The 52,352-nt window shown below is 72.5% G+C and carries 59 protein-coding genes; 23 read left to right on the top strand and 36 right to left on the bottom strand.

The window, feature by feature from the left end; genetic code table 11:
- The coding region (ribA, locus tag DRV84_RS12400; protein ID WP_115981179.1) for a GTP cyclohydrolase II at positions 1–798 on the top strand (798 nt) is incomplete at its 5' end.
- Positions 795–1,289, top strand: coding sequence for a L,D-transpeptidase family protein (locus DRV84_RS12395; RefSeq protein WP_115981165.1), 495 nt, complete (start codon positions 795–797; stop codon positions 1,287–1,289). The genes ribA and DRV84_RS12395, both read left to right, overlap by 4 nt.
- Before the next feature lie 58 nt (positions 1,290–1,347).
- Here the strand turns inward: DRV84_RS12395 and DRV84_RS12390 are convergent, their stop codons facing one another.
- Entirely contained in the window at positions 1,348–1,998 is a 651-nt protein-coding gene (locus DRV84_RS12390) for a YggS family pyridoxal phosphate-dependent enzyme (RefSeq protein ID WP_115981163.1), read from the bottom strand.
- A gap of 117 nt (positions 1,999–2,115) precedes the next feature.
- Positions 2,116–3,147: a porin gene (locus tag DRV84_RS12385; protein WP_115981161.1), complete on the bottom strand. Its 1,032-nt coding sequence runs from the start codon at positions 3,145–3,147 to the stop codon at positions 2,116–2,118.
- Positions 3,148–3,405: 258 nt separating this feature from the next.
- Here DRV84_RS12385 and DRV84_RS12380 point away from each other — a divergent pair, with 258 nt between their 5' ends.
- On the top strand, positions 3,406–3,918 hold the full coding sequence (locus DRV84_RS12380; RefSeq protein WP_115981177.1) for a DUF3576 domain-containing protein: 513 nt from the start codon (positions 3,406–3,408) through the stop codon (positions 3,916–3,918).
- Between the two features lie 6 nt (positions 3,919–3,924).
- Here DRV84_RS12380 and DRV84_RS12375 read toward each other — a convergent pair whose 3' ends face one another.
- Positions 3,925–5,184: a glycosyltransferase gene (locus DRV84_RS12375; RefSeq protein ID WP_115981159.1), complete on the bottom strand. Its 1,260-nt coding sequence runs from the start codon at positions 5,182–5,184 to the stop codon at positions 3,925–3,927.
- Positions 5,185–5,342: 158 nt separating this feature from the next.
- Between DRV84_RS12375 and leuS the strand changes: the two genes are divergently transcribed.
- From leuS to DRV84_RS12355, 4 genes are read left to right on the top strand one after another with little or no spacing between them, the layout of a single operon-like run.
- Positions 5,343–7,934 (top strand): leucine--tRNA ligase, encoded by a 2,592-nt coding sequence (gene leuS, locus DRV84_RS12370; protein WP_115981157.1) that lies wholly within the window; start codon positions 5,343–5,345, stop codon positions 7,932–7,934.
- Complete coding sequence (lptE, locus tag DRV84_RS12365; protein ID WP_115981155.1) at positions 7,921–8,421, top strand: LPS assembly lipoprotein LptE; 501 nt, start codon at positions 7,921–7,923, stop codon at positions 8,419–8,421. Before leuS ends, lptE begins: the two co-directional genes overlap by 14 nt.
- The gene (holA, locus tag DRV84_RS12360) at positions 8,418–9,446 is read left to right on the top strand and encodes a DNA polymerase III subunit delta (RefSeq protein ID WP_115981153.1); all 1,029 of its coding nucleotides are present in this window, start codon (positions 8,418–8,420) and stop codon (positions 9,444–9,446) included. The genes lptE and holA overlap by 4 nt, the downstream gene beginning before the upstream one ends.
- Positions 9,447–9,498: 52 nt before the next feature.
- A complete protein-coding gene (locus tag DRV84_RS12355) occupies positions 9,499–10,095 on the top strand; it encodes a glutathione S-transferase family protein (protein ID WP_115981151.1) in 597 nt (198 codons plus the stop codon).
- 96 nt (positions 10,096–10,191) lie between these two features.
- Here the strand turns inward: DRV84_RS12355 and DRV84_RS12350 are convergent, their stop codons facing one another.
- Positions 10,192–11,364 (bottom strand): thiolase family protein, encoded by a 1,173-nt coding sequence (locus tag DRV84_RS12350; RefSeq protein ID WP_115981149.1) that lies wholly within the window; start codon positions 11,362–11,364, stop codon positions 10,192–10,194.
- A 95-nt stretch (positions 11,365–11,459) separates the two neighbouring features.
- On the opposite strand from DRV84_RS12350, the gene DRV84_RS12345 reads away from it, so the two are divergent.
- The 3 genes from DRV84_RS12345 (at position 11,460) to DRV84_RS12335 (ending at position 14,078) form a co-directional block, all read left to right on the top strand.
- Positions 11,460–11,795, top strand: a complete 336-nt coding sequence (locus DRV84_RS12345; protein ID WP_115981147.1) for an STAS domain-containing protein — start codon at positions 11,460–11,462, stop codon at positions 11,793–11,795.
- A gap of 33 nt (positions 11,796–11,828) precedes the next feature.
- Entirely contained in the window at positions 11,829–12,320 is a 492-nt protein-coding gene (locus DRV84_RS12340; RefSeq protein WP_115981145.1) for an ATP-binding protein, read from the top strand.
- Between the two features lie 183 nt (positions 12,321–12,503).
- Complete coding sequence (locus DRV84_RS12335; protein WP_115981143.1) at positions 12,504–14,078, top strand: gamma-glutamyltransferase family protein; 1,575 nt, start codon at positions 12,504–12,506, stop codon at positions 14,076–14,078.
- Between the two features lie 72 nt (positions 14,079–14,150).
- Here DRV84_RS12335 and hspQ read toward each other — a convergent pair whose 3' ends face one another.
- Complete coding sequence (gene hspQ / locus DRV84_RS12330) at positions 14,151–14,477, bottom strand: heat shock protein HspQ (RefSeq protein WP_115981175.1); 327 nt, start codon at positions 14,475–14,477, stop codon at positions 14,151–14,153.
- A 204-nt stretch (positions 14,478–14,681) separates the two neighbouring features.
- On the opposite strand from hspQ, the gene DRV84_RS12325 reads away from it, so the two are divergent.
- A complete protein-coding gene (locus tag DRV84_RS12325) occupies positions 14,682–15,257 on the top strand; it encodes a transglycosylase SLT domain-containing protein (RefSeq protein ID WP_115981141.1) in 576 nt (191 codons plus the stop codon).
- Between the two features lie 2 nt (positions 15,258–15,259).
- On the opposite strand, the gene DRV84_RS12320 is transcribed toward DRV84_RS12325, so the two are convergent.
- The 4 genes from DRV84_RS12320 to DRV84_RS12305 all read right to left on the bottom strand — a co-directional run bounded on the left by DRV84_RS12320 (position 15,260) and on the right by DRV84_RS12305 (position 21,425).
- Positions 15,260–15,868, bottom strand: coding sequence for a LolA family protein (locus DRV84_RS12320; RefSeq protein ID WP_115981139.1), 609 nt, complete (start codon positions 15,866–15,868; stop codon positions 15,260–15,262).
- A gap of 71 nt (positions 15,869–15,939) precedes the next feature.
- Positions 15,940–18,768 (bottom strand): DNA translocase FtsK, encoded by a 2,829-nt coding sequence (locus DRV84_RS12315; protein ID WP_115981137.1) that lies wholly within the window; start codon positions 18,766–18,768, stop codon positions 15,940–15,942.
- A 20-nt stretch (positions 18,769–18,788) separates the two neighbouring features.
- A complete protein-coding gene (locus tag DRV84_RS12310) occupies positions 18,789–19,967 on the bottom strand; it encodes an aminotransferase class I/II-fold pyridoxal phosphate-dependent enzyme (RefSeq protein ID WP_115981135.1) in 1,179 nt (392 codons plus the stop codon).
- Between the two features lie 129 nt (positions 19,968–20,096).
- Positions 20,097–21,425: an amidase gene (locus DRV84_RS12305; protein ID WP_115981132.1), complete on the bottom strand. Its 1,329-nt coding sequence runs from the start codon at positions 21,423–21,425 to the stop codon at positions 20,097–20,099.
- Between the two features lie 82 nt (positions 21,426–21,507).
- On the opposite strand from DRV84_RS12305, the gene DRV84_RS12300 reads away from it, so the two are divergent.
- Positions 21,508–22,725: an FAD-dependent monooxygenase gene (locus DRV84_RS12300; RefSeq protein WP_115981173.1), complete on the top strand. Its 1,218-nt coding sequence runs from the start codon at positions 21,508–21,510 to the stop codon at positions 22,723–22,725.
- 79 nt (positions 22,726–22,804) lie between these two features.
- On the opposite strand, the gene DRV84_RS12295 is transcribed toward DRV84_RS12300, so the two are convergent.
- The 6 genes from DRV84_RS12295 to DRV84_RS12270 form a co-directional block, all read right to left on the bottom strand.
- The gene (locus DRV84_RS12295; RefSeq protein WP_115981171.1) at positions 22,805–22,960 is read right to left on the bottom strand and encodes a Trm112 family protein; all 156 of its coding nucleotides are present in this window, start codon (positions 22,958–22,960) and stop codon (positions 22,805–22,807) included.
- A 41-nt stretch (positions 22,961–23,001) separates the two neighbouring features.
- A complete protein-coding gene (locus DRV84_RS12290) occupies positions 23,002–23,655 on the bottom strand; it encodes an LON peptidase substrate-binding domain-containing protein (RefSeq protein WP_115981130.1) in 654 nt (217 codons plus the stop codon).
- A gap of 26 nt (positions 23,656–23,681) precedes the next feature.
- Positions 23,682–24,605, bottom strand: a complete 924-nt coding sequence (trxA, locus tag DRV84_RS12285; RefSeq protein ID WP_115981128.1) for a thioredoxin — start codon at positions 24,603–24,605, stop codon at positions 23,682–23,684.
- 218 nt (positions 24,606–24,823) lie between these two features.
- Entirely contained in the window at positions 24,824–25,456 is a 633-nt protein-coding gene (maiA, locus tag DRV84_RS12280; RefSeq protein ID WP_115981126.1) for a maleylacetoacetate isomerase, read from the bottom strand.
- Positions 25,457–25,463: 7 nt separating this feature from the next.
- Positions 25,464–25,670 (bottom strand): DUF2783 domain-containing protein, encoded by a 207-nt coding sequence (locus tag DRV84_RS12275; RefSeq protein ID WP_115981124.1) that lies wholly within the window; start codon positions 25,668–25,670, stop codon positions 25,464–25,466.
- Positions 25,671–25,675: 5 nt separating this feature from the next.
- A complete protein-coding gene (locus tag DRV84_RS12270; protein ID WP_115981122.1) occupies positions 25,676–27,289 on the bottom strand; it encodes an FAD-dependent oxidoreductase in 1,614 nt (537 codons plus the stop codon).
- A gap of 90 nt (positions 27,290–27,379) precedes the next feature.
- Here DRV84_RS12270 and DRV84_RS12265 point away from each other — a divergent pair, with 90 nt between their 5' ends.
- Positions 27,380–27,934 (top strand): HdeD family acid-resistance protein, encoded by a 555-nt coding sequence (locus tag DRV84_RS12265; RefSeq protein ID WP_115981120.1) that lies wholly within the window; start codon positions 27,380–27,382, stop codon positions 27,932–27,934.
- Positions 27,935–27,947: 13 nt separating this feature from the next.
- Here the strand turns inward: DRV84_RS12265 and DRV84_RS12260 are convergent, their stop codons facing one another.
- From DRV84_RS12260 to hmgA, 4 genes are all read right to left on the bottom strand, one after another.
- Complete coding sequence (locus DRV84_RS12260; protein WP_115981118.1) at positions 27,948–28,148, bottom strand: hypothetical protein; 201 nt, start codon at positions 28,146–28,148, stop codon at positions 27,948–27,950.
- Positions 28,149–28,185: 37 nt separating this feature from the next.
- Complete coding sequence (locus tag DRV84_RS12255; protein ID WP_115981116.1) at positions 28,186–29,136, bottom strand: MBL fold metallo-hydrolase; 951 nt, start codon at positions 29,134–29,136, stop codon at positions 28,186–28,188.
- Between the two features lie 66 nt (positions 29,137–29,202).
- Positions 29,203–30,459 (bottom strand): fumarylacetoacetase, encoded by a 1,257-nt coding sequence (gene fahA, locus DRV84_RS12250; protein ID WP_115981114.1) that lies wholly within the window; start codon positions 30,457–30,459, stop codon positions 29,203–29,205.
- Positions 30,460–30,562: 103 nt separating this feature from the next.
- A complete protein-coding gene (gene hmgA, locus DRV84_RS12245) occupies positions 30,563–31,918 on the bottom strand; it encodes a homogentisate 1,2-dioxygenase (protein WP_115981112.1) in 1,356 nt (451 codons plus the stop codon).
- Positions 31,919–31,995: 77 nt separating this feature from the next.
- Between hmgA and DRV84_RS12240 the strand changes: the two genes are divergently transcribed.
- Positions 31,996–32,451 (top strand): MarR family winged helix-turn-helix transcriptional regulator, encoded by a 456-nt coding sequence (locus DRV84_RS12240; RefSeq protein ID WP_115981110.1) that lies wholly within the window; start codon positions 31,996–31,998, stop codon positions 32,449–32,451.
- 43 nt (positions 32,452–32,494) lie between these two features.
- Here DRV84_RS12240 and DRV84_RS12235 read toward each other — a convergent pair whose 3' ends face one another.
- The 12 genes from DRV84_RS12235 to ffh all read right to left on the bottom strand — a co-directional run bounded on the left by DRV84_RS12235 (position 32,495) and on the right by ffh (position 40,831).
- Entirely contained in the window at positions 32,495–33,553 is a 1,059-nt protein-coding gene (locus DRV84_RS12235) for a BLUF domain-containing protein (protein ID WP_158547803.1), read from the bottom strand.
- Between the two features lie 201 nt (positions 33,554–33,754).
- Positions 33,755–34,567: a division plane positioning ATPase MipZ gene (locus DRV84_RS12230; protein ID WP_115981106.1), complete on the bottom strand. Its 813-nt coding sequence runs from the start codon at positions 34,565–34,567 to the stop codon at positions 33,755–33,757.
- Between the two features lie 165 nt (positions 34,568–34,732).
- On the bottom strand, positions 34,733–34,954 hold the full coding sequence (gene rpmE / locus DRV84_RS12225) for a 50S ribosomal protein L31 (RefSeq protein WP_115981104.1): 222 nt from the start codon (positions 34,952–34,954) through the stop codon (positions 34,733–34,735).
- Positions 34,955–34,965: 11 nt separating this feature from the next.
- Positions 34,966–35,355, bottom strand: a complete 390-nt coding sequence (gene rplS, locus DRV84_RS12220) for a 50S ribosomal protein L19 (RefSeq protein ID WP_115981102.1) — start codon at positions 35,353–35,355, stop codon at positions 34,966–34,968.
- 370 nt (positions 35,356–35,725) lie between these two features.
- Positions 35,726–36,526 (bottom strand): tRNA (guanosine(37)-N1)-methyltransferase TrmD, encoded by an 801-nt coding sequence (trmD, locus tag DRV84_RS12215; protein WP_115981100.1) that lies wholly within the window; start codon positions 36,524–36,526, stop codon positions 35,726–35,728.
- Between the two features lie 38 nt (positions 36,527–36,564).
- Positions 36,565–36,726: a DUF1328 family protein gene (locus DRV84_RS12210; RefSeq protein WP_115981098.1), complete on the bottom strand. Its 162-nt coding sequence runs from the start codon at positions 36,724–36,726 to the stop codon at positions 36,565–36,567.
- A 69-nt stretch (positions 36,727–36,795) separates the two neighbouring features.
- Positions 36,796–37,308: a ribosome maturation factor RimM gene (gene rimM, locus DRV84_RS12205; protein ID WP_115981096.1), complete on the bottom strand. Its 513-nt coding sequence runs from the start codon at positions 37,306–37,308 to the stop codon at positions 36,796–36,798.
- Between the two features lie 127 nt (positions 37,309–37,435).
- Complete coding sequence (rpsP, locus tag DRV84_RS12200) at positions 37,436–37,795, bottom strand: 30S ribosomal protein S16 (protein WP_115981094.1); 360 nt, start codon at positions 37,793–37,795, stop codon at positions 37,436–37,438.
- 43 nt (positions 37,796–37,838) lie between these two features.
- Positions 37,839–38,135, bottom strand: a complete 297-nt coding sequence (locus DRV84_RS12195) for a chorismate mutase (RefSeq protein WP_115981092.1) — start codon at positions 38,133–38,135, stop codon at positions 37,839–37,841.
- The gene (locus DRV84_RS12190) at positions 38,132–38,731 is read right to left on the bottom strand and encodes a GNAT family N-acetyltransferase (protein ID WP_115981090.1); all 600 of its coding nucleotides are present in this window, start codon (positions 38,729–38,731) and stop codon (positions 38,132–38,134) included. The genes DRV84_RS12195 and DRV84_RS12190 overlap by 4 nt, the downstream gene beginning before the upstream one ends.
- Positions 38,728–39,282 carry a GNAT family N-acetyltransferase gene (locus tag DRV84_RS12185; RefSeq protein ID WP_115981088.1) on the bottom strand — a complete coding sequence of 185 codons (555 nt, stop codon included), beginning with the start codon at positions 39,280–39,282 and terminating at the stop codon, positions 38,728–38,730. Before DRV84_RS12185 ends, DRV84_RS12190 begins: the two co-directional genes overlap by 4 nt.
- A 67-nt stretch (positions 39,283–39,349) precedes the next feature.
- Entirely contained in the window at positions 39,350–40,831 is a 1,482-nt protein-coding gene (gene ffh, locus DRV84_RS12180; protein WP_115981086.1) for a signal recognition particle protein, read from the bottom strand.
- Between the two features lie 359 nt (positions 40,832–41,190).
- Here ffh and DRV84_RS12175 point away from each other — a divergent pair, with 359 nt between their 5' ends.
- Positions 41,191–42,072, top strand: coding sequence for a LysR family transcriptional regulator (locus DRV84_RS12175; RefSeq protein WP_115981084.1), 882 nt, complete (start codon positions 41,191–41,193; stop codon positions 42,070–42,072).
- A complete protein-coding gene (locus DRV84_RS12170; RefSeq protein ID WP_115981169.1) occupies positions 42,069–42,962 on the top strand; it encodes a DMT family transporter in 894 nt (297 codons plus the stop codon). Before DRV84_RS12175 ends, DRV84_RS12170 begins: the two co-directional genes overlap by 4 nt.
- A 72-nt stretch (positions 42,963–43,034) precedes the next feature.
- Here DRV84_RS12170 and DRV84_RS12165 read toward each other — a convergent pair whose 3' ends face one another.
- Positions 43,035–43,376: an ArsR/SmtB family transcription factor gene (locus tag DRV84_RS12165; RefSeq protein WP_115981167.1), complete on the bottom strand. Its 342-nt coding sequence runs from the start codon at positions 43,374–43,376 to the stop codon at positions 43,035–43,037.
- A 214-nt stretch (positions 43,377–43,590) separates the two neighbouring features.
- Here DRV84_RS12165 and DRV84_RS12160 point away from each other — a divergent pair, with 214 nt between their 5' ends.
- The 5 genes from DRV84_RS12160 (at position 43,591) to DRV84_RS12140 (ending at position 46,306) form a co-directional block, all read left to right on the top strand.
- Entirely contained in the window at positions 43,591–43,926 is a 336-nt protein-coding gene (locus tag DRV84_RS12160) for an AtpZ/AtpI family protein (protein WP_115981082.1), read from the top strand.
- A 48-nt stretch (positions 43,927–43,974) separates the two neighbouring features.
- Positions 43,975–44,784 (top strand): F0F1 ATP synthase subunit A, encoded by an 810-nt coding sequence (gene atpB, locus DRV84_RS12155; RefSeq protein ID WP_192881420.1) that lies wholly within the window; start codon positions 43,975–43,977, stop codon positions 44,782–44,784.
- Between the two features lie 62 nt (positions 44,785–44,846).
- The gene (locus DRV84_RS12150) at positions 44,847–45,083 is read left to right on the top strand and encodes a F0F1 ATP synthase subunit C (protein WP_115981078.1); all 237 of its coding nucleotides are present in this window, start codon (positions 44,847–44,849) and stop codon (positions 45,081–45,083) included.
- A gap of 113 nt (positions 45,084–45,196) precedes the next feature.
- Positions 45,197–45,742, top strand: coding sequence for a F0F1 ATP synthase subunit B' (locus DRV84_RS12145; protein ID WP_115981076.1), 546 nt, complete (start codon positions 45,197–45,199; stop codon positions 45,740–45,742).
- Positions 45,743–45,745: 3 nt separating this feature from the next.
- On the top strand, positions 45,746–46,306 hold the full coding sequence (locus DRV84_RS12140) for a F0F1 ATP synthase subunit B (RefSeq protein ID WP_115981074.1): 561 nt from the start codon (positions 45,746–45,748) through the stop codon (positions 46,304–46,306).
- 60 nt (positions 46,307–46,366) lie between these two features.
- Here DRV84_RS12140 and DRV84_RS12135 read toward each other — a convergent pair whose 3' ends face one another.
- The 3 genes from DRV84_RS12135 to DRV84_RS12125 form a co-directional block, all read right to left on the bottom strand.
- Positions 46,367–47,086 carry an LrgB family protein gene (locus DRV84_RS12135; RefSeq protein WP_115981071.1) on the bottom strand — a complete coding sequence of 240 codons (720 nt, stop codon included), beginning with the start codon at positions 47,084–47,086 and terminating at the stop codon, positions 46,367–46,369.
- Positions 47,083–47,433 carry a CidA/LrgA family protein gene (locus DRV84_RS12130; RefSeq protein ID WP_115981069.1) on the bottom strand — a complete coding sequence of 117 codons (351 nt, stop codon included), beginning with the start codon at positions 47,431–47,433 and terminating at the stop codon, positions 47,083–47,085. The genes DRV84_RS12135 and DRV84_RS12130 overlap by 4 nt, the downstream gene beginning before the upstream one ends.
- A 104-nt stretch (positions 47,434–47,537) precedes the next feature.
- Positions 47,538–48,749 carry a TsoY family (seleno)protein gene (locus DRV84_RS12125; protein WP_115981067.1) on the bottom strand — a complete coding sequence of 404 codons (1,212 nt, stop codon included), beginning with the start codon at positions 48,747–48,749 and terminating at the stop codon, positions 47,538–47,540.
- Between the two features lie 125 nt (positions 48,750–48,874).
- On the opposite strand from DRV84_RS12125, the gene DRV84_RS12120 reads away from it, so the two are divergent.
- A complete protein-coding gene (locus DRV84_RS12120; protein WP_115981065.1) occupies positions 48,875–49,171 on the top strand; it encodes a hypothetical protein in 297 nt (98 codons plus the stop codon).
- A gap of 7 nt (positions 49,172–49,178) precedes the next feature.
- On the opposite strand, the gene DRV84_RS12115 is transcribed toward DRV84_RS12120, so the two are convergent.
- Complete coding sequence (locus tag DRV84_RS12115; RefSeq protein WP_115981063.1) at positions 49,179–49,634, bottom strand: GNAT family N-acetyltransferase; 456 nt, start codon at positions 49,632–49,634, stop codon at positions 49,179–49,181.
- Positions 49,635–49,811: 177 nt separating this feature from the next.
- On the opposite strand from DRV84_RS12115, the gene DRV84_RS12110 reads away from it, so the two are divergent.
- A partial coding sequence (locus tag DRV84_RS12110; RefSeq protein ID WP_115981061.1) for an AAA family ATPase occupies positions 49,812–52,352 on the top strand: 2,541 nt, incomplete at its 3' end.

Here is a 52,352-nt window from a genome sequence, read left to right as displayed (position 1 = left end):
GGCGACCTGACGCATCCGATGAAGGGGCCGCTGCGCAGCCTGCGGGGCGGCGACGCGGCGCTCCACCGCACGGCGCTCGCGCTGGTGAAATCCGCGCATCTCCTGCCCGCGGCGGTGGTCACCGATCTGACCGACGGGCCGGGCTTCGCGCGGGAGCATCGGCTCACCCTCCTGCCCGCCGCGCTCGCCGAGCCGCGGCTGGCCGAGACCGGGCCGCTCGCGCCGGTGGCGCAGGCGCGCGTGCCCGTGGAGGCGGCGGGCGCCGGGCGGCTCCATGTCTTTCGCCCCGGCGACGGCAGCGAGGAGCACTACGCCTTCGAGGTCGGCCAGCCGCGGCGCGACGCGCCGGTGCTCGCGCGGCTGCACTCGGCCTGTTTCACCGGCGACGTGCTCGGCAGCCTGAAGTGCGACTGCGGCCCGCAGCTCAGGGGCGCGCTCGCGCAGATGGGGGCGGAGGGCGCGGGCGTCCTCCTCTACCTCAACCAGGAGGGGCGGGGCATCGGCCTCGCCAACAAGCTGCGCGCCTATTCGCTGCAGGATCAGGGCTTCGACACGGTGGAGGCGAATCACCGCCTCGGCTTCGAGGACGACGAGCGCGACTTCCGCATCGGCTCGGACATCCTCCGCCGCATGGGCTTTTCGGAGGTGCGGCTGATGACGAACAACCCCGCCAAGCTCACCATGATGGAGGAGCAGGGCCTCACCGTGGTCGAGCGGGTGCCGCTCTCCGTCGGGCGCACGGCGGAAAACAGCGGCTACCTCGCCACCAAGGCGGCGAAGTCGGGGCACCTGCTGTGACGCCGCGCGATATGGTGCTGACGCCGCGGGGGCTCCGGTTCATGGGGCGGCGCTGGCCCTGCGCGATCGGGCGGGGCGGCGTGACGGACGCCAAGCGCGAGGGCGACGGCGCGACGCCGCGCGGCGTGCATCGGATCGTGGGGCTCCTCTATCGCCCCGACCGGATGGCGCGGCCGGTGGACTGGGCGGTGCCGATCCGGCCGGGCGATCTCTGGTCCGACGACCCGGCGGACCCCGACTACAACCTGATGGTCCGCGCGCCGCACGCGCATGGCCACGAACGGCTGCGCCGGGCCGATACACTTTACGATCTGGTGATCCTGACGGACTGGAACTGGCCGCGTGCGCAGCCGGGGCGCGGCTCGGCGATCTTCCTGCACGCATGGCGGCGGCCGGGTTATCCGACGGCGGGCTGCGTGGCGCTCGACCCGCGCCACCTCAGGCGCATCGCCGGGCTGATCGGCTACGAGACGCGGCTGATCGTGCCCTGAACGCCCGCCCAAGGCGCGTCCGTCTCGCAAGGAGCGCCCGCACGGGCGCGACGCGCGCTCAGCCCGGCCGCGCGCCGAAGATCGCCGAGCCCACGCGGACATGCGTCGCGCCCAGCGCGATCGCCTCCTCGAAGTCGCCCGACATCCCCATCGACAGCCCGTCGAGCCCGTTGCGCGCCGCGATCTTCGCCAGCAGCGCGAAATGCAGGCTCGGCGCCTCGTCCACCGGCGGGATGCACATGAGCCCCCGGACCGGCAGGCCGAGGCGGCGGCACTCCGCCACGAAGCCGTCGGCATCCCCCGGCAGGACGCCGGCCTTCTGCGGCTCCTCGCCGGTGTTGACCTGCACGAACAGCTCCGGGCAGTGGCCCAGCTCGTCCGCGAGCCGGGCGAGCGTCGTGGCGAGCTTCGGCCGGTCGAGGGAGTGGATCGCCTGCACCATCTCCATCGCCTGCCGCGCCTTGTTGGTCTGGAGCGGGCCGACGAGGTGCAGGGCGATGCCCTCATAGCGCGCGCGGAAGGGGGGCCAGCGGGTCGCGGCCTCCTGCACGCGGTTCTCGCCGAAGACGCGGTGGCCGGCGTCCAGCACGGCGGCGACGCGGTCCTCGGGCTGCTGCTTCGAGACGGCGATCAGCGTCACGGACCCCGGCGCGCGTCCGGCGCGCGCCTCGGCCCGGGCGATGCGGTCGCGGATCGTGTCGAGCGTCATCGGTCCCCCCTCGCGGCACGGGGCACGGGATGCCACCGCGCCCGCCGAAAGGAAAGGGGCGAAAGAAAAGGGGCGAGCCCGAAGGCCCGCCCCCTGTCGCCTCAGATCCGGGTCGGATCAGAAGCTGAACTGAACACCGAGGTCTGCCTTGGTGATCGTCTCGTCGTCGAAGAAGTTGCCCATCGTCGCGACACCGCCGCGGACGGATGCGCCGCCGCCGAGGTCGTGCACGAAGCCGGCGCCGAACTGCGTCACGCCGTCGCCCTGGTCGAGCGCTTCGTCGTTGTTGATGAAGCCGCTGACCGTGGTCGCCGCGGCAACGTCGAAGGTCGCGCCGATGTGGTACACCATCGCGTCGTCGCCGACCGGGTGGAAGCCATCAGCATTACCGTCGCCGTCGAGGTCGGCCGCGACGTTGCTGTAGTCGTTCGACGCGATCTTGCCGATGATCGTGGCCGGGCCGACCGGGCCGGAGGCCGTCAGCACCCAGTTGGTGTAGGCGTTGCCGCTGGTCTCGAAAGCAGCACCACCAGTTGCGGTAGCATCACCAACAACCTCGTCGTTCACGTCCTGGAAGCCGCCCGCGAGGGTCCAGCCGTTGACGTCGTAGGCGAGGAACGCGGCGAGGCGGTCGTCGCCGTCCGTGACCGAGCTGCCGCCGGTCTCGTCCGTCGAGTACGAGAGGTGAGCCGAGAGGGCGCCCATCGAGTACTTGACGTCGATGCCCTGACGGCCCTGGCCGCCGGAGGAGTAGGCGTCAGCCGCGTAGTTGAACACGACGTTCTCGTAGCCGAGGCCGTTCAGGCCGACCGAGTCGGTGTACATGCCCGGCATGAACTCGAACGCGCCCTGCGTGTTGCCGACCGAGACCTCGAGGCCCTCGTAGGCGACGTAGAAGCGCGGCTGGTTGAACGTGTTGAGATCATCCTCGTCGATGTTCAGACGGGTCTGCGCACCGAAGGACAGGCCGGCGTCCGACTCCGTCGTCGCCGTCACGATGAGACGCATACGGCTTTCGATCTGCGTCTCGGTATCGCGGTCCTCGACGTATTCCATACCCCAGCGGGCGTAGCCGCCGAAGGTGACATCCGCTGCGGCCATCCCGGCCGTCGCGACCAGTGCGGTCGTCGCGAAAAGAAGCTTTTGCATGGTTTTTCCCTCGACTTTTGTCGTCTTGCGCCCCCAGGCCGGACCCCGGTCTGGGTATGGCTCGTCTTTGGCGCGTTTCGGGGGCTTCGCGCAAGCGGCAGGACCGGCGTTGCGGCAAAGCGGGCGCGGATGGTGCAGCATTGCCACACATGGCCCGGCGTCCCCGGCGAGCCCCCGCGCGCGGGCGCCTCGGGGAAAGTCCTTGCCCGCGCGTCGCCGCTTGGGTAGGTGTGCGGCGATGTCTGGGACGGGGCGGCCATGACGCGATCGCGCGCACTACGGATGCTTTTCGCCGGGGCGGCGCTCGCCGCGCTGACGGCCTGCGGCCAGCGGGTCGGCCCCGCCGGCGGCGCGACGGACGAGACCGGCTCCGGCCCCGCGGCCAGCAGCAGCCTGCCGGTGGGTCACCCCGAGTACGTCGGCCCCCAGCGCTCCACCGTCTGGGATCTCTTCGGCCCGCAGCGCAACGACACCACGGTCGCCGTCAACCGCTACATCTGGAACGGCGCGCTGGAGGTGCTGAGCTTCCTGCCGGTCGAGTCGGTCGATCCCTTCACCGGCGTCATCACCACCGGCTACGGCACCCCGCCGGGCGGCGGCGCGGCCTATCGCGCGACGGTCTATGTCTCGGACCCGGCGCTCGACGCGCGCTCGCTCAAGGTGGCGTTGCAGCGCCGCTCGGGCCCGGTGGACGCCGCCACGCAGCGCGCGGTGGAGGACGCGATCCTCGCCCGCGCCCGGCAGCTGCGCGAGCGCGACAGCCGCTTCTGATCCCGGTCAGTCGCGCGGCGGGCGCGGCGTGAGGCGGGCCAGCCGATCCACCCAGTCGAGTTGCGCGGGCAGGGCGACGCGGCGCAGGTCGTAGGCCCCGGCGACATGCGCCCGCGCCGCCGCCCCGAGCCGCGTGCGCAGGTCCGGGTCGTCCAGCAGCGCCTCCACCCGATCGAGGAGCCCCGCCCGGTCGAAGAAATCCACCAGCAGCCCCGTCTCGCCGTCGGTGATCGCCTCGCGCACGGGGGCGACATCGCTCGCCACGATGGCGGCGCCGGCGCTCATCGCCTCGAGCAGCGACCAGCTGAGCACGAAGGGGTAGGTGAGATAGACATGCGCGCGGGAGACCCTGATGAGTGAGAGAAAGCGCTCGTAGGGCACCCGGCCGAGGAAATGCACGCGCGCCCAGTCGGCGTCGGCGATCCCGCCGCGCACCTCGTCGATGAAGATCTGCTTCCACGTGCGCCCCTCGGGCGGGCGCGCGCCGTAGCTCGTCCCCTCCCCGCCGAGGAGGACGACCTGCGCCGCGGGCCGGCGGCGCAGAAGCTCCGGCAGGGCGCGCATGAAGACGTGATAGCCCCGGTAGGGCTCGAGGTTGCGGTTGACGAAGGTGATCACCTCGTCGTCGCGGGTGAGCGTCCGCCCGCTCTCCAGCGCCAGCCGCGCCTCCGGGTCTGGGGCGACGGCGTCTGTGTCGATCCCGTCGTGCGCCACGGTGATGCGCTCGCGGAACGGGGCCGGGAAGGTGTCGGCCTGAAAGCGCGTCGGGCTGAGGCCGGCGTCGCCCACCTCGAAGTGCAGGCGGTTGTTGAGGTTCTTCATCCGGAGGCGCAGCGGCTCGCGCGGGCCTTCGGTGCCGGGAAACTCCGGGTCGAAGCCGGTGTGCGGATAGCCCGCCTCGTGGTAGAGTTCGCAGTAGAGGCCGAGCCGCGCCTCCGGCCAGACGTCCTTGAGAAACAGGCTCTCGCCCCAGCCGGGGTGGGCGAGGATCACGTCAGGCATGAGCCCCTGCTCGCGCAGCTTTGTCGCCGCGCCGTGGCAGGCCTCGGCCCGCACGAGCTTCGTCTCGAAATCGACGAGCCACGGGTGCACGTTCTGCCCGTTGCCGCGGTGGAGCGTGTAGGGCAGGACGCGCACCCCCTGCCAGGTCACGGGCTTCGTCACCTTGAGCGTCAGCGCCACCACCCGGTCGCCGCGCGCCGCGAGCGCGGGGGCGAGGTGCTTGTACTGCCCCGGAAAGTTCTGATGGATGATCAGGATGTCCATGCCCGCGCCCGCCGCCCGTGCTTTGGTCCCCGGCATAGCGCCGCGGGGGCGGCGGGCCAAGCGCGCGGGCGCGCGCTTTTCGGCCCGCGGCACTGGACCCTCGGGCGGGCCTCGCCTATCACCCGGGGCGCAGTCGAGACCGCAACCGAGGACCGCCCATGGCCCGCTACGCGCCCGCCGAGATCGAACCGAAATGGCAGAGGGCGTGGGATGCGGCCGGCGCCTTCGTCGCCGCGCCCGATCCCGCGCGCGAGAAATACTACGTCCTCGAGATGTTCCCCTATCCCTCGGGGCGCATCCACATCGGGCACGTGCGCAACTACACGATGGGCGACGTGGTCGCGCGCTACAAGCGCGCGCAGGGCTTCAACGTGCTGCACCCGATGGGCTGGGACGCCTTCGGCATGCCGGCGGAGAACGCCGCGATGGCCTCGGGCGGGCACCCCAAGGACTGGACCTACGGCAACATCGCGCAGATGCGCGACCAGATGAAGCCGATGGGCCTCTCGATCGACTGGAGCCGGGAGTTCGCCACCTGCGACCCGGAGTATTACGGCCAGCAGCAGGCGCTCTTCCTCGACTTCCTCGAAAAGGGCCTCGTCTACCGCAAGGCGGCGGTGGTGAACTGGGACCCGGTGGACATGACCGTGCTCGCCAACGAGCAGGTGATCGACGGCAAGGGCTGGCGCTCGGGCGCGGCCGTGGAGCGGCGCGAGCTGGTGCAGTGGTTCTTCCGCATCTCGGACTATTCCGAGGAGCTGCTCGACGCGCTCGACACCCTCGACGACTGGCCGGCCAAGGTGAAGACCATGCAGGCCAACTGGATCGGGCGCAGCCGCGGCCTGCAGTTCGCCTTCTCGATGGTCGAGGAGGCCGAGGGCCACGACCGGATCGAGGTCTACACCACCCGGCCCGACACGCTCTTGGGCGCGAGCTTCGTCGCCGTCTCGCCGGACCACCCGCTCGCCCGCGCGCTCGAGCGTCACGACGACGGCATCGCCGCCTTCAACGCCGAGTGCCGGCGCATGGGCACCTCCGAGGAGGAGCTGGAGACAGCCGAGAAGAAGGGCTACGACACCGGGCTCAAGGTGCGCCATCCCTTCGACACGAGCTGGGAGCTGCCGGTCTGGATCGCCAACTTCATCCTGATGGACTACGGCACCGGCGCGATCTTCGGCTGCCCGGCGCACGACCCGCGCGACCTCGACTTCGCGCGGAAATACGATCTGCCGGTGATCTCCACCTTCGCGCCGGTCGAGGACGACGGCCAGCCGCTGGCCGAGGACGGCGGCCCCGCCTTCGTGCCGCCGAAGTCCGAGCGCGTGATTTACATCCGCGGCTTCGCCGGCGAGACCGAGCAGACCGGCGAGGAGGCCGTGGAGGCCGCCATCCGCTTCTGCGAGGACAACGGCGTGGGCCAGGGCGTGACCAAGTACCGCCTGCGCGACTGGGGCCTCTCGCGGCAACGCTACTGGGGCTGCCCGATCCCGGTAGTGCATTGCGACGACTGCGGCGTGGTGCCGGAGAAGAAGGAGAACCTGCCGGTCACGCTGCCCTACGACGAGGACGGCGCGCCCATCGACTTCTCGGTGCCCGGCAACCCGCTCGACCGTCACCCGAGCTGGGCGCGGACGGAGTGCCCCGCCTGCGGCAAGCCCGCCCGGCGCGAGACGGACACGATGGACACCTTCGTGGACAGCTCGTGGTATTACGCGCGCTTCACCGCGCCGCGCGCCGAGGCGCCCACCGACCCGGAGGAGACGCCCTACTGGATGAACGTCGACCAGTACATCGGCGGCATCGAGCACGCGATCCTGCACCTCCTCTACTCACGCTTCTTCGCCCGCGCGATGCACATCTGCGGCCACCTGCCCGAGAGCGCGAAGGAGCCGTTCGAGGCGCTCTTCACGCAGGGCATGGTGACGCACGCCATCTATCAGACGACGGACGCCGAGGGCCGGCCCGTCTATCACTTCCCCGACGCGGTGGAGAACCGCGACGGCCGTATGGTCCTCAGGGACACCGGCGAGGAGGTGGAGGTCGTCCCCTCCGCCAAGATGTCGAAGTCCAAGAAGAACGTCGTCGATCCGGACACCATCATCCGGCAGTACGGCGCGGACACCGTGCGCTGGTTCGTCCTCTCCGACAGCCCGCCGGAGCGCGACGTGGAATGGACCGCCGCGGGCGCCGAGGCCGCGCACCGCCACCTTTCCCGCGTGTACCGCATCGTTTCCGAGATCGCGGAGAAGCCCGCCGAGGAGGGCGCGCCAGCGGCCGACGAGGCGCTCCTGCGCGAGATGCACAAGACCATCCACGAGGTCACCGGCGGCGTGGAGAGCTTCGGCTTCAACGCCGCCATCGCGCGGCTCTACGCCTTCACCAACACGCTCGCCAAGAGTGAGGCCGGCGGCGCCGCGAAGCGGCAGGCCGCCGCCGCCCTCGCGCAGCTGATGTCCCCGATGACCCCGCACCTCGCCGAGGAGCTCTGGGCGACGCTCGGCCACGAGGGGCTGATCCTCGACGCGCCGTGGCCCGTCGCGGACGCGGCGATGCTGGTCGAGGACGAGATCACGCTGCCCGTCCAGATCAACGGCAAGCGCCGGGGCGAGATCACCGTGCCCCGCGATCTCGGCAAGGAGGAGGTCGAGAAGGCCGCCCTCGAAAGCGAGCCGGTGGCGCGCGCGCTCGACGGGGGCGCGCCGAAGAAAGTGATCGTCGTGCCGGGCCGGATCGTGAATGTGGTGCTCTGACCGCCGCCGCCTGCTCGCCCTCTCGGCCGCGGCGCTCGCCGCCGGCTGCGGCTTCGCGCCGGTCTACGGACCGGGCGGCGCGGGCCGCACGCTTCAGGGGCAGGTCGCGGTGCCGGCGCCCGAGACGCGCCTCGGCTACCATTTCACCCGCCGGCTGGAGGCGCGCCTCGGCCGCGCCGAGGCGCCGCGCTACCGGCTCGAGGCGCCCCTCACGGTGGAGCGCGAGGGCCTCGGCACCACCGCCGACGGCCGCACCACGCGCTATCAGCTTCTCGGCCGCGCGGACTGGCGGCTGCGCCCCGCGGCGCCCGGCGCCGAGCCCGTCGCCGAGGGGCGCGTGCGCGGCTTCACCGGCTATTCCTCCACCGGTTCGCCGCTCGCCGCCCGCGCGGCCGAGCGCGACGCGGAGGAGCGCCTCGCCACGCTTCTCGCCGACCGGCTGGTGGAGCGGCTGTTGATGTCGGATCTCGGGGCGGCCGCGCCATGAAGCTCGCCGCGCGGGAGGTGGCGCGCTACTGCGCCGCGCCCGACCCGCAGGCGGCGGGCCTCCTGATCTACGGCGCCGACCCGATGCGCGTCGCCCACCGCCGCCAGCAGGCCGTCGCCGCGCTGATCGGGCCGGAGGGCGAGGGCGAGATGCGGCTCACCCGAATCGCGGGGGCGGACCTGCGCCGCGATCCGGCCGCGCTGATGGACGCGATCAAGGCGCAGGGCTTCTTCCCCGGCGCGCGCGTCGTGCTCGTGGAGGACGCGGGCGACGGGCAGGCCGAGGCGATCGCCGCCGCGCTCGACGCCTGGCGCCCGGGCGACGCGCAGATCGTCGTCACCGCGGGGCAGCTCAAGCCCGCCTCGAAGCTCCGCAAGCTCTTCGAGGGCCACCAGAGCGCGCGCGCCGCCGCGATCTACGACGACCCGCCCGGGCGCGAGGAAATCCAGGCCGAGCTCGTCCGCGCCGGGCTCTCCGGCGCCTCGGGCGAGGCGCTCGACGCGCTCTTCGCGCTGGGCCGCACGCTCGAGCCCGGCGATTTCCGCCAGACGCTCGAGAAGCTCGCGCTCTACAAGCTCGACGACCCGGCGCCGCTCTCGGCCGGGGAGGTGTCGCGCCTCGCGCCCGCCTCCACCGAGGCGGAGGCCGACGCGGTGATCGAGGCCGCCGCCGAGGCGCGCGAGGGCGAGATCGGCCCGCTCATCCAGCGCCTCGCCGCGCAGGGGGTGACGCCCGTCCGCCTCTCGATCGCGGCCGGGCGGCACTTCCGCGCGCTCTACCGCGCGGCCTCCGATCCCGAGGGGCCGGGCAAGGGCATCGCGCGGCTGCGCCCGCCGGTCTGGGGGCCGCGGCGCGACCGGATGGAGCGGCAGGCCCGCGCCTGGGGCGCCGAGCGGCTGCAGGCCGCGCTCGAGGTGCTGGCCGAGACCGACCGCACGCTGCGCTCGGCGAATCAGACCGCGCCGCAGATGGCGCTGATGGAGCGCACGCTCCTGCGGCTCGCGCATCTGCGCGGGCGGCGCTGAGGCTGGACAATCGCGCGCCGCCGGGTTTGGCTCGGCCCGGGGAGGACATGCCATGTACACCGTGATCGGCGACCTGAAAAGCCGCGCCTTCCGCGTGGTCTGGATGCTGGAGGAGCTGGGCGCGCCCTACACGCACCGAGCGGCCGCGCCGGGGTCGGAGGCGGCGCGCGCCGTGAATCCCTCTGGCAAGGTGCCGGTGCTGATGGCGCAGGACGCCGCGCTTACCGATTCGACGGCGATCCTGACCTATCTCGCCGACCGTCATGGGCAGCTGACCCATCCCGCCGGCACGCTGGAGCGCGCGCGCCAGGACGCGATGACCTTTCGCATCCTCGACGAGATCGAAACGCCGCTCTGGACCGCCGCGAAGCACAGCTTCGTCCTGCCCGAGGCGCAGCGCGTGCCGGCGGTGAAGGACAGCCTGAAGTGGGAATACGCCCGCGCGCTCGCGCGGCTGATGGACGATCTGACGGGCGATTACCTCGCGGGGAGCGCGCCGACGGTGCCCGACCTCCTGCTCGCGCATTGCGGCGGCTGGGCGAAGGCGGCGGGCTTCCCGGCGGACGAGCCGCGCTTCGCCGCCTATCTCAAGCGGATGCGCGCGCGCCCGGCCTTCCGCGCGGTGGCCGGGCAGCTCCAGCCGGGCTGAACCGGCCGAAAATTCTTCGTACGAAGAATTTTCGGCCCCCCGAGCGCCGACGGCCCGCGCCCCGGCTGCGATTTTTCGTACGAAAAATCGCCCCGCTCACGTCCGCTCGATCGCGATGGCGGTGCCCTCGCCGCCGCCGATGCAGATCGCGGCGATGCCCCGCTTGAGGCCCCGCGCCTCGAGCGCGTTCAAGAGCGTCACCATGATCCGCGCGCCCGAGGCGCCGATCGGGTGGCCGAGCGCGCAGGCGCCGCCGTTCACGTTCACGATGTCGCGCGGCAGGCCCATCTCGCGCATGAAGGCCATGGGCACCACCGCGAAGGCCTCGTTGACCTCCCAGAGGTCCACGTCGCCCACGCGCCAGCCGAGGCGCTCCAGCAGCTTGCGCGCGGCGGGCACCGGCGCCGTGGTGAACCAGCCCGGCGCCTGCGCGTGGCTCGCGTGACCGAGGACCCGCGCGCGCGGCGTCATGCCGGCGGCCTCGGCGTGTCCGCGGTCGGCCAGCACCAGCGCCGCCGCCCCATCGGAGATCGAGGAGGCGTTCGCCGCCGTCACCGTGCCGCCCTCGCGGAAGGCGGGCCTGAGTTCCGGGATCTTGTCGGGGCGGGCCTGCGCGGGCTGCTCGTCGGCCTCGACCACCGTCGCGCCCTTGCGCGACCGGAGCGTGACGGGCGCGATCTCGCGGGCGAAGGCGCCGCTTTCCTGCGCGGCGAGCGCCCCCTCCAACGAGCCGATGGCGTAGGCGTCCTGCGCGTCGCGGGTGAACTGGTAGTGCTCGGCGCAGTCCTCGGCGAAGGTGCCCATGAGGCGGCCCTTGTCGTAGGCGTCCTCCAGCCCGTCGAGGAACATGTGATCGACCGCCTGCTGGTGCCCGATCCGCGCGCCCCCGCGCATCGACGGCAGGAGATAGGGCGCGCGGCTCATGCTCTCCATGCCGCCCGCGGCGACGACCTGCGCATGGCCGAGCGCGATCTGATCGTGGGCGACCATCGCCGCCTTCATGCCCGAGCCGCACATCTTGTTGAGCGTGGTCGCCGGCACCTCCTCGCCGAGGCCGGCGGCGAAGCCCGCCTGCCGCGCCGGCGCCTGACCCTGACCGGCGGGCAGGACGCAGCCCATCACCACCTCGTCGACCGTCGGGCGCCCCGCCGCCTCCAGCGCGGCGTCGAGCGCGACGCCGCCCAGTTCCGCCGCCGGCGCGCCCGAGAGCGCGCCCTGCAGCCCGCCCATCGGCGTGCGGGCCGCGCCCGCGATTACGACCTCTGCCATCGTGATCCCTCCTCTCTCCGGGGACGGGATACCGGATGGTAAGGTTTCCGGTCCAGTCTCGCGCCGACTTCGACACCGGGAGGGAGGACCGCCCCATGCAGCTCGACAGCCGCGACGACGGCGCGACGCGGATCGTCGCCGTGCGGGAGCCGCGGATCGACGCCGCGGTGGCGATCCGGTTCAAGGATCTCATGCGCGCCGAGAGCGGCGATGCGCCGCCCCGCGTGGTGCTCGACCTCGGGGCGGTGGAGTTCATCGATTCGAGCGGGCTCGGCGCCATCGTCGCGGCGATGAAGCAGATGGAGGACCGCACGCTCGAGCTCGCCGCGGTCACGCCGGCGGTGGACAAGGTGTTCCGCCTGACCCGGATCGACCGGATCTTCACCATCCACCCGAGCGTCGAGGCCGCGCTCGCCGCGCCGGCGGGCTGACCGGCCGGCCCGCGTCGTCGGAGGGTCGGGGCCATGCCGCGCACCAAGGCCGAGCCGCTCGTCGCGCTCTCCTGCCGCGGCCGCCTCTCGGAGGTCCGGCCGGCGCTCGCCGATCTGCGTGCCGCGCTCGCCGCGCAGACCGGTGGCGCCTGCGCCGAGGGGCTCGATTCGGTCGAGATCGCCGTCGCCGAAGTGCTCAACAACATCGTCGAGCACGCCGGGCCCTCGGATCGGCGCGGCGCCATCCGGATCGAGGTGCGCGCCGGGGCCTGCGGCCTGCTCGTCCGCGTCAGCGACGACGGCCGCCCGATGCCGAACGGCGCGCCGCCCTGCGCCGCGCTGCCGGCGCTCGACGTGCCGTGCGTCGACCTGCCGGAGGGCGGCTTCGGCTGGGGCCTCGTGCAGGCGCTGACGGCGGAGCTGCACTACCGCCGGGCGGCAGGGCGCAACGAGCTCGCGCTGCGCTTCGCCTGTCCGGGCGGCGGCGTCGCAGAGCCGCCCGATGCCGCGAAAACGCCCGATTGAGTCCCCGAGTGTGCCAGATTGCCCGGTCATGCAGGGCCGCGTAGCTGCACAGGCTTCCCTCGGTGCCGCGCCGTCAATAGCCCCCACCTTGTGCGCGGCACCGAGGTTCTCCCAACGTCATCCCGAGCATTGCGTCCGCCGGCGCGCGCGCCTAGCACTCGATCAGGCCGAGTGGAGGAGCAGATGCGCGATTTCCAGACCCCCGGGCGCTCGCCCGTCTTCGCGAGCGAGGGCATGTGCGCCACCTCGCATCCGCGCGCGGCGCTGGCGGCGGTGGACATCCTGCGCCGCGGCGGGAACGCGATGGACGCGGCCATCGCGGGCGCCGTGCTCCTCGGGATCTGCGAGCCGCACATGACCGGGCTCGGCGGCGACGCCTTCGCGCTCTGGACCCGCGCGGGCGAGGACGAGGTGCGCGCGCTCAACGGCTCCGGCCGCGCGCCCGCGGCCGCCACCGCGGACGCGTTGCGCGCGCGCGGGCTCGACGCCGTGCCGGTGGATGGGGCGGAGGCCGTGACCGTGCCGGGCGCCGTCGCCGCCTTCGACCATCTCGCCACGACCGAGGGGCGGCTCGGCCTCGGCGCGCTGCTCGCCCCGGCGATCGAGGCGGCGGAGGCCGGCGTGCCGGTCGCCCCGCGCGTGGCCTTCGACTGGACGACCGCAGCCGCGCGGCTCTCGGGTGCGGCGCGGGATCACTTTCTCGTGGGCGGCGCGGCGCCCGCGCCGGGGACGCTGTTCCGCGCGCCGGGACAGGCCGAGGTGCTGCGCCGCATCGCCCGCGACGGCGCCCGCGCCTTCTACGAGGGGGAGGTCGCCGAGGACATCCTCGCCACCCTCGCGGCGCGCGGCGGGCTGCACACGGCGGAGGATTTCGCCGCCGCCGCGCCGACGCCCGCGCAGCCGATTTCGGGGCACTACCGGGGCCGCGAACTCGTCGAGCATCCGCCGAACGGGCAGGGTGCGGCGGCGATCCTGCTCGCGCAGATCCTCGAGGAGTTCGACCTCGCTGCGCTCGATCCCTTCGGCCCCGAGCGCGCGCATATCGAGGCGGAGGCGTGGAAGCTGGCCGAGGACGCGCGCAACCGATTCGTCGCCGATCCCGAGCGGGCGGAGGCGGCGCGGCTCACCGATCCCGGGACCGCGCGGCGCCTCGCCGGGCTGATCCGGCCCGACGCGGTGCTGCCCGACGTGGCGCCGCTGACCGAGGCGATCCACCGCGACACGGTCTATATCACGGTGGTGGACCGCGACCGCATGGCCGTCTCGCTGATCTGCTCGATCTTCCACGGCTTCGGCTCCGGCCTCGCCTCGGAGCGCTTCGGCATCCTGCTGCACAACCGTGGCGCGGGGTTCACGCTCACGGAGGGCCACCCGAACGAATACGGCGGCGGGCGGCGGCCGATGCACACGATCATCCCGGCGATGCTGCGCGAGGGCGGGCGCGTGACGATGCCCTTCGGCGTCATGGGCGGCGGCTATCAGCCGACCGGGCACGCGCGCGTCCTGTCGAACATCGCGGACTACGGGATGGACCCGCAGGCTGCGCTCGACGCGCCGCGGGCCTTCGCCGACGCCGGCGCGCTGCAACTCGAACGGGGGTATCCCGAGGCGACGCGCCGCGCGCTCGCTGATCTGGGGCACCGGGTCGTGACGCCGGACCAGCCCCTCGGCGGCGGGCAGGCAATCCGCATCCGGGACGACGGCGTGCTCGAGGGCGCCTCCGACCCGCGCAAGGACGGCTGCGCGCTCGGCTACTGAGCGGAGGGGCGCGCCGCATCCGCGGCGTCGGGCCGGGGCGGGCCGCCGCGCTCGCGGCGCACCGCCTCGGGCTCAGTTCAGCTGCACGTCGAGCGGGTAGTGCCCGTCCTCGAAGGGGCCGAAGAACTCGGGGATGTCGGGGTGATCGACCGGCTCCCCGGAGTAGTCGGCCACGAGGTTCTGCTCCGAGACGTAGGCGATGTAGAAGCTCTGATCGTTCTCGGCGAGCAGGTGATAGAAGGGCTGTTCCTTGGCCGGGCGGCTGTCCTCGGGGATGGCCTGATACCATTCCTCGGTGTTGTTGAACTCGGGGTCGACGTCGAAGACGACGCCCCGGAAGGGGTGCCGCTTGTGGCGCACCACCTGGCCGAGCCCGTATTTTGCACGTGTCATGCGCATGTCCTTCATCCTTGGGGTCTTCTAGCGCCGCGGGCGGCGGTTTGTCCATGAGCGCGGCCGCGGCGCACACGAAACAGTCTGTGACGGGCGATCCGACAGTCGCCGCCGCCGGGCGCGGCGAAACGCGGATTCCCCCGCGCGCCGCGATCGGCTATACTGAACGAAACCGACGGCACGATCGGTCTTCGAAAGGACACGAGGCAGATGAGCAGACTCCTGATCGCGCTCCTCGCGGCGCTCGTCGTCGGATCGTGCGGCGGCAGCTATTCCGCGCCCCGCAACCTCGATGACGCCTGCGCGCTGACGCGGGAGCGCCCGCACTACTACCGCGCCTTCCGCGCCGCCGAGCGCGAGTGGGGCGTGCCGGTGCATGTGCAGATGGCCACCATGCACCAGGAAAGCCGCTTCATCGGCGACGCGCGCACCCCCTTCCGCTACGCGCTGGGCGTGGTGCCCATGGGGCGGCAGAGCTCCGCCTACGGCTACAGCCAGGCGCTCGACGGCACCTGGGAGGATTACAAGCGCGCCACCGGCAAGCGGCGCGCGCGGCGCGACGACATCCGCGACGCTGCGGACTTCATGGGCTGGTACATGACCCTCTCGCGGGAGCGTAACGGCATCCCGCTCTCGGACGCGCGCAACCAGTACCTCGCCTATCACGAGGGGCACGGCGGCTTCGCGCGCGGCAGCTACAACGCGAAGTCGTGGCTCCTGCGCGTGGCCGATCGCGTCGACCGGCGGGCCCGGCGCTACCAGGCGCAGCTGGCGACCTGCCGGTAGGATCAGCGCCGCCCGCCCTCGGGCGTGTTGAGCTGGATGTTGAAGAGCCGGTCGGGCAGGTCCGCGCGCATCTGCATGTCGTGCAGCATGACGGTCGTCACGCCCCCCTGCGCGTCGATCACCTGCCACTGGCGCAGGGCGACCGGCGGGCCGGTGAAGACGAGGCGCAGGCGCCCGGTGTCCGGGCGCTCCGGGTCCTGCGCGGTGACGACGGTCGCGCCGCCCTCGGTCTCGCGGTGTCCGGTCACCATGCGGGCGCGGGTGAGATCCACCGTCTCGGCGAGGATCAGGTTCAGCGGCGTGCGGTCGAGCGGATAGGTCTCGGGCCGCGCGTCGCCCTTGTCGTCGAAGATCGCCACCGCGCCGGCGGCGGCGAGGACGAGCGTCTCCTGCGGGGGGTCGTATTCGAAGCGCATGCGCCCCGGCCGCGCGATGTAGAGCGTGCCGGTCTGCTCGCTCCCGTCGGCGGCGATCTGCGTGAAATCGGCCTGCACGGTGCCGAGCCCGTTCAGATACCCGGAGATCGCGCCGAGCGACAGCTTCTCGGCCGCCGCCGGCCCCGCCGCGAGGAGGGCGACCGCCCCCGCCGTCAGTGTCCGCTTGATGCTCATGGCGCCAAGATAGGGGCGCGGGCGGCGGCATGCACCACCCGGCCGGTCACTTTGCCGCGACGGCGCGGGGGTCACTGCGGTTCGGGCAGCAGGATCTCGCGCTTGCCGACGTGGTTGGCCGGGGTCACGACGCCCTGGTCCTCCATCTGCTCCACGAGGCGCGCGGCCTTGTTGTAGCCGATGCCGAGCTTGCGCTGGATGTAGGAGGTCGAGCACTTGCGGTCCTTCGCCACGATGGCCACCGCCTGATCGTAGAGCGCGTCCTCGCCGTCGGTGTTGCCGCCGAGGCCGAGCACCGCGTCGATGTCGCCGGATTTCTCCTCCTCCGGTCCCTCGACCACGCCCGAGACGTAGTCGGGCGGGCCGAAGGCCTTGAGGTGGTTGACGACCTCCTCGACCTCCTCGTCCGAGACGAAGGGCCCGTGCGCTCGCGTGACGCGCCCGCCGCCGGCCATGTAGAGCATGTCGCCCATGCCCAGAAGCTGCTCGGCGCCCATCTCGCCGAGGATCGTCCGCGAGTCGATCTTCGAGGTGACCTGAAAGCTGATGCGCGTCGGGAAGTTCGCCTTGATCGTGCCGGTGATGACGTCCACCGAGGGGCGCTGCGTCGCCATGATCAGGTGGATGCCGGAGGCGCGCGCCATCTGCGCGAGGCGCTGGATGCAGGCTTCGATCTCCTTGCCCGCGACCATCATCAGGTCGGCCATCTCGTCCACGATGACGACGATGTAGGGCATCTTCTCGGGGGCGAATTCCTCGGTCTCGAAGACGGGCTCGCCGGTCTCGTCGTCGAAGCCGGTCTGCACCGTGCGGCGGAACATCTCGCCCTTGGCCTGCGCGTCGGCGACGCGGCTGTTGTAGCCGTCGATGTTGCGCACGCCCATCTTCGACATCTTGCGGTAGCGCTCCTCCATCTCGGCGACGACCCACTTGAGCGCCACGACCGCCTTCTTGGGGTCCGTCACCACGGGCGAGAGGAGATGCGGAATCCCGTCGTAGACGCTGAGCTCCAGCATCTTCGGGTCGATCATGATCAGCCGGCATTCGTCCGGCGTGAGCTTGTAGAGCAGCGACAGGATGAAGGTGTTGATCGCCACCGACTTGCCCGAGCCGGTCGTCCCCGCGATCAGCAGGTGCGGCATCTTGGCGAGGTTGGCGACGATCGATTCGCCCCCGATCGTCTTGCCGAGCGCGAGCGGCAGCTTCTGCGTGCCGTCGCCGAAGTCGCGGCTCGCCAGCAGTTCGCGCAGGAGCACCATCTCGCGCCGGTCGTTGGGCAGCTCGATCCCGATGACCGAGCGCCCCGGCACCGTCGAGACGCGCGCCGAGAGCGCCGACATCGAGCGCGCGATGTCGTCGGCGAGGTTGATGACCCGGCTCGCCTTCAGCCCCGGCGCGGGCTCGAGTTCGTACATGGTCACCACCGGGCCGGGGCGGACGCTGACGATGTCGCCCTTCACGCCGTAGTCCTCGAGCACGTTCTCGAGCATGCGGGCGTTCTCGGCGAGCGCGTCCTCGCTCAGGTAGTGGCGTTCGATCGAATCCGGGTTGCGCAGGAGCGCGAGCGGCGGAAGCTCGAAGGCCGTGTCCTCCTCCGCCTCGGCGAAGCGCAGCGCCGGCTGCGCCTCTTCCCTGGCGCGGCGCGAGGGGGCGGGCGCCTTGCGCGCCTGCGGTTCCACCACCGGGCGCGGCGGCTCGGCGGCCGGGATGCGGGCGTGCACGACGGGCGCGCCTTCGGCGCGCGGCGCCTCGACCTCCGGCGCCTCGAACTGCGGCGTTTCGACCTCCGCCGCTTCGGGGGCCGCGCCCTCCGCCTTGGGCTCCGGCGCGGTGAGCGGCGGCTCGACCGGGCGCGCGGGACCGCTCAAGGGGGGGTCCTGCCGCGGGGCCGCGGAGTCGAGGACGAGCGGATCGGGGCGCCGGCCCCGCCCGCGGGTGAGCGGCGCCTCGCGCACGATAGCGGGCGCGCCCTCGCGCCGGGCGCGGCTGCGCACGGCGTCGGCGATGCGCGCGCGGATGTGGTCCTCTCCGGGCGCCTCGGCGTCGTCCTCGGGCGGCGTCTCCTCGATGAGCTCGGGCTCCGGCATCGGCTCGGCCCGGCGGCCGATCGCGGGCATGCGCGCCAGCAGCCCGCCGCCGGCGCGGGGCGCGGCGTCCTCGCGCGTCTCCCGCGCGGCCTGCGCCTCGGCCCGGGCCTCCGCCCGGTCGGCGAGCGCCGCGCGCAGCCCGAGCAGACCGGCCCCCGTCGACCGCCCAGCGCGCGCGAGCGCCGAGAGCAGCGCGGCGTAGACGACGACGATGCCGAGCACGAGGAACCGCCCGATGCCGCGCAGTTCGCGCCACGAAAAGCCCAGGACGAAGGCCCCCATCGCCACGAGCGCCGCCGCCATCCCGGCCGAGACGAGCCGCAGGCCGAGGCCGGGGCCGACGGGCACCGCCGTCAGCATCGCGGCGAGCGCGGTGTCCCCGAAGAACCCGCCGAGGCCGAAGGCATGCGTCCAGCCCGCGCCGGGCACCAGCGTCGCGGCGTAGACCGAGAGCGCGGCGATCCAGATCGGCGCGAAGACGAGACGGCCGAGCGCCCGCTCGCCGCCCCGGTGCAGGCAGAGGCGCAGGCCCCAGCCCGCGGCGACCACGGCGATGCCCCAGGCGCCCATCCCGACGACCAGCACCAGCGGCGCGGCGATCGTGGCGCCCGTGCGGCCGAGCCAGTTGCGCACCTCGCCGTCGGTGGCGGCCATCCAGCTCGGGTCGTCCGGGTGGTAGGACGCCAGAAGCGCCGCCATCGCCGCCCCGAGGGCGATCAGCGCGAGCCCGACGAGCTCCTTGCCGCGCTTTTCCAGCGCGTCCGCCGTTTCGCTGTCGAGGAGCGGGTCGCGCCCGCGCGCCTGATACGCCATGGTCTCCCCTCTCGCCTGTGTCAGTCTTCGAGCACGCGGCGGATCGCCTCGAGCCCGCGCAATACCTCGGCCTCCGGCGCGACGAGCGCCGCGCGCAGGTAGGCCGCGCCCGGATTGCCGCCCTCCGCGTCCTGCGCGAGATAGGCGCCGGGCAGCGCCCGCACCCCCGCCTCGCGCCAGAGCCGGAGCGCCGCCTTTTCGCCGTCGCCCGTCTCGAGCCAGAGGAAAAAGCCCGCCTCGGGCGCCGTGTAGCCCGGCAGATCGCCGAGCACCTCGTCGGCGAGCGCGAACTTGCGGCGGTAGAGGCGGCGGTTTTCCTCCACGTGGTCGTCGTCCTCCCAGAGCCGGGCCGAGGCGTGCTGGATCGGCAAGGGCAGGGGCGCGCCCGAGTAGGCGCGCAGCTGCTTGATCCGGGCGAGGCTTTCCGGCCCGCCGGCGACGACGCCCGAGCGCAGGCCCGGCACGTTCGACCGCTTGGAGAGCGAATGAAAGACGACCACGCGCTCCGGGTCGGCCCCCTTCGCCGCGGCGATCTCCAGTGCGCCGGTGGGCGGCGTCTCGCGGTAGATCTCGGCGTAGCACTCGTCGGCGAGGATCTTGAAATCATGCGCCTCGGCGAGGTCCAGCAGCCGGTCCCAGTAGACCGCGTCGGCCACCGCGCCCTGCGGGTTGGCGGGCGAGCAGATGTAGACCGCCGCCGTCCGCGCGAGCAATTCCTCGGGCAGGGCCGCGAGATCGGGCAGGAAGCCCGTCTCGCGCGTGGCGGGGACGAAGACCGCCTCCGCCCCGATGGAGCGCGCGGCGACCATGTAGACCTGGTAGAAGGGGTTGGGCATCAGCACCGCGGCGCGCTGTCCGGCCTTCTCGGACGGCAGGAGCGCCATCGCTGCATTGTAGAGCCCCTCGCGCGTGCCGTTGAGCGCCATGATCTGCGCGTCCGGGTCCAGCGTCACGCCGTAGCGCCGCTCCAGATAGCCCGCCGCCGCTTGCCGGAGCGCGGGCGTCCCCTCGTTCGGGGGGTAGCGGCCGAAGCCCGCGGCCTCGGCGGCGATGACCTCGCCCAGCCAGTCGGGGAAGGGGTGCTGGGGCTCCCCGATCGCCATCTGAACCACTTCGCCGCCGGGCGGGTGGTCGTCGAGAAGCGCCCGCAGACGCGGGAACGCATAGGCCGGGAGGGAGCCGAACCGCTCGGGATACATGCCTGCACTGCCTCAAGATCGGGGTCGTCGCGCCCCTTTGGCCAGCAGGATACCGGCGCGGCGGCGCGGCGTCCAGAAAAAGACCGAAGCGCCACAGGCTTGTGGCGGGCGCGCCATAGCGCCCGGGCGTCAGGCGAGCGCCGCCTCCGCCGCCGCGCTGAGCCGCAGGAGCGCCGCCTCGCCCATCGGCCGGCCGAGAAACTGGATGCCCGCCGAGGGCACGCCCGTCGGCAGGGTGAGCCCCGGCAGCTTCATCAGGTTGCCGATCCGCGTGTTGCGCAGCGTCAGCAGGTTCTCGGTCCGGTAATACGCGCTCTCGGTCTCGAGCCGGTCGAGCTGCGGCGGCGCGATGGCGACCGTCGGGCAGATCACCGCGTCGAAGCCGGCCGTCGCGTCGGCCCAGGCGCGGCGCGCGGCCATCATCCGCTCCCAGGCGGCGAGGTAATCGGCCGCGCGCGTCTCGGCGCCCCCTCGGAACCGCGCGAGGATCTCGGGGAACATCGCGTCGGGGTTCGCCTCGATCACCTCGCGCCATGCGGCGTAGGCTTCGGAGGTGTAGAGCAGCGCCGAGTCGCCCATCGGCCCCTCGAGCGCGGGCACCTCGATGGGCACCACCTCGGCGCCCGCGGCCTCGAGCCGGGCCCGCGCGCGGGTGTAGCCCTCCTCGGGCGCGTCGCGCAGGTCGTCGAAGGCGATGGTGCGGATCTCGGCGAGGCGCGCCCCGTCGAGCCGCGCGCCGCGCAGGTCGGGCGCGCGCGTCCCCTCGAGCGCGGCGAGCAGGAGCGCCGCGTCCTCCACCCGCCGGGCGAGCGGCCCCACCGTGTCGAAGCGCGCGGCGAGCGGCACGACCCCCTCGAGCGAGAGCCGCCCGGCGGTCGTCTTGAGCCCGACGAGATCGTTCCACGCCGCCGGCACCCGCACCGAGCCGCCGGTGTCCGAGCCGATCGCCGCGGGGGCGAGGCCGAAGGCCACGCTCGCCGCCGCGCCCGACGACGACCCGCCCGAAACGGCGCCCGCGTCGTTCACGCAGGGCGGCGTCGCGGTGACCGGGTTGTAGCCGAGCCCGGAGAAGGCGAGCTCGGAGAGATGCGTCTTGCCGAGGCAGACGAGGCCGAGCGCGGTGGCGCTCTGCAGCACGGCGGCGTCGCGCGCCGGCACGCGCCCCTTCAGGAGCGCGCTGCCCGCCTCCGTCGCCGTGCCGGCGGTGTCGAAGAGATCCTTCCAGCTGACCGGCACGCCGTCGAGCGGGCCGCGCCGCTGTCCGCGCTTCGCGCGCCCGGCGGCGGCCTCCGCCTCGGCGCGGGCGCGCTCGGGCGTGAGGCGGGCATAGATCCGGTCGCGCAGCGGATGCGCCGAGGCCGCGTCGAGGCAGGTCTCCGCGAGGGCGAGGGGATCGACCTCGCCGGCCGCGATCCCCCGCCCGAGCTCCGCCGCGCCGCGGCTCAGAAGATCCGTCATCTCGCCCTCCCTCTCGACGGCGAGGACGGTAGCGGCACCGCGGCGCATGGACAATCCCGCCCGCCCGCGCATATTTCCGCGCATGAGCACCGACACCGACATCCTGATCGCCGGCGGCGGCCTGACCGGCACGGCCCTCGCCCTCGCGCTGGCCCGCGCCGGGCGCCACGTCACGCTGATCGATCCCGCCCCCGTCGCCGCCCGCGCGGCGGATGGGTTCGACGGCCGCTCCTACGCGCTCGCGCTCGCCTCGGTGCGGATGCTGCGCGCGCTGGGCCTCGGCGAGACGATCGCGGACCACGGCCAGCCGATGCTGGAGATCCGGATCAGCGACGGGCGCGCGAACGGCGGGCCATCGCCCCTCTGGCTGGAGTTTCACCACGCCGAGATCGAGGAAGGCCCGATGGGCCACATGGTCGAGGATCGTCACCTGCGCCGCGCGCTCCTCGAGGCGGTCGCGGCCGAGCCGCGCATCGACCACCGCGCCGGCGAGGCGGTGACCGATCACGTGGCGGGGCCGGCCTCCGTCACCGTGACGCTGAGCTCGGGCGCGCGGGTCTCGGGCCGGCTGCTCGCCGCCTGCGACGGGGTGCGCAGCCCGACGGCCCGGCGCGCCGGCATCCGGCGCACCGGCTGGCGCTACGGGCAGACGGCGCTCGTCTGCGCGCTCGCCCACGAGAAACCGCACCACGGCGTCGCGCATCAGTTCTTCATGCCCGAGGGGCCGCTCGCCATCCTGCCCCTGCCGGGCGATCGCTGCTCCATCGTCTGGACGGAGCGCGACGCGCGCGCCACGGCGATCGACGCGCTCGACGACGCGGGGTATCTCGCCGCGCTGCGCCCGCGCTTCGGCGATTTCCTGGGCGAGATTACGCTCGCGGGGACGCGTTACACCTACCCGCTCGAACTCAGCCTCGCGCAGAGCTTCACCGACGACCGCCTCGCGCTCGTCGGCGATGCGGCGCACCGGGTGCATCCCATCGCGGGGCAGGGGCTGAACGCCGGGCTGCGCGACGTCGCCGCGCTCGCCGAGGTGATCGGCACGGCCGCGACGCGCGGCGAGGATCTCGGCGCGGCCGACGTGCTGGACCGCTACGCGCGCTGGCGGCGGTTCGACACCGCGGCCCTCGCCGCGGCGACGGACGGGGTCAACCGCCTCTTCTCGAACGACAATCCGGTGGTGCGGCTCGGCCGCGACCTCGGCCTCGGGGCGGTGGCGCATCTGCCGCGGCTGCGGCGCGGCTTCATCCGCGAGGCGGCGGGGCTGACCGGCGCGCTGCCGGAGCTGATGCGGGGCTGAGCGTCGATGCGGGGCTGAGCGTCACTGTCGGCGTGAGGCAATCCCTCCGCCACCCTTCAAGGCGGAGCGGACAGCGCGCTCAGTCGTCGAGGCGCCGCGCCTCGTCGCGCAGCATCACCGGGATGCCGTCCCGGATCGGATAGGCGAGCCCGGCGGGACGCGAGATCAGCTCCTGCCGGGCGGCGTCGTAGGAGAGGGTCGTCTGCGTCTCGGGGCAGACGAGCGCCTCGAGCATCCGGCGGTCGAAGCCGTGCGGCGTCTCCTCCGGGCGGTCGGTCACTGCACCGCGCCCCCGGTGCCGCGCTCGTCGCCGCCGCGCAGCGCGAACTCGATCAGGGTGACCAGTGTCTCGCGGCGGGTCGAGAGGCTCGGCGCCTCGAGCAGGGCCTGCTTGTCCTCCGGCTCGAAGTCCAGAAGCATCGAGAGCGAATTGACGAGCAGCTCGTCCTCCGCCTGCTTGAGCGAGTCCCAGTCGGTCGACAGGTTGCGCGTCTCGAAGTAGCGCCCGAGCAGGCCGAGAAACCGCTCCCGGTCGAAGCCGGGGTCGGTGTCGGTCTGCGCCAGATCCTGCTCGAAGCCGGACCAGGAGACATTGGCGCGCCGGTAGGGCGTGAAGCCGTCGACCTCCTCGAGGACGCGGAAGCGCGAGATCCCGGTGAGCGTGATCATGTAGCGCCCGTCCTCCGTCTCGGAGAACTGCGTCAGCCGCCCGGCGCAGCCGATGCGCTGCAGGTCGGGCGACGTGCTGCCCGGGCGCGGGTTCGGCTGCACCATGCCGATCAGCCGCGCGCTGGTCTTCATGCAATCCTCGAGCATGGCCAGATAGCGCGGTTCGAAGATGTGCAGCGGCAGCCGCGCCCGGGGCAGGAGCAGCGCCCCGGTGAGCGGAAAGACGGGGAGTGTCTCCGGCAGATCGGCGGTCTTGAACATGGCGGTGAGCTAGCCCGGCCCGCCCGTCAGGCAAATATCATGGAGCTGAGTTTCCGCCGCCCGTTCAGCACGATCGGGTCGTTCGGCTTGAGCGCGTCGAAGATCGTGAAGAGCTGCTGCTTGGCGGCGCCGTCGTTCCATTCGCGGTCGCGCCGGAAGAGCTCCAGAAGCTCGTCGACCGCGGCCTCCGTCTGCCCCTTGGCGTAGAGCGCCTGCGCGAGATCGTAGCGCGCCTGATGGTCGTTCGGGTCGGCCTCCACCTTGGCGCGCAGATCGGCCTCCGGGCCGACCTCCTGCGCTTGCCGGGCGAGCGCGATCTGCGCCGCCGCCGCTTCCAGTTCGTGCGACTTGGAGATTTCCGCGGGCGCGCCGTTCAGGATCGCCTCGGCCTGATCGAGATCGCCGAGCGCGACGTGGGCGCGCACGAGCCCGCCGTAGGCGCCGGCGTTGTGCTCGTCCTCGCCGAGGATGGCGGCGAAGGTCTGCGCCGCGTCCGCGGCCGCGCCCTCGGCGAGCATCGCCTCGGCCGCCTCCACCGCCTCGTCGAGGCCGCCGTCCTCGCCGGTCTCGCCGCCGGCGGCCTGCACCACGCGGTCGATGAACTCCTTGAGCTGCGAGGCGGGGAGCGCGCCCTGGAAGCCGTCGATGGGCTGCCCCTTCCAGAAAGCGTAGACGGTCGGGATCGACTGGATGCGCAGCTGCTGCGCGACCATCTGGTTCTCGTCGACGTTGACCTTGACCATCTTCACCGCGCCGCGCGCGGCGGTGACGGCGGATTCGAGCGCCGGGCCGAGCTGCTTGCAGGGGCCGCACCAGGGCGCCCAGAAATCGACGATGACCGGCACCTCCTGCGAGGCGTCGACCACGTCCTGCATGAAGCTGGCCTCGGACGTCTCCTTGATCAGGTCGCCGGCCGGCGCCGCTTGTTTCTCTCCGCCCAGTTCGATCATCGCTGTCACCTCGAATTCCGTCTGCCTGACCCGCTATATGGCCCCGCGCCGCGCGCGTTCCAAGAGAGCCGGCCCCCGGCCCGGCCCTGCCGCATCCGTCCGCCTGCCGCAAGGGCGCCGTCCCGGGCCGCGCGCGCCGGGCGGGGCGATTTTTCGTACGAAAAATCGCCATGACGCGCGGCCGGGCGGCGGGAGATTTTTCGTACGAAAAATCTCCGTCAGCGCGCCTGCCGGTCGGGATGCGCGGCGGCGAAGGCGGGATGCGCCTCGAGCGCCGCCTTCACGCGCCGGATGCGCGGGCAGTCGGCGTAGTCCGCCGCCCAGCGGTCGGCGTTGTAGAGCTGCGGCATGAGGCAGATATCCGGCAGCGTCACGCGCCGCCCGGTGCAGTAGGGCGCCTGCGTCCAGCGGCCGAGGAGCGCCTCGAAGGCCGCGAGACCGGGGGGGATGAAGCGCTGCATCCAGCTCTGCCGCGTCGCCTCGTCCCCGGTGATCCGCACGGCGTGGGCGGCGACCGAAAGGTTGCAGACCGGGTGGATGTCCACCGCGATGGCCTGCGCCGCCGCCTCGACGAAGCAGCGCTCGGCCGGGTCTCCGGGCAGGAGGCCGAGGTCCCGCGTGCGGTCGAGATAGGCGAGGATGGCGAGCGATTGCGTGAAGCGATGCCCGTCGATCTCGAGCACGGGGACGAGCCCTTGCGGGTTCCGCGCGAGGTGCGCCGCGCTCTTCTGGTCCTGCGCCGTGAGATCGACGGGCACCTGCCGGTAGTCGATCCCGGCGAGGTTCAGCGCGATCCGCAGCCGGTAGCTCGCTGAGCTGCGCGCGTAGTCGTAGAGCACCGTCTCCGTCACCGCGCGCTCACGCCTCGTCGGTGCCCGGATGCCGCGCGGCGGCGAGCGCCCGGCGCAGGGCCTCCCGGTCGCCGACGTGATTGGCGAGGATCAGGATCAGCCGCGCGTTGAGCGCGTCGCTTTCGGCCTTGGTCAGCCCCTCGTGCGCGGCGAGAAGCTCGGCGTAGAAATCGTCCGGCCCGGCGATGTTGGGCGCGAGCGTCAGGTCGGTCATGGCGGTCACTCCTGTCCCGTGGCGCGGCGGATCGCGGCGCGGATCCGCGCCTCGTCGTAGGCGGGCCAGCGGCCGGCGACGTGCTGGTCCGGGCGGATCAGGTAGATGGCCGAGCGGGCCGCGCCCAGATACCGCTCGGCGAGCGCGCCGGTCGGGTCGTCGCCGGCCGAGAGCGCGACGCGCGCCGCGTCGATGCCCGCCTCGCTCACCCGCTCCGGGGCCTCGGCGTCCAGCGTCAGGATCGTGAAGGCGCCGCCGAGCCGGTCGAGGAGATACCCCTCGCCCGCCGGCGCGTCGGGGCAGGGGGCGCCGGGGCGCGTGCGCGCCGGCCCGCCCTCGAGCGCGTCATCGGCGTTGAGCGGCGAGCCGTCGTAGACCGAGGGCAGCGACAGCCGGCCGGAGTTCACCAGCGGGCGGGCGAAGTCGTAATGCTCCGAAAGGTCGAGCACCGCGTCGCGGAAGAGGCGGCTGATCTCCGACTTGGGCGTGATGAAATCCGTGGAGCGGGTGGAGTTCAGGATGTTCTCGTCCGCCGCCGCGATCCGCTCGGCGTCGTAGCTGTCGAGAAGCCCCTCGGGCGCGCGGCCCTGGATCACCAGCCCCAGTTTCCAGGCGAGGTTGTCGGCGTCCTGAATTCCGCTGTTCGCGCCGCGCGCGCCGAAGGGGCTCACCTGATGCGCGGAATCGCCGGCGAAGATCACGCGGTTGTGGCGGAAGCGCTCCATGCGCCGACACTGGAAGGTGTAGATCGAGACCCACTCGAGTTCGAAGGCGACCTCGTCGCCGAGCATCTGGCGCAGGCGGGGGATCACCCTTTCGGGGGTCTTCTCTTCCTCCTTGTCGATGTCCCAGCCGAGTTGCAGGTCGATCCGCCAGACCCCGTCCGGCTGCTTGTGCAGGAGCGCCGACTGCCCCGGGTTGAAGGGCGGATCGAACCAGAACCAGCGCTCGGTCGGGAACTCCGCCTCCATCACCACGTCCGCGATCAGGAAGTTGTCCTCGAAGACGCGGCCGACGAAATCGAGGTCCAGCATCGACCGGATGGGCGAGCCCGCGCCGTCGCAGGCGATCAGCCAGTCGGTCTCGACCGTGTAGGGCCCCTCGGGCGTGTCGATCCCGAGGCGCACCCGGTCGCCGAGGTCGTCCACCGCCTGCACCCTGTTGCCGCCGCGCAGCTCGATCTCGGCGCCCTGACGCTGCAGGTCGCGGACGCGGGCGACGAGGCGATCCTCGAGGTGATACTGCTGCAGGTTGATGAAGGCCGGGCGGTGGTGGCCCTCCTCGGGCAGCAGGTTGAAGTCATAGACCCTGCGGTCGCCGAAGAAGACCTTGCCGAGGTTCCAGACCACGCCCTTGTCCACCATCGGCTGCCCGCAGCCGAGCCGGTCGAGGATCTCGAGCTGGCGCTTGGCGAAGCAGATCGCGCGCGAGCCGAAGCTCACCCTGTCGTTGTCGTCGAGCACGACGACCGGCACGCCCTGCTCGGCCAGATCGATCGCCGCGGCGAGGCCCACGGGGCCCGCGCCGACGATCATCGCCGTATGGCGGACCGGCGCGGCGGCGTCCTGATCGGCCGTGCGCGTGTAGGGGTAGAGCGGCATCTCGAAGATCTTGGTCATGGCGAAACCTCCGGGCGGGGCGGGCGTTGATCGGGCGACAGGATTTGCGAAAGGCGCGGGCGGCCGGACCGCCCGCGGAAAGGAGCCGGGATGACCACGACGGATTTCACACGCGAGATGCAGGAGACGGACTGGCGCTGGCTCGCCGCCTTCGGCGCGATCATGCTGATCGGTGGGCTCTTGGCGCTCGCCAATCCCTTCGCCGCCTCGATCACCGCCGAGATCCTCGCCGGCGCGGCCTTCGTCGCCGGCGGCGCGGTGCAGCTCTGGTTCGCGGCGGCGGGCACCGCGGGGGCCGACCGCGGGACGCGCTGGCTCTCCGGGCTTCTCGGGGTCATCTTCCTCGTTCTCGGCATCGTGCTTCTGGCCAATCCGCTCGCCGGGCTGTTGACACTGACCATCGCCGTGGGTGCGCTCTTCGCCGGCATGGGCGTTGCGCGGATCGCGCTGGCGCTGCGCTGGCGCCCGGCGGTCGGCTGGGGCTGGATGGCGGCCTCGGGCGGGCTGTCGCTGATCCTCGCGGCGATCATTCTCTTCACGCTGCCGGCCTCCGCGCTCGCCATCCTCGGCATCCTCCTCGGCGTCGACCTGACGGTGTCGGGCGCGGTCTCGCTCGCGCTCGCCTGGCGGGCGCGGCAGGGCTGAGGCGACCGGGGGCTCACCGCCTGCGCGCCTTCCGCAGCGCGCGGGCGGACCAGAGGGCGGTGCCCCCGAAAAAGGCGCCGCCCAGCCCCACGATCTCGATCCAGGCCGGCCCAACGGGGCGGACCACAGCCGCCACGCCGAGCGCCGCCAGCCCCGCGAGCGAGACGATCAGGCGAAACCACAGTTCGCCGCGGCCCGGGCCGAACCGGGTCATCCGCGCCGCGCCCCGCGATATGCGCTCGCCACGCCCATCAGCCCTGCAGCGCCGCCCACATTTCCTTGTCGCGCGCGGCGGTCCAGATGCGCGGCGTGTCGATGCCGCGCGCCTCGTCGTAGGCGCGCGCGACGTTGAAGGGCAGGCAGTGCTCGTAGATCGCGTAATCGGCGAACTTCGGGTCGCATTCCGCGCGCACCGCGTCCCAGGCCTCCTTCAGCGTGCCGCCGCGCGCCGCGACCTTCGCCGCCGGGCGGTAGGTGCTTTCCACGAAGTCGCGGGTGTTCTCGATCGCGGTATTCACCATCTCGCGCCCCACGAGCGCGTCGCCGCGCCCTGGCGCGATGGCGTCCACTTCGAAGGCCTTGATCGCGTCGAGCGTGGCGCCCCAGTCCGCGAAATGCCCGTCGCCGCAGTAGCAGGCCGAGTGGTATTCCACGATGTCGCCGGTGAACATGACGTTCTGGTCGGGGACGTGGATCACGATATCGCCCGCGGTGTGCGCGCGGCCGAGGTGCATCAGGTCCACCCGGCGATCGCCGAGATAGACGGTCATCCGGTCGTTGAAGGTGGTGTTGGGCCAGGTCAGGCCGGGGATCGACTCGTGCCCCTGGAAGAGGCGCGGGAAACGCTCGAACTCGCTCTCCCAGTCCTCCTGCCCGCGTTCGGCGACCATGCCGCGCGCGGCGTCGGACATGATGACCGTCTGCGCGCCATAGGCCGAGGCGCCGAGCACGCGCACCGCGTGGTAATGCGTCATGGCGAGATGGGTGATCGGCTTGTCGGTGACCTCGCGCACCTTCTCGATCACCTTGTTGGCAAGGCGCGGGGTCGCCTGCGCCTCGACGATCATCACCGAGTCGTCGCCGATGATCACGCCCGAGTTCGGGTCGCCCTCGGCGGTGAAGGCCCAGAGGCCCTCGCCGATCTCGGTGAAGCTGATCTCCTTGTCCGCCATGTCGCCCTGGCTGGCGAAGGCTTTGCTCATGTCGTCGCTCCGTCTGTGGTGTCGGCCGGGCGCGCGCCCGGCTCCGTCGTGTCGATCCGCGCGCCCTCAGCGCGCGTAGGGGTCCTCCAGCGCGGGCAGAAGCGTCCCCGCGCAGGTCCCGAAGCCCACGGTGTAGCCGTCGCCGCGCGCCGCGCCGTGCAGGGTCAGCGTGTCCCCGTCCTCGAGGAAGGCGCGCGTGCCGCCGGTATCGAGCGCGACGGGGTCCTTCCCGCCCCAGCTGAGCTCGAGAAGCGAGCCGCGCTGGTGCGCCTCCGCGCCCGAGATCGTGCCCGAGCCGAGCAGATCGCCCACCCGCATCGGGCAGCCCGCGGTGGTATGATGGGCGAGCTGCTGCGCGGAGGAATAATACATCTCCCGGTAGTTCGTGCGCGCGATCTCGGTCGGCGCGGCGCCCTCGGGCGCGAGCGTCACGGCGAGGTCGATGTCGTAGAGCATCGGGCCCGCATCGCGCAGATGCGGCAGAAGCTCCACCTCGCGCGCGGGGGTGGGCACGCGGAGGGGCTCCAGCGCGTCCTTGGTCACGATCCACGGGCTGATCGAGGTCGCCGTCGCCTTGGCCTGGAAGGGGCCGAGGGGCTGGTATTCCCAGGCCTGGATATCGCGCGCCGACCAGTCGTTGAGCAGGACGTAGCCGAAGATCATCGCGTCGGCCTCCTCCACCGTCACCGGCTCATCCGAAGGCTGGCCGACGATGGCGCCCATCTCGAGCTCGAGGTCGAAGCGGGCCGAGGGCGCGAAGCGCGGCGCGTCGTCGTTTGGGCCCTTGAGTTGGCCCCAGGGCCGGCGCACCGGCGTGCCCGAGACGACGACCGAGGAAGCGCGCCCGTTGTAGCCGATCGGGATGTGCAGCCAGTTGGGCGGCAGCGCGTTCTCCGGGCCGCGGAACATGGTGCCCACGTTCTGCGCGTGGTGCTTGCCAGCGTAGAAATCGGTGAACTCCGCCACGCGGAAAGGCAGGTGCATCCGCGCGTCCGCCTGCGGAACGAGGAAGCCCTCGACCGCCGCCCGCGCCGGCGCGCCCTCGGCGAGGAGGTCGGTGAGCTGCGCGCGCAGCGCGCCCCAGACGCCCGGCCCGGCCTCCATCAGCGCGTTCCAGGCGGGCGCGCCGAAGAACGGCCCGCCGTCGAGCGCGATCTGCCCGACCGCCTCGGCGCGGGCCACGTCGAGGATCATGTCCCCGATGGCCACGCCGCAGCGCGGCGCCAGCGTGTCGGTGGAAAACACGCCGTAGGGAAGGTTGTTCAGCGGAAAGGGGTGGTCGGCGGCGTTGGCCGATCCGACCCAGCTCTTCGTCAGGGGCATCCTGTGTCCTTCGTCCTGTCGTCGCGGGCGCGCCGCGGTCCCGCGGCGCGCAAGGCTTTTGCAAAAGCCTTGGCCAAGGGCCTTGCAAGGCCCTTGGCCGCGCTCACTTCAGCCCGGGCGTGCCGTCGAACTTCTTCTCGAGATCGGCCCAGCAGTCGATGTAGTCGTCCTGCATCGGCGCCTCGGTCGCCGCGAAGGGCGTGAGGTGCTGCGGGAAGCGCGTCTCGAACATGAAGGACATCGTCTCGTCGAGCTTCTCCGGCCCGAGATCGGCGTTCGACGCGCCCTCGAAGGCCTGCCGGTCCGGCCCGTGCGGCAGCATGCAGTTGTGCAGGCTCATGCCGCCGGGAACGAAGCCCTGCGGCTTGGCGTCGTACTGCCCGTAGATGTTGCCCATCAGCTCGGACATGATGTTCTTGTGATACCACGGCGGGCGGAAGGTGTCCTCGGCCACGAGCCAGCGCTCGCGGAAGAGCACGAAGTCGATGTTCGCCGTCCCCGGCACGCCCGAGGGCGCGGTCAGCACGGTGAAGATCGACGGGTCCGGGTGGTCGAAGAGGATCGCGCCGACCGGGCAATAGGCCGTCAGGTCGTACTTGCAGGGCGCGTAGTTGCCGTGCCAGGCGACCACGTCGAGCGGGCTCTGCCCGATCTCGGTGCGGTGGAACTGCCCGCACCACTTCACGGTCAGCGTGGACGGCACCTCGCGGTCCTCGAAGGCGGCGACCGGCGTCTTGAAGTCGCGCGGATTGGCGAGCGCGTTCGCGCCGACGGGGCCGCGCGGGGGCAGCTCGAAGGTCTGCCCGTAGTTCTCGCAGACGAAGCCGCGGGCCGGCCCCTCGAGGAGCTCGACGCGGTAGACGAGCCCGCGGGGCAGCAGCGCGATCTCCTGCGGCGCGAGGTCGATCACCCCGAGCTCGGTGGCGAAGCGCAGCCGCCCCTCCTGCGGCACGACGAGAAGCTCCGAGTCGGCCGAGTAGAAGTATTCGTCCTCCATCGACTGCGTGACGAGGTAGATGTGACTCGCCATGCCGGTCTGCGTGGTCACGTCGCCGGCGGTGGTCATGGTGCGCATGCCGGTGAGCCAGGTGAGCGCCGCGTCGCTATGCGGCACCGGGTCCCAGCGATACTGCCCGAGGCTCGCCACCTCCGGGTCGATGCAGGGCGCCGATTTCCAGTAGGGCAGGTCGATCCGGGTGTAGCGCGCCGAGTGCTTGACCGAGGGGCGGATGCGGTAGGTCCAGGTCCGCTCCGGGGGGTGCTTGGTGAAGGCGCTGCCCGAGAGCTGCTCTCCGTAGAGGCCGTAGTTGCACTTCTGCGGCGAGTTCATTCCCTGCGGCAGCGCGCCCGGCAGCGCCTCGGTCTCGAAGTCGTTGCCGAAGCCGGGCATGTAGCCCTCCTGCGTGCCGACGGGCGTGGCGGCCGAGATCAGGCCCGAGGGTTCGGTCCGGCGGTTCATGGTCGCGCTCCTTCTCCCGGAATTCGGTTGCGTCGCTAACGGTTGATTTTGTAACTAACAAGGGAGGAGGCGGCGCCCTGGACGAAAAAGACGACTTCGACCTGCAGGAATTCCTGCCCTACCTGCTGAACCAGGCGGCCGAGGAGGCGAGCCTCGCCTTTCAGCAGGTCTACAAGCGCCGCTACGGGATGCTGCGCACGGACTGGCGGGTGCTCTTTCACCTCGGCATCTACGGCGAACTCACCGCTGGCGAGATCGGCGCGCGCGCCCGCATCCACAAAACGAAGGTGAGCCGGGCGGTCGCGCGGCTCGAGGCGTGGCGCTTCCTGACGCGGGCCACCGACGCGGCGGACCGCCGGCGCGAGACGCTGCGCCTGACCGCGCAGGGCGAGGCCGCCTACCGCGACCTGCGGGCGGTGGCGCGGGACTACGACGCGCGGCTGGTGGCCGAGTTCGCCCCGGAGGAGGCGGCGCTCCTCAGGCGGATGCTGCGCCGGCTCGCGCGGTCCGGGGGCGTGGGCGACGACGCCTGAGGTGCGGGCCGCGGGCGCGGCGCCGTCCTGCGGCGGGGCCGCGTCAGCCGAGGGCCACGGGCGCCGCGCCCGTTCGTGGGGCGAGGCTTTCGAGCCCCGGCCGCAGCGCCGCGGCCACCGCCGCGCGCAGCCGCTGCGCCGTCGCGGCGAGGGGCTGCCCGCCCCGGTGCCCGACGAGGACCGGCGTCTGCGGCACCGCGCGCCGCAGCGTGGCGGAGAACTCCGCGAGCGGCCCCTCCGAGATCCCGGAGAGCAGGTGACTGCCCGAGAGCACGACCGGCGTGCCAGGCGCGCGCCGCGCCGCCGCCTCGATCTGGGCCGGGCGGCTGTCGAGCATCAGGCTCACCGCCCAGCCGGTGGCGCGCAGCACGTCGGCCTTGAGCACCGCGCCGAGGAAATGCGGATTGCCCGGCTGGTTCGCCACGATCGCATGCGCCATCGGGCGCACCGGATCTGACGCGGGCCGCGCCTGCCAGAGCAGCGCCTGGAACCGGCCGAGCGCGAGGGTGGCCTCCGCCATGCTCCAGCGGTCCGCCATCCAGCCGTCGCCGAGCGCATGGGCCACCGCCTCGTAACAGGCGGCGCGGCCCGCGGCGGTGGCCATGAAGGGCCGCAGGGCGTGAATGAGCGCGCCGTCGTCCTCGGGCGCGGCGAGCGCCGCGGCGACCGCCCCGGCCTGCGACGCGGTCAGTTCCGGGGTCTTGCGCAGCGTGTCGCGCGCGGCCTTGGGAGAGGCGAGCGCGCCGGCCCAGTCCTCGGTCGCGAGCGCGGGCGCCACCCGGCCGAGCGCGATGGCCTGCGGCGCGAGGGCGGCGTCCTTCACGCCCTGGAAAAGCTGCATGTGCCAGCCGACGAAGGCGCGGCTCTCGGCGGTGACGTCCTCGGTCACGGTCAGGCGCTCGTGGCGCCGGTCGCGGCGCAGCGCGTCGAGCAGCGCCTCGATCGCGGCGGGCGATCCCTCGATCCACTGCCGGTAACGGTCCCCGGAGGACACGAGCGCGCCGGTGATGCCGCTCGCGGCGTTGCGCGCCGCGGCGTCCTCGACGAGCGCCGCGATCTCGTCCGACTCGAGCCGGCGCGTCGCGTCGCTGCGATAACTCACACGCCGGATCGGCTCTGCGGCTGCGCTGCCCGCGCGTGTCATCCCCGCTCTCCCCTCGCTCACGCGCCGCGGCGGGTCCGCGGCCCTGTCGTGCCGGCGCCGCGCGTGCCAGGCGTATCGCGCACGGCGACGGCACTGTCAGTATGGTTTGACATAGTTAAATGTCTAGCAAAATTTACAGGCAAATCCCGTGCGGGGTGCTCAGATATCCACCGTCACGCCGGGCAGGTCCAGCGTCCGGACCAGCTCGCGCAGTTCCTGCCGCGCCGCGATGTTGGACAGGTTGAGCTGGCGCACGCCGATGTCGCGCAGGTCGAGCAGCGTCAACCCGCGCGGAAAGAGCTCGCGGAAGATCACGCGCTCGTGGAAGCCCGGCCCGATTCGGAAGCCGATGCGCTGCGCGAGCCGTTCGAGCGCGCGCTCCATCTTCTTCTTGTTGACCATCGCCTGCGCGCCGAGCCGGTTGCGCAGCACGATCCAGTCGAGCGGCTTCAGCCCGGCCTGCGCGCGCAGCTGCCGCGCGCTCCAGACCATCTCGGAGTAGACCGAGGGGCCGCGGATCGTCTCGCCGTCGCCGTCGATCCGGGCGAGCAGGTCGAAGTCCACGAAGCTGTCGTTGAGCGGCGTGACCAGCGTGTCGGCGTAGGTGTGCGCCACCTGGCTCAGGCGCGTGTGCGAGCCGGGGCAGTCGATCACGACGAAGTCGTAGCCCTCGTCGGTGAAGCCGGCCACGGCGGCGGCGAGCCGGTGGTCCATCGGGTTCTCGCCCTCGGCGAGCGCGTCGGCGTCGATCTCGGGCAGGTCGCGGTAGACGGGGCCGGGCAGGGTGACGCCCTCCTGCGCGAGAAACTGCGCCCGGTTCGCCGTGTAGCGCCCGAGGCTCTTCTGCCTGAGGTCGAGGTCGAGCGCGCCGACGCCGTGGCCCATCCGCGCGAGCGCCGTGGCCAGATGCATCGAGACGGTGGACTTGCCCGCGCCGCCCTTCTCGTTGCCGACGACGATGATATGCGCCATGCCGCTCCCCCTTGACCGGCCGCGTGGCGCGGCCTGGCGGTGGGGATACTACATGTAGAGAGGCAGACAAGGGGCAGCCGCATCTCCCGGGGGCTGCCGGATCGGACCACCCGCCGCATGGGCAGGCGGAAGGGCGGGCGCCGCGGGGCGCCCGCCGGGCCCGGCTCAGAAGCCGAGGCCCTCGTACTTTTTCTTGAACTTCGACACGCGCCCGCCGGTGTCCATCAGGCGGGTGCCGCCGCCGGTCCAGGCGGGGTGCACCGACGGGTCCACTTCGAGCGTCATCGTCTCGCCCTCCGCGCCCCAGGTGGAGCGCATCTGCACGGTCTCGCCGTTGACGAGCTTGACGTCGATCATGTGGTAGTCGGGATGGATGTCCTTCTTCATCGCGGCGGTCCTTACAGCTGGGCGCTCTTGGGCTTGGGGGCGCGGTAGTTGGTCTGCTCGGCGATGCGGGCCGACTTGCCGCGGCGCGAACGCAGGTAATAGAGCTTCGAGCGGCGCACCTTGCCGCGGCGCACCACGGTGATGTGCTCGATGTTGGTCGAGTAGAGCGGGAAGATCCGCTCGACGCCCTCGCCGAAGGAAATCTTGCGCACCGTGAAGGTGCCGGCGATGCCCTCGCCGTTCTTGCGGCTGATGCAGACGCCCTCGAAGTTCTGCACGCGGGTGCGCGTGCCCTCGGTCACCTTGTAGCCGACGCGCACGGTGTCGCCGGCCTTGAAGTCGGGAATCTCCTTCCCGAGCGAGGCGATCTGTTCCGCCTCCAGTTGCGCGATCAGGTCCATCCGATCCACTCCTCGTGTCGCTCGCGGTTCGCCCGCGAAGATATGTCCGCCCCAGAGCTCTGGTCCTCGATCGGGTCCGCCGCGGCGCCCGCCAGAGAGTTCGGTCGCGTTACTTCGTCGTCGTGTCGTTCTCGTCCGTCGGTCCGGGTCGTTCGTCGTGCCGGGTCGTTCGTCGTGCCGGGTCGTCCGTCTTTCCGGGTCGTCCGTGCCGGGGTCGTCTGTCCCGGGTGCCCGCCTGTCACGGGCCGCCGCCCGCCGTGTCCCGCCGGACGCCGAGGGAGCGCCCGAACAAACACGACAGGTCCGTACGGCCGACAGACCCCGGACGGCGCGCGTATACCGCCCGGCCGCGGCGCGATCAAGCCCTCTCTCAGTCCGCCTCGCCCGGCTCCGGCGGCAGGAGGTCGGGCCGGCGCGCGCGCGTCAGCCGCTCCGCCTCCGCCCGGCGCCAGCGGGCGATCTCGGCGTGGTTGCCGGAGAGCAGGACGTCCGGAATGCGCCGGCCCTGCCACTCCGCCGGGCGGGTGTATTGCGGGTGCTCGAGCAGGCCGTCGGAAAAGCTTTCCTCCTCCACCGAGGCCGCGTTGCCGAGCACGCCGGGCAGGAGGCGCACCGTCGCGTCGAGCATCGCCTGTGCCGCGATCTCGCCGCCGGTCAGGACGAAGTCGCCGAGGGAGACCTCCTCGATGCCGTAGTGATCGAGCGCGCGCTGGTCGATGCCCTCGAAGCGCCCGCAGATCAGCGTGACGCCCGGCCGCCGCGCCCAGTCGCGCGCCATGGCCTGCCCGAAGGGCGCGCCGCGCGGGCTCATGGCGACGAGCGGCATGGCCGGGTCGGCGCCGTGGCGCGCCGCCTCCACCGCGCGGCCCAGCACGTCGGCGCGCAGCACCATGCCCGCGCCGCCGCCCGCCGGCGTGTCGTCCACGTTGCGGTGCTTGCCCTCGCCGAAGGTCCGCAGGTCGGTCACCTGAAGCTGCCAGATGCGCTCGCGCAGCGCGCGCCCGGTCAGGCTTTCGCCGAGGACGCCCGGAAAGGCGCCGGGAAAGAGCGTGACGACCTGCGCCGTCCAGACCCCTGCAAGTTCCGGCGCCTCGGGCATCAGCGCCTGCGGCGCGGCGACGGGGCGGATGGCCTTGCGGCCGTGCGACCGGGAGGGGGGATCGGCGGGCATGGCCGCTCTCTAGCCCGTGCCGCCCCGGCGGGGAAGGGTCAGGCGACCGCCACGATGCCGAGCGCCAGCAGGAGCAGCATGACGAGTCCGATCACCACGAGGAGCTTCGCCCCGGTGAGCGCCACGCCGGAGAGCCGGTCGAAGCCGAGAAGCGCGGCGATCCCGGCGATGGCGAGCAGGATGAGGATCCATTCGATCATCGGCGCCTCCCGTCGGCGGCCGCGGCGCGGCGACCGTCCTAGAAACGTCCCCGCGCGGGCCGCGTTCCCTCAGTCCTCGGGAAAGATGCCGGGCGGCGGATCGGCCACGATGCGCCCCGCGGCGAGGTCCACGGTCGGCACCGCCGCGCGCGTGAAGGGCAGGAGCGCCGTCTGCCGGAGCCCGGGCGCGTGGATCTCCAGCAGGTCGCCCGCGCCGTGGTCGTGCACCGCGCGCACCCGGCCGAGCGGCGCGCCCCCGGTGTCGAAGACCTCGAGCCCGACGAGATCGGCGTGGTAGAACTCGTCCTCGGGCAGATCCGGCAGCACGTCGCGGGGCACGTAGAGCCGCGTGCCCCGGAGCGCCTCGGCGGCCTCGCGCGTGGGTACGCCGGAGAGGCGCGCGGTGAGCGCGCCCTTGGTCTGGCCCGTGAGCGTGACCTCGACGCGGCGCGCGCCGTCCTCGGTCGAGAGCGGGCCGTAGGCCGCGATGTCCTCGGGCGTGGCGGTGAAGCTCTTGAGCCGCACCTCCCCGCGCACGCCGAAAGCGCCCGCGATTGCGCCGAGGCACACGCGCTCCGTCATGCCGCACGCCCCGGACGCAGGGAGAATTTTCGTACGAAAATTCTCCGGCCGGCGACGCGCGTCCCGCGAATTTTCGTACGAAAATTCGCGGGACCGAACCGATGGGCCACGCCGGGGCGGGGCATGCTCAGCTCTCGGCGTCCGCCGCCTCGGCCGCCTTGGCGGCGCGCGCCTCGGCGCGTTCCTGCGCCTTCTTGCCGGGCGTGCCCTTGTTCGGGTTGTCGCGCTTGGTCTTCTCGAGCGCGCCGGCGGCCTCGAGCATGCGGCGCACCCGGTCGGTGGGCTGCGCGCCGTGGTCGAGCCACGCCTGCACGCGCTCGAGGTCCATCTTCACGCGGTGCTCGCTGTCCTTGGGCAGAAGCGGGTTGTAGGTGCCGAGCTTCTCGAGGAAGCGGCCGTCGCGCGGCATGCGCGAATCGGCGGCGACGATGCTGTAGAAGGGCCGCTTCTTGGAGCCGCCGCGGGCGAGCCGGATCTTCATGGCCATGTCTTGGTCTCCTTTCGTGTGGGTGGGGGCGCCTCGCCCCGGGTCAGGCCTGATGGCGTTCGTGGTGCTTGATGACTTCCCGGATGATGAAATTCAGGACAGCCTTGGCGAAATCGGGGTCGAGATCGGCGGCGCGCGCCAGCTCCTCGAGCCGCGCGATCTGATCCGCCTCGCGGGCGGGGTCGGAGGGCGGCAGGTCGTGCGCCGCCTTGAGCCGGCCCACCGCCTGCGTGTGCTTGAAGCGCTCGCCGAGAGTGTAGACGAGGATCGCGTCGAGCCGGTCGATCGACGAGCGGTGCTCCTTCAGGAGCTCGGCGGCGCGGGCGGTGGCGTCGGTCATGCGGTGGCCTCTTCTCTCCGTCCGAAGATCGGGCCGGCGTGGGATTGCAGCTCGAGCTCGATGGCGTCGGCGATCTGGCTGTTCTTCAGCTTCTCGGGCGCGGGGTGGCGGTAGACCACGTCGTGGCCGTCCACGCTGGCGGCTTCGGGGTCGCGCTTGCATCCCAGCCGCTCGGCGAGGCGGATCGAGTCGTAGTTGCGCGGGTCGAGGTAGCTGACCGCGCCGGTCCAGCCCATCGTGTCGTAGAAATGGGCGCGCGCGGCGTGCGTGGCCTCCAGCGCGATGCCGCGGCCCGCCACCTCGGGCCAGATCACCCAGGCGATCTCGCGCTCGGGCCATTTCGCGGGCTGCCAGCCGCCGGCCATGCCGCAGGTCGCGCCGGTCTCGCGGTCGTGGATCATCCACATGCCGAAGCCGCGGATCTGCCAGTGGCCGATCTCGGCGGCGTAGAGCATCCACGCCTCGTAGTCGTTGAGCGGCCCGCCCATGAAGCGCGCGCGGTAGGAGGTGAAGGTCGCCTTGAACTTCGGGTAGTCCGCGGGCTCGGGCGCCGAGAGGATCAGCCGCCGCGTCTCGATCACGGGGATGTCGGTCATGCGTAGGCCTCCATCCCGCCGTCGGCGTCGAGCTCGGCGGGGCCGGGATGCCGGAAGAGCATGTCCTCGCCCAGGGTGACGTTCTGATAGGTGCGCTCGTAGCGCGCGCCCAGCCGCTCGGCGAGCGCGACGGAGCGCGCGTTGCCGGGCAGGATGTTCGAGGTCAGCGTGGTGAAGCCGAGCGCGTCGTAGGCCCATTGACGTGCGCGCAGCGCCGCCGCGTAGGCGATGCCGCGCCCCTCGAAGGGGGCGAAGACGAGCCAGCCGAGCTCGGGTTCCGGCCAGCCCTCGGGGTTCCAGATCCCGCAGAGGCCGGCGGGCCGGGCGCCCTCGGTCATCTCGATGGTGAAGTAGCCGTAGCCGTGGATGTGCCAGTGGCCGATGTTGCTGGCGAACCAGCGCCAGGCGTCGGGCCGCGTCTCGGCGCCGCCGAAGCCCCAGGCGCGGTCGGGATCGGCGAAGAACTCCGCGAGGGGCTCGAAATCGCGCATCTCGGGGCCGCGCAGCCGCAGCTGCCCGGCCTCCAGCACGGGAGCTTGCGTCAGGCTCATGCCGCCGCCTCCGGGCCGCGCGGGCGCCGCTCGGTCGCGCCGGACCGGGTATCGGGGACCGGCCGCGTCACTTCTTGCGCCCGAAGCCCGAGAGACCCGAGGGCAGCTGCATGCCGCCCTTGCCGCCGAGGCCGCCCATCTGCTGCGCGGCCTGCTGCAGCGCCTTCTCGTCCATGCCGGCGCCCGGGGCGCCGCCCTTGCCGCCGCCCATCATGCCGAGCGCCTGCTTGAGCGCGTTGCGCCCGCCCTTCTTGCCGAGCTTCTTCATCATGTCCGACATCTGCCGGTGCTGCTTCAGAAGCTTGTTGAGCTCGCTCACCTCCAGCCCCGCGCCGGCCGCGATACGCTTCTTGCGGCTGGCCTGAAGGATCTGCGGGTTGGCGCGCTCCTTCTTGGTCATGGAGTTGATGAGGGCGATCTGGCGCTTGAGCACGGTGTCGTCCATGCCGGCCTCGGCCATCTGGCCCTTCATCTTGCCCATGCCGGGCATCATGCCCATGAGCCCCTCCATGCCGCCCATCTTGAGCATCTGCTCGAGCTGGGACTTCAGGTCGTTCATGTTGAACTGACCCTTCTGGAGGCGCTTGAGCATGCGCTCGGCCTGTTCGGCCTCGAGCGTTTCCTGCGCCTTCTCGACGAGGCTGACGATGTCGCCCATGCCGAGGATGCGGCCCGCGATGCGCTCGGGGTCGAATTCCTCCAGCGCGTCGACCTTCTCGCCGGTGCCGACGAAGCGGATGGGCTTTCCGGTGACCGCGCGCATCGAGAGCGCCGCGCCGCCGCGCCCGTCGCCGTCCATCCGCGTGAGTGCGACGCCGGAGACGCCGATCTTGTCGTCGAACTCCTCGGCCACCTCGACGGCGACCTGACCGGTCAGCCCGTCCACGACGAGCAGCGTCTCGCGCGGCTCGACCACGTCGCGCACGTCGGCGGCCTGCTGGATCAGCTCCTGATCGATGTGGAGCCGCCCGGCGGTGTCGAGGAAATAGACGTCGTAGCCGCCGAGGCTCGCCTGCGTCCTGGCGCGCTTGGCGATCTGCACGGGCGTCTCGCCCTTCACGATGGGCAGGGTGTCGACGCCGACCTGGTTGCCGAGGATCTGGAGCTGTTCCATCGCGGCGGGGCGGTTCACGTCGAGCGAGGCCATCAGGACCTTCTTGCCCTCGCGCTCGGTCAGGCGCTTGGCGATCTTGGCCGTCGTCGTCGTCTTGCCCGAGCCCTGCAGGCCCACCATCAGGATCGGCGCCGGCGGATTGTCGATCTTGAGCGCGCCCGGGTCGCCCTCGCCCTTGAGCACCTCGACGAGCTCGTCGTGGACGATCTTGACCACCTGCTGGCCCGGCGTGACGGACTTGGTCACCGCCTGGCCCGTGGCCTTGGCCTGCACGTCCTTGACGAACTTGCGCACCACCGGCAGCGAGACGTCGGCCTCCAGAAGCGCGACGCGCACCTCGCGCAGCGCCGTCTTGACGTCCTCCTCCGAGAGCGCGCCCTGCTTGGTCAGCCGGTCGAAGACGCCGGAGAGACGCTCGGACAGGTTTTCGAACATGGCCCTCTGGCTCCTCCAGCGGTCGTTGCTTGCGGCCCCGAGATGGGGATGCGACGGCCCGAATGCCAACGGCCCCCGCGGGCGAAACCTCGCTGACGGGGGGCGATCCCGGGTCACGGCCCGGGACCGGAAGGCTCGGGCGCTTCCGGGTATCGGGCAGCCCATTAGGCGCGGGGGCGCGCGGAGTCAAGCGCCGCCGCGCCGCACCCGGGCGGGCCGTCGATCGCGCGGCGGGCCCCCGGCGCCATGCCCGGGGCGGCGGGCGCGCGGGCCGCCGGCCCCGGGGCGCCGCGCTTGCAGCGTCGCGCGCGATCTGGTCTCCTGCCCAATGGTTTTGTTCATCAGCGCACAGGCGGACCATGGACAACTGGGACGAGATCCGCACCGCCTATCACGTCGCGCGCGCCGGAACGGTCAGCGGCGCGGCGGAGGCGCTGGGCGTCCATCACGCCACGGTGATCCGGCACGTCGACGCGCTCGAGGCGCGGCTCGGCGTCAAGCTCTTTCAGCGCCACGCGCGCGGCTACACGCCCACCGAGGCGGGGCAGGACCTGCTGCGCGTGGCGCAGACCACCGACGACCAGTTCGCCCAGCTCGCCAGCCGCATCCGCGGGCGCGGCAACGACGTCTCGGGCGAGCTCACCGTCACCTCGCTCGCCATGTTCGCGCCGCGCCTCGCGCCCGTGCTCGCCGGGTTTCAGCGCGACCACCCGCGGGTGATCCTGCGCTATCTCACGGGCACGCGGCTCTTCCGGCTGGAGTACGGCGAGGCGCATGTCGCCGTGCGCGCCGGCCCGCCCCCGCAGGAGCCCGACAACGTCGTGCAGCCCTTCTTTCACATGCGCGCCGGGCTCTACGCGGCGCGCGCCTACGTCGCGGCGCACGGCCTGCCCGAGGGGCTGGAGGCACTCGAGGGGCACCGCTTCGTCGGCCCGGACGCCGAGAGCCCGCGCGCGCCCACCGAGCGCTGGCTGCGTGAGACGCTCGCGCCCGAGCAGATCGCCTTCCGCAGCCCCGACCCCCGCGCGCAGGAGGACGCGGTGCTCGCGGGTGCAGGGATCGGCTTCCTGCCGCCCTGGACCGCCGCGGCGCATCCCGACCTGATCGAGGTCGCCCCCCCGCGCGAGGCGTGGAGCTCGCCGATCTGGCTGGTGACGCATGTGGACCTGCACCGCAGTTCCAAGGTGCAGGCGCTGCTCGCCGCGCTGAAGGCCGCGGCGGCGGAGTGGGACGCGGCGTGAGCGCGGGCGCGCGCGGGCATCTGGCGATGCTCCTCTTCTCGGCGCTGGTGGCCGGCTCCTTCTCGCTCGGCGGCATGGTGGCGAACGAGATCGCGCCGGCCGCGATCAACGCCGCGCGCTTCGCCATCGCCGCGGCGGTGATCGGCGCCGTGGTCGCGGCCACCGGGCGTTTCGATCGCCGCGCGCTGCAGGCGCCCTGGCGATACATGATGCTCGGCGGGCTCTTCGCGGCCTATTTCGTGGCGATGTTCGAGGGGCTCAAGACCGCGCCGCCGGTCGCCGCCTCGGCGGTCTTCACGCTGACGCCGGTGATGGCGGCGGGCGTCGGCTGGCTCCTGCTGCGGCAGGTGACGACGCCGCGCATGGGGCTGGCGCTCGCGCTCGGGGCGGGCGGCGCGCTCTGGGTGATCTTCCGCGCCGATCCCGCCGCGCTCCTCGCGCTGGAGGTCGGGCGGGGCGAGGCGATCTATTTCGCGGGCTGCGCGGCGCATGCGGTCTACACCCCGATGGTGCGCAAGCTGAACCGGGGCGAGCCGGCGGTGCTCTTCACCTTCGGCACGCTGTTGGCGGGGGGCGTGTTACTGACGCTCTACGGCTGGTCCGACATCCGGGCGACCGACTGGGCGGGGCTGCGCCCGCTGGTCTGGGTCGCGCTCCTCTACGTCGCGCTCTTCGCCTCCGCGGCGACCTTCGTGCTTCTGCAATACGCCACGCTGCGCCTGCCCTCGGCGAAGGTCATGGCCTACACCTATCTCACGCCGTCCTGGGTGCTCGCCTGGGAGCTGGCGCTGGGCCACGGCGGGCCGCGGCCCCTCGTGCTCGCCGGTCTGGGGCTGACGGTGGCGGCGCTCCTGCTGCTCCTGAAGGACGAGGGCGCGGCAACCCGGTAGGGCAAGTGCGCCCCCTCGCTGCCGCCTCGCACCGACACAGCCCATTTCGGGCAGGTCGCCATCTCGTGGTGGCTACGGGGCGCCGTCGGCCGTCGCCCCGACATCGCCCTCGATCAGGCGCTCCAGCGCGTCGAGGTCGAGGTGATCGAACTGCCCGAAGCCCTGCATCCAGACGCTCGCGGCGCGCAGCGCGTCGGGTTCCAGCTTGCACCATGTCACGCGGCCGCGGCGTTCGCGCGTGATGAGCCCGGCGCGGTCGAGCAGGCCGAGGTGCTTGGAGATCGCGGCGAGCGACATCTCGAAGGGCTCGGCGACGTCGGTCACCGCCATGTCGTCCTCGAGCAGCATGGCGAGGATCGCCCGGCGCGTCGGGTCGGCGAGGGCGGCGAACACCGTGTCGAGATCGTCGGACATCCCCTGCATAAGCCGCGCCGGGGCGGGGGGCGTCAAGCGCTCTTCGCCGATGCTCAACCGCCGGGTTGAATATGCCCGCGCGGCCCGTGGCGCGGCGCCGCCGGGGTGGCGTTCAGGGAAATCACGCAAAATCAGTGACTTGCCGCCTCCGCGCTTCGCCTTGACTCGGGCCGCGCCGCACCGTAGCACCCCGGCAACGATCCGCGAGGCGAAGGTGCCCGATCCCGACGAGCAGCGGCGCATGGCCGAGTTCGAGAAGCGGCTCGCCGCCGCCAAGGAGGCGCAGGCGCCGAAGCCGCGCGGGGACGAGCACTACTCGCAGGCGCAGCTCGCCTGGCGGATGGTGATCGAGCTGGTGGCGGGGCTCGCCATCGGGTTCGGCATCGGCTACGGGCTCGACATCCTTCTGGGGACGATGCCCATCCTGCTGGTGGTGTTCACATTGCTGGGCTTCGCCGCGGGCATCAAGACGATGCTGCGCAGCGCGCGCGAGGTTGAACAGGCGAAACAGGCCGCGGACGGCGGCGACGAGACGGACGAGGGAGACTAGGCCGTGGCGACGGACACCGGAGAAGGCAGCGGGCTCGTTTTCCACCCGATGGACCAGTTCATCGTGAAGCCGCTCTTCGGGGACGGCCCGGTGCACTGGTACACCATCACCAACGTCACGCTCTGGATGGCGATCGGCGTGCTCGGCATCGCCGCGATGCTGATCCTCGGCACCTCGCGCCGCGCGATAGTGCCCTCGCGGACGCAGTCGATCGGCGAGCTCGCCTACGGCTTCGTGCACAAGATGGTCGAGGACGTCGCTGGGAAGGACGCGCTGAAGTACTTCCCCTACATCATGACGCTCTTCATGTTCATCGTCTTCGCCAACTTCCTCGGCCTCATCCCCGGCAGCTACACCACCACGAGCCATATCGCCGTGACGGCGGTGCTCGCGCTCGCCGTCTTCCTCNTGTTCATCGTCTTCGCCAACTTCCTCGGGCTGATCCCGATGGCCTACACGACGACGAGCCAGATCGCCGTGACCGCGATCCTCGCGCTCGGCGTGTTCCTCGGGGTGACGATCCTCGGCTTCGTCAAGAACGGCTCGCAGTTCCTCGGCCTCTTCTGGGTCACCGAGGCGCCGCTGGCGATCCGGCCGGTGCTCGCCGTGATCGAGCTCATTTCCTACTTCGTGCGGCCGGTGAGCCACTCGATCCGTCTCGCCGGCAACATGACCGCGGGGCACGCGGTGCTGAAGGTCTTCGCCGGCTTCGGGCAGGTGACGGCGATCGCGCCGCTCTCGATCCTCGCCGTGACGGCGATCTACGGCCTCGAGGTGCTCGTCGCCTTCATTCAGGCCTACGTCTTCACGATCCTCACCTGCGTCTATCTCAAGGACGCGCTGCACCCCAGTCACTGAGCGCGGGCCGTCCCGGCCGCGCCACCGTCATCGACAGCTTCCAACCGTAAGGAGACAGTGCAATGGAAGGCGATATCGCAAACCTCGGCCAATTCATCGGTGCGGGCCTCGCGGGCATGGGCGCCGGCGTGGCCGCGCTCGGGGTCGGCAACGTGGCCGGCAACTACCTCGCGGGCGCGCTCCGCAACCCCTCGGCCGCGGCGAGCCAGACGGCGACGCTCTTCATCGGCATCGCCTTCGCCGAGGCGCTCGGCATCTTCTCCTTCCTGGTCGCCCTGCTGCTGATGTTCGCCGTCTGAGGACGACGGGCATCATCCTTGCGGGCGGGGCGCGCGCGGTCTGATCGGCGCGCGCCCCGGACGTTCGGACCGGCCCGGCGGGCCGGTGCGGCTGGCAACTCACGGAGGCGCCGATGGCGACAGAGACCCAAGGTTCCGCTTCGACCTGCGTCGGGCCGGACGGCAGCGCGATCGGTCTGCCGCAGCTCTGCCTCGACTGGTTCCCGAACCAGATCTTCTGGCTGATCGTCACGCTCGTCGTGATCTACCTGCTGCTGACGCGCATGGCGCTGCCGCGCATCGCCGGTGTTCTGTCGGAGCGCGCGGGCACGATCAGCAACGACCTCGCCGCGGCGGAGGACCTCAAGGCCAAGGCGGCGGAGGCCGAGAAGGCCTATGAACAGGCGCTCGCCGACGCGCGGGCCGAGGCGCAGAAGATCCTCGCCGAGGCCAAGGCCGAGATGCAGCGCGACGTGGACGCCGCGATGGAGCGGGCGGACGCCGAGATCGCGCAGAAGGCCGAGGAATCGCAGAAGGCGATCGCCGAGATCCGCGCCGGCGCCGTCGAAAGCGTGCGCGAGGTCGCGCGCGACACCGCCGGCGCCGTCCTCGAGGCGCTGGAGACCGAGGCCGACCCGGCCGAGATCGAGCGGGCGGTCGACGCCCGGATGGAGGCCTGAGCGATGCGTATCCTGACAGCTCTCACCCTCGCGCTGGCGATGGCGAGCCCGGCGCACGCCGCCAAGGGGCCGTTCTTTTCGCTGGCCAATACGGACTTCATCGTCCTCCTCGGCTTCCTCGTCTTCGTCGGCATCCTCGTCTACTTCAAGGTGCCGGGGAAAGTGACCGAGATGCTGGACCGCCGGACGGAGAGCATCCAGTCCGAGCTCGACGAGGCGCGGTCCCTCCGCGAGGAGGCGCAGAGCCTGCTCGCCTCCTATGAGCGCAAGACGCGCGAGGCGCGGGAACAGGCCGACCGCATCGTGGAGCACGCCAAGGAAGAGGCGCGCCTCTCGGCGGAACAGTCCAAGGCCGATCTTCAGGACTCGATCGCGCGCCGCGTGAAGGCCGCCGAGGACCGCATCGCGCAGGCCGAAGCCGCCGCAGTGCGCGAGGTGCGCGAGCGCGCCGCCGAGGTGGCCGTCGCCGCCGCGCGCGACGTCATGGCCGCCAAGATGACCAAGGCGCGCAGCGACGCGCTCGTGGACGACGCGATCGCGCAGGTGGACAAGAACCTGCACTGACGCGACCCCCGCGATTTGGACAAGGCCCCGGCGGCGCGCCGGGGCCTTTTCGTGTGCGCCTCATATCAGAACTGCGACGAGCCACGGCGCGAGCAGCGCGGTCAGCATCGCGTTCAGCCCCATGCCGAGCCCCGAGAAAGCGCCCGCCGTCGCGTCCACCTGAAACGCGCGGGCGGTGCCGATGCCGTGCGCGGCGACGCCCGCGGCAAAGCCCCGCGCGCGCCAGTCGCGGACGCGAAGCGCGTTCATCAGCGGCGTCACCGTCACCGCGCCGATGATCCCGGTCAGGATCACCAGCGCCGCGGTCAGCGTCGGCAGCCCGCCGAGGCTTTCCGCGATGCCGATGGCGACCGGCGCGGTCGTGGACTTGGGCGCGAGCGACAGGAGCGTCGCGCCCTCCACCCCGAGCGCCCGCGCGATCAGGAGCGCCGAGGCGATCGCCGTGACCGAGCCCGCGACGAGCGCGCCGAGCATCGGGATCACCAGCCCCCGCAGCCGCGGCAGCGCCGCGTGGAGCGGCACCGCCAGCGCGACCGTCGCGGGGCCGAGCATGAAGTGGACGAACTGCGCGCCCTCGAAATAGTCGGCGTAGGGCGTGCCCGTCGCCTGCAGCAGCCCTGCGAGCAGGAGCATCGCGATCAGCACCGGATTGGCGAGCGGCGCCCGCCCCGTCGCCCGCGAGATGCCGTCGCCCGCCAGGTAGGCGAGCAGCGTCACCGTCAGCCAGAGGAGCGGCTCGCGGGCGAGATAGCTCCAGATGTCGATGACCTCGGGGGTCATGCCGTCGCCCCGAGGAGCCGGCGCAGCCCGACGAAGACGCCGGCCGTCACGGCGAGCGTGACGACGGTGCTGCCCAGAAGCGCGGCGAGGAGCGCGGGGCCTTCGCTGCCCAGCCGGTCGAGATGCGCCACCACACCCACGCCCGCCGGCACGAACAGGAGCGAGAGATGCGCGAGGAGCCCGTTCGCCCCGGGCGCCACCCGCGGCTCGAGCGCGGGGCGGGCCACGAGCGCCCCGAGCAGGAGCGCGAGCCCGATCACCGGCCCCGGCACCGGCGCGTCGAGCGCGCGCGCCGCGGCCTCTCCGATCAGCTGGCAGACCAGCAGAATGGCGATGTTGACGATCATGCCTGTCCCTCCGTGTCGCGGCGCGATGCGACCACGGACGGGCGCGAAAGAAAAGGAGCGCGCCCCGCGAGGCGCGCTCCGTGGTCACGGGGAAAGGCGCGGGCTCATTCGGCCGGCACGGCCGCGGCCTGCGTCGGGGTGAAGTGCTGCCGGTTGAGCCGCAGCACCAGCGCCACCGCCACCGCCTGGAAGGCGAGCGCCACCGCCGTCAGCACCCAGAAGGCGATGGAGAACTTGTCCACCACCCCGGCGCCGACGAGGCCCTTGTTGATGAAGAAGTGCCCCATCACCGAGAGCGCCACCGCCGGGCAGACCAGCGCGTAGGACCCGGCCGAGGTCTTCGGGCCGATCACGAAGTCGTCGAAATACCGCTGACGCAGCAGGACCAGCATGCCGAGCCCGAGGAAGACGAGCTGCACCGTCAGGATGCGGGCGAGCATGACGAGCGTCTCGCCGCCGTTGCCCGTGGCGGCGAAGGTGACGTGCAGGCCGTGCTGCTGGCGCATCAGCATGATGCCGAGGACGGTCATGATCGGGACGACGACCATCAGCGTCGGGCCGGCCTCGCGCGCGGTGCCGTAATGGAGCATCGAGCCGAAGGCGGTGATCGCCGCGATCACGGCGTAGACCGCCGCCGTCACGCCGAAGAAGGTCGAGAGCACGAGGCTCGTGCCCACGGTGACCGGCGTCACGCTCATCGCCGCCGGCGCGGCGAAGCCCACGGCGACCATCGAGAGCGCGAAGGCCGGCAGGAGCTGCGCGAAGGAGTTGTGCGCGGTCATGTCGAAGACACCCCCCTCGGCGAGCACGCGGCCGAGGAAATCCGCGATGATGCGGAAGGCGAGCACCCCGATCAGCAGGAAGGCCACCATCGCCGCGGGGAAGAGATACTCGACGATCGTCCAGAGCTGCGGCACGAAGACGAGGCCGACGACGAAGCCCACGTTCACCGTCATGGCGAGCGCGAGCGGCATGGCGAGCAGGGTCGATTCGGCGTTGGAGGCGCGCAGCTTGGCGTAGGCCTCCGTGCGCTTGAAGGCCGAGTAGGCGCGCAGGTTCCAGATCAGCGACTTCACGTTCAGGAAGGCGAAGACCGCGATGCCCGCCACGGCGACCGCGATGGCGATCTGCATCGGCAGCCCGCCGGTGGCGAAGGCGGCGGCGATGTCCTCGAACACCGGCACCGCCTGATCCGGGTGGGGCACCCAGAACATCAGGTACATGAAGAACGACACCGCCACGCCGCCCGCGCCGAGCGAGGCGAGGAAGTAGAGCGGCGAGTAGGTGTCGGCGGGTTTTCTGGCGAGGTCCGTCATCGGTTACGTCCTTTCGTATTCCGACTTTGGAATGTTTATATACATGCGAAATCCGGAATGTAAAGCCCGGATCTCCGCCTGCGTCTGAACGAAGTGTTAACCCTCGCGCGGCATGCTCCGCCTTGATGTGCCGCAAATCCGCCTTTCTCGCCGCCTTCGCTCTGCTCGCCGCCTGCGACACGGCCGGGCGGGGCTACATGGGGCTTCCCGCCGTCCGGGCGGAGGCCGGGGGCCACGTCTTCGACGTCCGCCGCCGCGGCGATGAGGCCGAGGCGGTGCGCCGCAACGTCGCGGCGCTCCCTTCCTTCGACGCGGTCGCGCGCGCCGCGGAGGTCGCGATCGAGCGGGCGACCGGCTGCGACGCCCTGACGCTGGAGGGGGATCCGTCGCTTCTCCGGGCCGAGCTCGACTGCCCGGACTGACCCGCGCTCAGTCGAGCCGCTTTTCCATGAATACGCTGGAGCCGTTTTCGGCGTAGTCGCCGAAGGCCCCGCGCCGCGCGAAGCCCTCCGCCTCGTAGAGCCCGATCGCCTCGGCCAGCGCGTCGCCGGTTTCCAGCCGGAGGCAGGGCAGGTCGAGGTGCCGCGCCTCGAGCTCCAGCCGCGCGAGGATGCGCCGCCCGACACCCTGCCCGCGCGCGAAGGGGACGACGTACATCGCCTTCACCTCGCCGTAGCCCTGCCGCTGCGCCAGCGCCCCGCAGCCGAGCGTCGTGTCGTATTCCCGCGCCACGAAGAAGCGGACGTCGGGCGCGTGCAGCGCCTCGGGCGACAGGAGGTGGTTCTCGTCCGCCGGGAAGAGCGCGCGCATCTGCGTCTGCGCGGCCTCGATCAAGGCGCGGTTCTCCGGCTCGCGCGGGTCGCCCGGCTCCACGATGATGCCCATGGCGCTCTCCTGTCTCCCCGATCCGCCTCGGTGTCGCGCGCTTCCGCGCCTCCGTCAAGCCGCTGCCGATATCTTGTGGATGCCTTGCCTCAGCCATCCCATATCCTGCGGCCCTCGATTGACAGAGCGGCGCCCGCGGCCCAGTCTGGCGCCGGGTGCGGAATCAGGGAACCGGCCGTGCGCTTCAGCCGCCTGCGTCTTTCGGGCTTCAAGAGCTTCGTCGATCCGACCGAACTCGTCATCGACGACGGGCTGACCGGCGTGGTCGGCCCGAACGGTTGCGGCAAGTCCAACCTGCTGGAGGCGCTGCGCTGGGTCATGGGCGAGACGCGGCCGAAGGCGATGCGCGGCGGCGGCATGGAGGACGTGATCTTCGCCGGCACCGCGCGGCGCCCCGCCAAGGGCTTCGCGGAGGTCGCGCTCACCCTCGACAATTCCGACCGCCTCGCGCCCGCGGGGTTCAACGACGACGATACCCTCGAGATCACCCGCCGCATCACCCGAGACGTCGGCTCGGCCTACAAGGCGAACGGCAAGGACGTGCGCGCGCGCGACGTGCAGATGCTCTTCGCCGACGCCTCCACCGGCGCGCATTCCCCCGCGCTCGTCCGGCAGGGCCAGATCGCGGAACTCATCAACGCCAAGCCGGCCGCGCGCCGCCGCATCCTCGAGGAGGCCGCCGGCATCTCGGGCCTCTATCAGCGCCGGCATGAGGCGGAGCTGAAGCTCAAGGGCACCGAATCGAACCTCGCCCGCGTCGAGGACGTGATCGACCAGCTCGCCCAGCAGCTCGGGCAACTCGCGCGGCAGGCGAAGCAGGCGGCGCGCTACCGCGAGATCGCCGAGGCGCTGCGCGCCGCCGAGGGCAGCCTCCTCTACGTGCGCTGGCAGGAGGCCGACGCCGCGCGCGCCGCCGCCGAGGCCGCGCTGCGCGAGGCGCGCGGCGCCACCGCCGCCGCCGAGCGCGGCGCCCGTGAGGCCGCCGGGGCGCGGGAGGCCGCCGACGCCGCGCTGCCGCCCCTGCGCGAGGAGGAGGCGATCGCCGCCGCCGTGCTCCAGCGCCAGGAGGTCGAGCGCGCCACCCTCGCGCAGGAGGAGGACCGCGCGCGCGAGACCATCCGCGAGCTCGACGCGCGCCTCGCCCAGCTCGGCCGCGACCGCGACCGCGAGGCGCAACTCACCGGCGACGCGGGCGAGACGATCCGCGCGCTCGAGGCCGAGGCCGGGGAACTCGCCGCCGCGGGCGAGGGGCACGAGGCCCGTGTGGCCGAGGCCGCCGCGGCGGCCGAGGCGGCGGCCGCGACGCTCGCCACCCGCGAAGAGGAACTCGACGCCGCGAACGAGGCCGCCGCCCGCCTCGCCGCGCGCCATCAGGCCGCCGAGCGGCAGGTGGAGGACGCGCGCAAGACGCTCGAGCGCAACGAGGCCGAGGCCGCCCGCGCCCGCCGCGAGGCCGAGGACTACGCCGCGCGGCTTTCCCGCGCCGACGCCGATCTCGCCGCCGCGCGCGAGGCCGCGACCGCGGCCGAGGCCGCCGCCGCCCGCGCCGAGGCAGCCCTGCAGGAGGCCGACGCCGCCCGCGGCGCCGCGCAGGCCGAGGAGGCCGAGGCGCGCGCCGACCGCTCCGCCGCCGAGGGCGAGGCCAGCGCGCTCGAGGCCGAACACGCCGCGCTCGCCCGCGTGGTGGAGCGCGACACCGCCGAGGGCGCGGCGATCATGGACCGGCTGCAGGTCGAGGCGGGCCTCGAGGCGGCGCTCGGCGCCGCGCTCGCCGAGGACCTCCGCGCGCCCGAGATCGGCGCCGATGAGGGCGAACGCGGGGCGACCGGCTGGCGCGCGCTGCCGCCCTGCGAGGCCGCCCCGCCGCTGCCCGAGGGGGCCGCGCCGCTCGCCGCGCATGTCGGCGCGCCCGAGGCCCTCGCGCGGCGGCTGGGGCAGATCGGGCTCGTCGACCCGGCGGAGGGCGCGGCGCTGCAGCCCGCGCTCCGCCCCGGTCAGCGGCTGGTGAGCCGCGCGGGCGATCTCTGGCGCTGGGACGGCTACGTGGCGCGCGCGGGCGAGGCCGAGAGCGCCGCGGCCCTGCGCCTCAAGCAGCTCAACCGCCTCGAGGCGCTCGCCGCCGAGATCACGCGCGCCCGCTCCCGCGTCGAGGCCGCGCAGGCCACGCACGATGCCTGCGCCGCGCGGCTCGAGGCGGCGACCGAGGCCGACGCCGCGGCGCGCACGGCCCGCCGCCGCGCCGACGCCGAGCAGGCGGAGGCCGCGCGCGCGCTCAGCAAGGCGGAGGCCGAGCGTAACCTCGCCGAGGGCCGGCTCGAGAGCCTGCGCCTCGCCCAGACCCGCCACGAGGAGGAGGCCGAGGCCGCGCGCGCCCGGCTGACGGAGGCGGAAGCCGCGCGCGACGCGCTCGACGACCCGGCCGAGGGCCGCGCGCAGGTCGAGGCGCTGCGCGAGGCGGTGGAGGCCGCGCGCGCCGACACGACGGCCCGGCGCAGCGCGAAGGACGCGCTGGAGCGCGAGGGCGCGGCGCGCGAGGCGCGGGCGAACACCCTCGCCAGGGAGCTCGACGGCTGGCGCCGCCGGCTGGCGACCGCCGATCAGCGCGCCGCCGACCTCGCCGAGCGGATCGCCGCCGCCGAGGCCGAGCGCGCCGAGGCCGCCGGCCGGCCCGACGCGCTCGCCGCGCAGCGCGAGGCGCTGGCCGAGGCGATCGAGACC

Source organism: Rhodosalinus sediminis (assembly GCF_003385555.1).
GTDB classification, from domain to species: Bacteria; Pseudomonadota; Alphaproteobacteria; order Rhodobacterales; family Rhodobacteraceae; genus Rhodosalinus; species Rhodosalinus sediminis.
Note: the sequence above shows the minus strand (reverse complement) of the source record. Positions and strands in the feature narration are given on the sequence as shown.

Coding starts and splice junctions, on each gene's coding strand:
- DRV84_RS12390 (WP_115981163.1), bottom strand. CDS start 1,998: ATGACGCTCGACACGATCCGCGACCGCATCGCCCGGGCCGAGGCGCGC.
- DRV84_RS12385 (WP_115981161.1), bottom strand. CDS start 3,147: ATGCAAAAGCTTCTTTTCGCGACGACCGCACTGGTCGCGACGGCCGGG.
- DRV84_RS12380 (WP_115981177.1), top strand. CDS start 3,406: ATGACGCGATCGCGCGCACTACGGATGCTTTTCGCCGGGGCGGCGCTC.
- DRV84_RS12375 (WP_115981159.1), bottom strand. CDS start 5,184: ATGGACATCCTGATCATCCATCAGAACTTTCCGGGGCAGTACAAGCAC.
- leuS (WP_115981157.1), top strand. CDS start 5,343: ATGGCCCGCTACGCGCCCGCCGAGATCGAACCGAAATGGCAGAGGGCG.
- lptE (WP_115981155.1), top strand. CDS start 7,921: ATGTGGTGCTCTGACCGCCGCCGCCTGCTCGCCCTCTCGGCCGCGGCG.
- holA (WP_115981153.1), top strand. CDS start 8,418: ATGAAGCTCGCCGCGCGGGAGGTGGCGCGCTACTGCGCCGCGCCCGAC.
- DRV84_RS12355 (WP_115981151.1), top strand. CDS start 9,499: ATGTACACCGTGATCGGCGACCTGAAAAGCCGCGCCTTCCGCGTGGTC.
- DRV84_RS12350 (WP_115981149.1), bottom strand. CDS start 11,364: ATGGCAGAGGTCGTAATCGCGGGCGCGGCCCGCACGCCGATGGGCGGG.
- DRV84_RS12345 (WP_115981147.1), top strand. CDS start 11,460: ATGCAGCTCGACAGCCGCGACGACGGCGCGACGCGGATCGTCGCCGTG.
- DRV84_RS12340 (WP_115981145.1), top strand. CDS start 11,829: ATGCCGCGCACCAAGGCCGAGCCGCTCGTCGCGCTCTCCTGCCGCGGC.
- DRV84_RS12335 (WP_115981143.1), top strand. CDS start 12,504: ATGCGCGATTTCCAGACCCCCGGGCGCTCGCCCGTCTTCGCGAGCGAG.
- hspQ (WP_115981175.1), bottom strand. CDS start 14,477: ATGCGCATGACACGTGCAAAATACGGGCTCGGCCAGGTGGTGCGCCAC.
- DRV84_RS12325 (WP_115981141.1), top strand. CDS start 14,682: ATGAGCAGACTCCTGATCGCGCTCCTCGCGGCGCTCGTCGTCGGATCG.
- DRV84_RS12320 (WP_115981139.1), bottom strand. CDS start 15,868: ATGAGCATCAAGCGGACACTGACGGCGGGGGCGGTCGCCCTCCTCGCG.
- DRV84_RS12315 (WP_115981137.1), bottom strand. CDS start 18,768: ATGGCGTATCAGGCGCGCGGGCGCGACCCGCTCCTCGACAGCGAAACG.
- DRV84_RS12310 (WP_115981135.1), bottom strand. CDS start 19,967: ATGTATCCCGAGCGGTTCGGCTCCCTCCCGGCCTATGCGTTCCCGCGT.
- DRV84_RS12305 (WP_115981132.1), bottom strand. CDS start 21,425: ATGACGGATCTTCTGAGCCGCGGCGCGGCGGAGCTCGGGCGGGGGATC.
- DRV84_RS12300 (WP_115981173.1), top strand. CDS start 21,508: ATGAGCACCGACACCGACATCCTGATCGCCGGCGGCGGCCTGACCGGC.
- DRV84_RS12295 (WP_115981171.1), bottom strand. CDS start 22,960: ATGCTCGAGGCGCTCGTCTGCCCCGAGACGCAGACGACCCTCTCCTAC.
- DRV84_RS12290 (WP_115981130.1), bottom strand. CDS start 23,655: ATGTTCAAGACCGCCGATCTGCCGGAGACACTCCCCGTCTTTCCGCTC.
- trxA (WP_115981128.1), bottom strand. CDS start 24,605: ATGATCGAACTGGGCGGAGAGAAACAAGCGGCGCCGGCCGGCGACCTG.
- DRV84_RS12275 (WP_115981124.1), bottom strand. CDS start 25,670: ATGACCGACCTGACGCTCGCGCCCAACATCGCCGGGCCGGACGATTTC.
- DRV84_RS12270 (WP_115981122.1), bottom strand. CDS start 27,289: ATGACCAAGATCTTCGAGATGCCGCTCTACCCCTACACGCGCACGGCC.
- DRV84_RS12265 (WP_115981120.1), top strand. CDS start 27,380: ATGACCACGACGGATTTCACACGCGAGATGCAGGAGACGGACTGGCGC.
- DRV84_RS12260 (WP_115981118.1), bottom strand. CDS start 28,148: ATGACCCGGTTCGGCCCGGGCCGCGGCGAACTGTGGTTTCGCCTGATC.
- DRV84_RS12255 (WP_115981116.1), bottom strand. CDS start 29,136: ATGAGCAAAGCCTTCGCCAGCCAGGGCGACATGGCGGACAAGGAGATC.
- fahA (WP_115981114.1), bottom strand. CDS start 30,459: ATGCCCCTGACGAAGAGCTGGGTCGGATCGGCCAACGCCGCCGACCAC.
- hmgA (WP_115981112.1), bottom strand. CDS start 31,918: ATGAACCGCCGGACCGAACCCTCGGGCCTGATCTCGGCCGCCACGCCC.
- DRV84_RS12230 (WP_115981106.1), bottom strand. CDS start 34,567: ATGGCGCATATCATCGTCGTCGGCAACGAGAAGGGCGGCGCGGGCAAG.
- rpmE (WP_115981104.1), bottom strand. CDS start 34,954: ATGAAGAAGGACATCCATCCCGACTACCACATGATCGACGTCAAGCTC.
- rplS (WP_115981102.1), bottom strand. CDS start 35,355: ATGGACCTGATCGCGCAACTGGAGGCGGAACAGATCGCCTCGCTCGGG.
- trmD (WP_115981100.1), bottom strand. CDS start 36,526: ATGCCCGCCGATCCCCCCTCCCGGTCGCACGGCCGCAAGGCCATCCGC.
- DRV84_RS12210 (WP_115981098.1), bottom strand. CDS start 36,726: ATGATCGAATGGATCCTCATCCTGCTCGCCATCGCCGGGATCGCCGCG.
- rimM (WP_115981096.1), bottom strand. CDS start 37,308: ATGACGGAGCGCGTGTGCCTCGGCGCAATCGCGGGCGCTTTCGGCGTG.
- rpsP (WP_115981094.1), bottom strand. CDS start 37,795: ATGGCCATGAAGATCCGGCTCGCCCGCGGCGGCTCCAAGAAGCGGCCC.
- DRV84_RS12195 (WP_115981092.1), bottom strand. CDS start 38,135: ATGACCGACGCCACCGCCCGCGCCGCCGAGCTCCTGAAGGAGCACCGC.
- DRV84_RS12190 (WP_115981090.1), bottom strand. CDS start 38,731: ATGACCGACATCCCCGTGATCGAGACGCGGCGGCTGATCCTCTCGGCG.
- DRV84_RS12185 (WP_115981088.1), bottom strand. CDS start 39,282: ATGAGCCTGACGCAAGCTCCCGTGCTGGAGGCCGGGCAGCTGCGGCTG.
- ffh (WP_115981086.1), bottom strand. CDS start 40,831: ATGTTCGAAAACCTGTCCGAGCGTCTCTCCGGCGTCTTCGACCGGCTG.
- DRV84_RS12175 (WP_115981084.1), top strand. CDS start 41,191: ATGGACAACTGGGACGAGATCCGCACCGCCTATCACGTCGCGCGCGCC.
- DRV84_RS12165 (WP_115981167.1), bottom strand. CDS start 43,376: ATGTCCGACGATCTCGACACGGTGTTCGCCGCCCTCGCCGACCCGACG.
- DRV84_RS12150 (WP_115981078.1), top strand. CDS start 44,847: ATGGAAGGCGATATCGCAAACCTCGGCCAATTCATCGGTGCGGGCCTC.
- DRV84_RS12145 (WP_115981076.1), top strand. CDS start 45,197: ATGGCGACAGAGACCCAAGGTTCCGCTTCGACCTGCGTCGGGCCGGAC.
- DRV84_RS12140 (WP_115981074.1), top strand. CDS start 45,746: ATGCGTATCCTGACAGCTCTCACCCTCGCGCTGGCGATGGCGAGCCCG.
- DRV84_RS12135 (WP_115981071.1), bottom strand. CDS start 47,086: ATGACCCCCGAGGTCATCGACATCTGGAGCTATCTCGCCCGCGAGCCG.
- DRV84_RS12130 (WP_115981069.1), bottom strand. CDS start 47,433: ATGATCGTCAACATCGCCATTCTGCTGGTCTGCCAGCTGATCGGAGAG.
- DRV84_RS12125 (WP_115981067.1), bottom strand. CDS start 48,749: ATGACGGACCTCGCCAGAAAACCCGCCGACACCTACTCGCCGCTCTAC.
- DRV84_RS12120 (WP_115981065.1), top strand. CDS start 48,875: ATGTGCCGCAAATCCGCCTTTCTCGCCGCCTTCGCTCTGCTCGCCGCC.
- DRV84_RS12115 (WP_115981063.1), bottom strand. CDS start 49,634: ATGGGCATCATCGTGGAGCCGGGCGACCCGCGCGAGCCGGAGAACCGC.